The organism is Sinosporangium siamense, assembly GCF_016863435.1.
In the GTDB taxonomy this organism is placed as follows: domain Bacteria; phylum Actinomycetota; class Actinomycetes; order Streptosporangiales; family Streptosporangiaceae; genus Sinosporangium; species Sinosporangium siamense.
The window spans coordinates 1-56053 of record NZ_BOOW01000045.1 but is presented as its reverse complement, the minus strand read 5'-3'; the positions used below and the strand labels follow the sequence as shown (position 1 = coordinate 56053).

Below are 56053 nucleotides of genomic sequence, written 5' to 3'. Positions count from 1 at the left end.
ATGAGTGGAAAGAGGACCGGCTACCAGGCCGACTCGCCGCACCGTTCCCCCTTACCGAACCCCTGCCCGGCCGGATCGACATACCGACTGATGAACTGACCCCGGGCACGCTCATGCTGGCCGACGAGGGCTGCGGCATCTACATGCGGCTGATCCTGACCGGCCCACGAGCAGGCGAGCTCTGGCGAATAGACCCGGACTGGGGCGGCTTCGTCCCGGTGAGCCCCGGCTTTCACGCCTGGTACACAGGGTGGCTGCAACGCTTGTAAACACACCTCACACCATCCGGACCAACCCACCCATCGCAGGAGCTACCACTTCGGTGACGGCATCCGGAACCGAGATCGTAGCGTCGCCTTACGCCGCGGTTCCGGTGATCCGAACCCCATGGGCGGTTGGACGCCGCACCACCAGATCCCCCGGATCGCTGCCGTCGGCCATCTCTCAGCCGCCTGATCGAGTTAGTCGGAAAACCATTGCGAGGCCGGGCCGGATTACGTTCCCGACGGAATCGGCAACCACTTCAGGATCTGAACGGGGGTTAGTCGTAATCGACCATCCACTTGTGCCAGGGACCGCCGTAGTGCACGCTGCCGGTCACTTCCGTTGGCCGGAAGCCCCCGGTGGGGAGATAGTCGAAGCCATACGCAACGAAGATGCCGCCCGTTCCCTCGAGGGAGAAGCGAGCGCCACCGGGTATGCGCTCCGGATCGTTGACCGTGAAGACGCCGACCTGCTGTGGCCCTTTAGGCGCGGTGCCCGCCATGATGGACTGGGCATATTTCTCCATGGCCGACTTTGAAATGTTGAAGCCGACCCAGTTCGGGAGCCCTGTGAAGAGGACCGCCACTGTGAGTACGCCGATGACCGGCGCGGCTATGACGCCCGGCGTAATCCGCATTCCCTCCATGACCAGACCCGTCAGCCATGAGACGAAGACGAGAAAGCTGCCGACGGTGAAGACCCAATCGAACATCCAGCTGCCCGGCATCACCGCTTTATAAAGCAGAAACAGGCAGAGCAACCCCGTCATCGCCGCCTGGACGATCCAGAAGGTTCGAAAGGCGCCAGGGCCCCGGACGGTTCTCTCCCCTGACGCGTCGGCCTCCATGTCGGCAGCCCTTCATAGTTCAAGATCTTCTCAAGAGTAGGAGACTACATCGCCCGTTACCTCTTTTGGTCGTGCCTGATGAGAATTCAGTCACCCTGCCCCGCATGACGACTCGTCCCTGTCGCTCCAATAATCCGGGGGACGTCACCGTGACGGGCGGGGACACTCGCTCCACACAGGGTGCAGACACTTAGCGATCGGCTTGCCAACTGCTCAGCGGGGAGGTCGCGGTCGTGATGGACTCGGGCTGTTCCGCCCATGTGATGAGGCCGAACACCAGCCCGGTCACCACCCCCGACCAGCGCGCCCGCAAGCAGCCCGGTCAGGTCCCCCACTCCCGAACATGTCCCCAGCCGCCAGGTAGAACTTGAGTCTTGGTCAGCATCTGAACGGCCCATGGGAGCGCCAGTCGTCAGCAACACCAACCTGCTGGTGCGGTCAGTCAGCAGTCGGGCGGTGGGGATGGCTCAGTTGAGTTCGAGGGTGAGATGTGGACCCACCTTCGGGGGGTATGGCCCCGTCAGCGCTGGAAGCGGTAGCGGATCTGGCTGTACATCTCGCCCTTGCCGAAAGCGAAACCGACCTCCGGATCGATGCGGAACAGCAGAACCCTACCGGAGCGGATGGTGTCACCGAGGCCATACCAGGTGCCTTCCGGGCTCATCAGGAGGTCACCGTACTTGCTCTCGTAGGCGTCGGCGGTGGTGCTGCGTTCAGCCGGGTCGCACACCAACTCGGCACGTCCCTCGATGGTGATGTCGATACCGTCCAGGACGTTCGTGCCGGTCGTCATGACGCAGTGGTCGTTGGTGTGGAGGTTACGCGCCTTGCGCTCTTGGTCGCCGGTAGCGAAGTACAGGGCGCCGCCGGTCCAGACGGCCAGCAACGGTGTCACGTGGGGTCGGCCGTCGGGGCGGACGGTGGACAGCCAGAACAGTCGCGCCTGCTCCAGCTCACGCAGTGCGACCGGCCAGGGGATCACGTCGGCGCCGGAGTCGCTGAAGGGACCGATCTCGGCGACCGGGTCACAGTCGGACATGGAAGCTCCTCAATGGGTCAGGTGGGAATGCGGTCGGTCACGATCGGTCAACGGGAGGCGCCGCGGTCTCCTTGGCGACCGGTGCCGATCGCTCGGTGCCGATCGCTTGCCGAGCATGGCCAGAGCGATAACCACGCCCAGTGCCGCGACGAGGCCGACCACGCCGAACGCGGCCTGATGACCGGGAACCAGCGTCTGCGGCGCGGCGATCCCAGGCGTGGGTGCACGCGCGGCGACAACGCTGGCGGCGATGGCTACGCCGAGGGCGGTGCCAACCGCGAAGCAGATATCGGCGAGTCCGGCGGCCAGACCGGAGTGCCGTTCGGCGACACCGGTGAATGCCGCGATCTGCGCACAGACGGTGGCGGTGCCCATGCCCGCCCCGAAGACCAACAGGGCAAAAGTCAGCAGTTCCGGCGAGCTGTGCTCGGACACCACCCGGGTGAGCAGCAGGCAGGCTCCACCGAGCAGGGCAGTGCCGACGGTCGCGACCGGACGCACCAACACCAGCACCCGCCACCTCAAGGCGGCCGCCCGCAGGCTCACTCATGCCCTCCCGCACCCAGCTCGACGCCCAGCGCGTCAAGCCAGTCGCCGGTGCCCTGCTCCCGCCAGGAGGGCTCCTCCCGGCCATCGAGGAAGGCGCCCTGCTCGGTGAGGACCAGCCGCGTGCCTCCATCGGCCGGGCAGAACGCCACGGTCGTCAGCGACGCCGTCGCTAGGTCGTCTCCCACGTGCAACATAGAGGTGTAGACGATGCGCTCGTCTCGGACGATGTCGCAGTACAACGACTCAAACGTCATCGACAGGCCGCTGTCCGGGTGGCTGCGGTTGAACTCCCGGCCCCCGACCCGGAAGTCCAGTTCATGGACCGCATCGGGCGTGGAGAACCAGCGGGCCTTCGCCTTCGGGTCGGCCCATGCCGCGAACACCCGGGCCGCTGTGGCCGGGTAGCGGCGTTCCAGGGTGAACGTGGCGTGCGTGACAGAACGGTCGATCATCACAAGCTCCCTTCCTCGGGTGTGCCGGGATCATCGAGCAGGTAGTCGCCGAGCCGGTCCAGGCGCCGTTCCCAGGACGTGCGCTGCCCGGCAAGCCAGTCCTCGGCCGTCCGCAGCACGTCCGGCTCGATGCGGCAGGTGCGGACGCGGCCGATCTTCTCGGATCTGACCAGCCCGCAGGCTTCCAGCACCTGGATGTGCTGCATGACCGCCGGTAACGACATCTCCAGTGGCCTGGCCAGTTCGCTGACCGACACCGGCCCGCGGATCAGGCGCTCCACCATCGCCCGGCGCGTTCCATCCGCCAGTGCCTGGAACACCCGATCCAGCGATCCGCCATAGTTAGGCATATCCTTAACTATGGGTCGGCGCACCCCTATAGTCAAGTACTTCCTTAACCAATGACCCGATCATGGGGCAGTGAGTCGCTGAGCCGCTGGTCAGCAGGCTTGGTTATCCGCTGATGTGACGCTCCGCGTGGATTTGGTTGCGGTGTGGTGAACAAGACCGTTCGGCACGGTTGATCGCCGCTACGGTTTCGGCGTCTGGACGCCGGGATCGAGGCGAGGGACGCCTCGTGGCCTCGATCGACAAGATTGCCTACCATCACCGCACGCAACGTGCGTGGCGTCCAGGCCGCCGCGGCGACCGCCGTCGAGGTGGCCGAGGGGCGTCGGCCTCCCGCAGACGCCGGCTCAAGGTTCACGCATGGCCGTGTTCCCAGGCCCAGGCGGCGATGCCCACGCGGTTGCGCACCCCGAGCTTGCGCTGGACGTTGGCCACGTGGGTCTTGGCGGTGCCGGCCGAGATGACCTGCACCAGCTGCACCACAGCGCCGCCACCCACCTCTGCGAAGCCGAAGTCCCGCTGCAGCTCATCATGGGCAAGACCCGCCACAAGAACCCCCGCACCGCCATGCGCTACGTCAAACCCGGTACCGAAGCCATCGCCAAGGTCACCGGGGTCCTGGCACCCCGCCGCCGTACCCACTGATCAGGAACTTCTCCGAGTGGGAGGGGACGCTGCCCCTTTCTCTCGTGCTTGGTCTGGCCCCGATCACGAACAGGCTGCTGACCGAGGCCCGGGCCGGGGAGCGCCGGCCGGGTTCGCGCGGACGTTCACCAGCAGCTGGGCACGGCCGGACATCGCCTACCTGCCGGTCACCGATCTGGAGCCGCTGCCGTACGCGCTGGTATGGCGGAGGGAGGCGGAGAGCGAGCCCATCCGGGCCCTGGCCGGGATCATCCGTGACCTGGGCCCTCTCCCGGCTCTTGATGTCGTCCGTCACCCTCGGGTGGGATCTGATGCCAAGCGGGCCGGGTGTTGCCTGGCTGTACGCCAATTCGCGCTGTCCCCGACGGGCAGGTGAGTGGCGGCGTCGCAGCCGTAGGAGCCGACCCGGACAATTACAAGAGATCGAAGGGGGCGGGGGAGCAACCTTCCCAGATCTGGCGGGATGCCTGTTCGGGGTAGGGCAGAGTCTTCGACTCGGTGTCCAGGACGCGGGTGAGGTGCCCGCCGGGCCGGTGGGCGGACCAGCCCGCGTCGCCGGTGGTGACGAAGCGGACCCATGTCTCCTGGAGTTCGCGGGAGAGCGCGACGGCCTCGGGAGTGGGCTCCTCGCCGATGAGCTGGATGCCGACGGGGCTGTCCAGCGTGCCGAACGCCAGAGGCACGTCGAGGCTGTGGCAGGCGCCCAGGATGCCGCCGAGGGCCGGGGCAACCCAGCACAGTTCGAACAGGTACGAGGTGCCGCCGGCCGCGGCGTTCGCCTCGGCCAGCTTCTGTGACGGCATGCGGAAGAGGGCGTCGGAGTACACCGTCTCCACCAGCTCCTCCGGGCCTGCCTGCGGGAACGCGGCACGGTAGGCCCGCGCGCCGTCCGGCTGCGGGGCGAGCAGTTCCAGGGCTGCGTGGGCGTCCTCCTCAGTGAAGGTGCCGTACCGTCCGCTCATGACACTGAAGTACCGGAATTCGTCCCGGGTGTGGCCGACGAGCAGTTCGGTCCCGCTCGCGCGCGCGCCGGTCAGCGCGGGCCAGGGCGTTTCCGGGAGGACCTCGCCGTCGACGACGGGGCACAGCGCGGTGCCGGTCTCCGTGAGGCGTCCCCAGCTCTCCCGGTGCGCGTGGAGGCTGGCGTTGAAGGAGGTGAGCTCGGCGGCCAGGTGCCATGGGTCGATGTCGCGCAGGGCCTTGGCGGTGGGGGCCGCCGCGCCGAGCCGGTCCGCGAACGCGGCGGTGACCTGCCGTGCCAGCGCGGGGGTGCTGTGCAGCCCCGGCACCGAGTGGGCGATGGCCCGCCGGAACAGTCCGCGCGCGGACTTCATCGTCAGGAGGGCGGCGACCGACCCCGCCCCGGCGGACACCCCGGCCACGGTGACCTGGCCGGGGTCGCCTCCGAAGGCGGCGATGTTGCGCTGCACCCACTCCAGCGCCGCGATCTGGTCGAGGAATCCGCGGTTGGGCGGCACGTCGTCGAGGAACGCGAATCCTTCCGCGCCCACGCGGCAGTTGATGGTCACCACGACGACTCCCGCCTCGGCCAGCGCTGCCGGGTCGAACATCGGGTCGCTCGACGCCGCCGAGAGGTAGCCGCCCACAGGGATCCACACCAGCACCGGCAGTCCCGCCGCGCCGGGATCCGGAGTGCCGACGTTGAGCGTCAGCCAGTCGGTGCCCTGCGGGGGCACGTCGATCGGCAGGGACAGCGGCACCACGGGGCCGAACTCGACCGCCTGCCTCGTCCCCTCCCAGCGGTGCGGCGGCGCGGGCGCGGCGAAGCGGAGCGCTCCGACCGGGGGCTGGGCGTAGGGGATGCCGCGGAACACCGCGTGCCCCTGCCGCCGGCACCCCTGCACCACGCCTTCCGTGGTCCGTACCTTTGGCTGTTCGGACATGACGATTCCTTCCCTCGACTGGACCCCAGGATTATGGGTCAGGTGTATTATGTCAACTGTATGGGAACAGTCCCGGGGTACGAGGGAGGGGCCGGCGATGCCGAAACAGGTGGATCACCGCGAACGCCGCGAAGCGATCGCCCGCGCACTGTGGCGGGTGGTGGAGCAGCGCGGCGTCACACAGCTGACGATGCGCGTGGTGGCGCAGGAGGCGGGCATGTCACTCGGGCAGCTGCAGCACTACTTCGCCTCCCGGACCGCCATGCTCTCCTTCGCCATGGACTTCGCGTCCGAGCAGACCTCGGTGCGCGTACACCAGGGGCTCGAAAAGCTCGGTGACCGTCCGCACCCCCGTGACGTGCTGCGACTGACGCTCGCGGAAATGCTCCCCCTGCATGCCGACGCCCGCGCGACCAGCCGGATGAGCGCCGCCTACGTCCTGGAGGCGCTGCACGACGAGGCCGTGCACGAGCAGGCGCGCCGCGGCCTCGTCCAAGGGCGGGCCCTCGTCGAGCAGTTGGTCCGCCAGGCGATCGCCGACGGGCACATCGACTCCGGCCGCGACCCGGCGACCGAGACCAACCTGCTCCTAGCCCTCACCGGCTTCACCTCCCTGATCGAACTCGACGTGATCGAGCCCCAGGACGTGCTCGCCGCGATCGACGTGTATCTGGACCGGCTGTTCAGGAGTACGTGACCTGCCCCCGGACACGGGGCAGGTGGGGACAAGATCAGCTCTAATCCGGCCGCTCCCCGGCCTGGTGCCATCTGACCGGCCACCTCTACCTCGGCACCGCGCCCGGCAACGACCGTCCCGTCTACGCCCTGAGCGTCCGCGCCGACGCCCGCCGTACCGAGCCCCATGCACCGTGGCGGTCAACCACCGACTGCCCCTCCCCCAGCTCCATGTTCGCGCGGCCTCCTGATCAGCTCCCTGAACCGACGCTCAGCCGCTCTCGTGGGCGCCGTCGTGGAAGGGACGCAAACCCCCGGCCACATCGTCGCGTGACGACAAGATTGTCAATAGCGTTCGACTGCAAGGTTGATCCGAACGTTGCAAGGTGCCCCTGTCGTGTGCCTTCTCCCGGACGATGTGCATTCAGTGCCGAGCCTGCCCGGGCGGGGGCGCGTCAACGGCCGGCCGGTCACGCGGGCTAAACGGGCTCGACTCGCTTGCAGTCGAGCAGACCGGAAAGGCCGCCACAAAGGCGCTGCAGAATCAGGCCCGGAGGCGACTCGCTGACGAAGCACCGAAGCCGGGCGCCCATATTGGGCACCCGGCTTTCATATGAGTTCGTCGGCGACCTGCGGGGGCGCCTACAGTGTCGCCGGTTGCGGTGCGTCTGCGGGCACGGCGTCGGGGCCAAGCGGGCTTGTGCCGTATTTCGTTCTGGGGGTGTCTGTGGCGAGCCGGACCGGGTGGCCAGCCGTCGTTTTCCCGGGTCGGCCCTGGTCGTGCTTACGGCGGGGCGGGGGCCAGCAGCGTCTCCAGGATTCCGTCCGCGTCGGAGGGCTGCAGGTTCTGTGGCTGCCGCCATCGCGATCCTGACCTCGGCCTGCGCGGCGGATGCCGCGCGGTACGGGGTTGGCCTTGCTGAACAGGACGTAGACGGAACCGGTCGTTGACCTGGGGCGATGGTGCATTACAGCGCAAGGTCATGTGGTCCATGGATAGGCTGCGGTCGTTCCTTCTTCTGGTGGAATATGCGGCCGCCTCTTCGGGCTGATTACCCGAATACGCGGGGTGGCTGCCGAGCCCTCGTCGGTGTATATCGACGAGGGCTTTGCCGTCGTGGAAGCTTTCAGCCACAGCATGTCGGTCATGGCTTTGGCCGATTTGACCAGGCGATGCCGCTGGTGCGCGGGGCTGCACTCGTGGCCCTTCGACTATCGAGTCAAGGAAGTCATGGCTGTTTCCGAAGTCGCTGAGCCTTACGAGCACCTGCTAGTCGGCGACGGGGAATGTTGACCGACATCCCATTGGCTTCAGCAGGTCGTACTCGTAGGCGCTGAAAACCCGGCTCAGTTCGGGGCGTCAAGGAAGCACCTACGGGATCGGGGCCGACAACGGCTGCGAATACGTCGCTACCAGCCCACTCGCTTTATCCCCGCCTGTCGGCCTCCCGCAGGAGCGCGCTCGGCCGACGGTCGGCATGGTGGGGGTACTGCAGGCCCGTTGCGGAGATCCCGGACGGCTACCCTTCATCCCGGAGGAGCAACCGCGGGTCCTCTGCGAGAACATCAGGACTTTCCTGCTGGAGACCGCCCCCGGCGGCAAGGAACGGGAGCGGCCCCGCCGGACTTGCCTCCCTATCCGGACACCTCGTCCAGCAGATTCGCAAGCGTCCCCACTCGGCGTCCCGCTCGGTCGTCCAGTCGTAGCATGCCGATCCGCCAGATGGTGTCCCGGGCAGCGGCGACGGGGTCCTCCCCGAGTGCGGCTTCCAGGACACCGACCGCCGCATATCGCATGCGCCAGCCGTCTATCACCGATGGAGATGCGTCGACGGTCGGGGCCGCGGCCAGGAGTTCCCGGTTGAGAAGGCCTGTCTCGGCCCGCAGTGCCTCAAGCGTCGCGGGGTCCGGGCGCCGGGCGAGAGCAGTGAGGACGCGTCCTGCCAAGGGCACGTCCAAGCCGCTCAACTCGCAGGCGGTCTCCGCTACCAAGGCGGCGATCTCCCGCGCCCTGCCGGGGTGCGGACCGGCGAGGATGGCAGCGACACGTGAGTCGCCGTGGCCGTTCACGGGCTCGCCGGAGGGGGCGGGGAGGAGGTCCAGGACGGCGCTCAGGTGCTCGATGGCCGTCCAGGCCGAGTCCAGACGCCGGCCGGAGAGTGTCTCTCCAAGCACCAGCCCGGCAACCCTGGGATCGTCCTCCTCCGCCAGGTCCCTCCACGCGGAGAGCGCGTCGGGGAGGTCTTCGGCGTCTTCAGCGTCTTCAGGGTCGAAAAGGTCCAGCAGCGCCAGCACCTCGCCGCGCTCGGCATAGACCAGGTGACCGTCACTGTTGGCATTCCAGAACACACTCAACGCCCGCGTCTCACGGGACAACACGGCCATAGTCTCCGAGCGGGCGCCTTGAAAGCCGTTCGGCTCGACGACGACGGTCCAGCCGTCTCTGGTGTCGGCCAGCGCGGCACCAGCATGGCGGGGAAGAGCGTCGTATGCGACCTGAGCCGTATGTGTGAATGTGCGTCTGGCCATGGTGTCCTCGCGTCGTCTCAACGCGACAAGCGCATCGGGGGCCGGCAGGGTTTCGATCCATGTGACGCACAGGGGGACGGTCAGCACTTCGTCCACCAGTGCTCGATAATGGGCCAATATCCCGGAGTCCAAGCTCGGTTCCTTTCCGGCCAAGGCCGAACCTTACTCTTTTGGGTGCCCGCCGACTGCTAAGAGGCTTGCGAGTCGGGGACGATTTGCTCGTCGGACAGCGTATCGGTATGCGGAGGGGGCGGATAGCAGCCGTTTACATCGAGTTCCTGGCCATCCGAGACCCGCACCGTAAACTTCTGTTTCTCCAATACCCGGTTGCGTTCGAAACACCAGCCCAGCCGTTATCCTGAAGTGGAATTACCGGTCGTCAGGATCGGGTGAGCCCGACGAAGCCGCTCGAGATTTGATCGATTATAGTCGTGAATTGCGGAATAGACTCTCGCACCCGTCCGCATTCATTCACTTAACCTACGCGGCGGCGTTTCCGTTAGTCGAGACCTCCCATCGTGTGGTTTCCCGCCTCGGGTTCGATGTCGGGGTCGCGTGGGTGCGTGGACGGCAAGGGCGGGTGAGCGGTATAGGCTGCCGGGCCATGAGCGGATCTATGGCGTTTGTGAAGGATGTCGAGGTGGCGGCCCGGGTGAGCCGCATTGGCGGCCTGCCGCTGGTGCCGGAGGGATTCTCTTGGCCACGCTGCGCCAGGTGCGGCGGACCGCTGCGGTTCCTTCTGCAACTCATGGCGGACGACCTCGGCCCTCACGCCGAGTCCCTGCGGCCGGGAGCCCTTCTGTCGTTCTTCATGTGCGACAACGATCCCGGTCAGTGCGAAGCTTGGGATCCCGAAGCCGGCGGGAATCGCGCCTACCTGTTCGCCGCGGGCTCCACGGTGGCCGCGCCCTCTCCCGGACAGCCGTTCGTTCTCCCGCAGTGCTTCGAGATCGGCATCTGCGAGGTCGAGCCGGAGTCGGCCCAGGAGATCGCCGAGTTCAAGGTGGTCGGCTGGCTGGGCGGCGAAGCGGAGTGGTGGGAGACCGACATGACGCCCCCGTGTTACACCTGCGGCGTCCCCATGGGCTTCGTCGCGCAGATGCGAGAAGGCTACAGCCGTAACTGGCTGATGAACTTCGGCGGCGGAGAGGCATTCGTCTTCGCCTGCCCTCCCTGTGATGCGGCATCCGTCGTACTGCAGGGCTGACAACTCCGGGACGTGATCCGGCTCGCCGGGAGGTCACGTGCTACGAGGCGCTGTCAATCCAGCCCGCCACGCCCCGGCCCGCGGTTCTGGCGGGCGGCCCCCCTTAACGCTCCAGTCGCTCGGTGTGCGGCGATCTGGCGGCTGCCCAGGTGCCGGGTGGTTCATGGATGAGGCCGTTGAGCACCGCTAGGGTCAGGCGTTCCGTGTGCAGATCCACCTCGGCGTCGTTGTCGAAGCGCATGTGCCCGTCGGTCACGAGTCTGGCCAGCCCGTGTACGGCCGGCCACACCACGAATTCCGCCCCGGGGCGTGCCCGTGCGGGCAGGTGGCCGCCGGCCACCAGGCGGTCCAACTCGGCGACGAGCACGTCGTGCGGGTGGCGGGAGACGACCGTGGTCCGTTTGCCGCCTGCCGGGAGGGCGGCGAGGGCCGGTTCCTCGAGGGCCCATCTGAGGTAGCCGCGGCCGTAGGCGACGAGCCTGGCCGGGCCGTCGGGGACGCGGGCGACGGCGGCGGCCAGGCGCTCCGCGAGCCGGACGAGGAGGCGGTCGTATAGCGCCGCCATGAGCGCGTCGCGCGAGTCGAAGTGGTGGTAGGCGGCGCTTGGGCTCACCCCGACCCGCGCCGACGCCTCGCGTAGCGACCAACCGTCGGCGCCCTTGGCGCGAATTAGCTCCTCGGCAGCGTCGAGCAGGGCGGTCCTGAGGTCACCGTGGTGGTATCGGCCGGCTGGCATGGCCCCATCTTAACAGTGTTCAGATTTCTGTGTTACGTTCGGCCTCACCGAAACTGAACACTGATCAGATTGGAGGAACCGCCATGGAGCTCCCACTGCCGGACCTCTCGGCTGCCCCGCCCCCGCTGGTCCAAGGGGAGCCGGTCGAGGTGTCCGAAGGCGTGTACGTGATCCCCGACGGCCGCGTCCCCCTCGTGCCCAACGTCGGCATCGTCGCCGGTGAGCGCGCCGGGCTGGTGATCGAGACCGGGATCGGCCCCAGGAACGGCGCGTACGTGCTGGAGCAGGCCCGCCGCCTGCTGGGTGACCTTCCGCTCTACCTGACGATCACCCATTTCCACCCCGAGCATGGGTTCGGCGCACAGGCGTTCAAGGGCGAGGCGAGCATCGTCTACAACCGCTCCCAGCGTGAGGAGTTGCGGCGCAAGGGGCCCGCGTACCTGAAGATGTTCGCCGGGCTCGGCCCGCACATCGCCGCCGAGCTCAAGGACGTCGAGTTCGTGGACCCGGACCTGGTCTACGACGGCGCCGCCGAGATCGACCTCGGCGGTCGCCTTGTGGAGCTGCGGACCTGGGGCGCCGCGCACACCGGTTCCGACCAGACGGTGCTGGTGGACGGGCGGGTGCTGTTCGGCGGCGACCTCATCGAGACGCGGATGTTCCCCATCGCGCCGTACTTCCCGCCGTACGACGCCGACGTGGACGGCGGCCACTGGATCACCCTGCTCGACCGGTTCATCGAGCTGGACCCGGTCGTCGTCGTTCCCGGGCACGGTGAGATCGCCGACGCCGGGCTGCCGGCCGAGATCCGCGACTACCTGCGGCACGTACGCGCCAGGACCGCCGAGCTGAAGGCCTCCGGGGCGTCGGAGGAGCAGGCGGTGGCCACCGTCGATCCGGAGGCACGCTCAAGGTGGGGCACCTGGGACAACCCTGAGTGGATCGGCTTCGCCGTACGCGCCTTCTACGCCGATGCGCACGATCAGTGATGTCACCGTGCTGATCCCCGGAATCCGGCGCCGGACACGACAGACTCTGCTCAGCTGAAGTAGCCGGCCCCCGACGTCAGGCGTCAGGATCGGGCCCGCCACGCACCCCGGTGTCGATCGCATCAATCGCCGCGACCTTCTCTGCCGCGAGGGCGAAGTCAGCGACGCCGAGGTTCCCCGCGATGCGGTGCGGGCGGACGGACTTCGGAGTTCCCCGTCACGTGTTCCCGGGCCGCCGGCAAGCTCACGTGCCTACATGCGGACGAAGCCAATCGACACGGCGGCCGGGCGCCAAGGGCACCTCGGCGAGGTCAGGTGACGCGCGTCAGGGTGTCCAGCAGGTGACGGACGGCCGGGGTCGGCGGGCCAGGGGGGACGGCCAGCGAGGTGGTCAGGGTGAGCCCCGCCAGCGGGCGGATGGCGACCCTGGGGATCTCCGGCAAGCCGGTGACCTCGTAGAACACCGTCCACGACGGGTCGCCGGCGCCGAGGTCGGACAGGGTCTCCTGGAAGGTCGTGAACGGTGGCCCGGCGGGCGGGGCGATCCCGGCCTTCCGGCAGGCGTCGGTGATCAGATCGTGGAAGGGCGGGTTGTCCTCGCGTGGGGCGAGCCGGAGGGGGAGGTCCGCCAGGTCTTCGAGCCTGAGTTCCGCCGCGCGCGTCAGCCGGTGATCGGCGGGCAGCGCCGCGTACAGCGGGTCCGTCCAGATCGGGAGCAGTTCCAGGCCGGGCGTGTCGGCGAGTGCGCGGACGAGCGCCGCGTCGAGTTCCCCGGAGCGCACGGCTGACAGGCGGGCGGGCAGGGGGAGCCGGCGCGGGCGGACCTGGAGGCGAGGCGCGACGGCGGCCAGTTCGCTGAGCGTGCGGTAGATCCGGTCGCCGGGTCCCTGCACGATGCCCAGCCGCAGGACCCCGTCGGTGCCCGCGCGGATGTCGGCGGCGACCTGCCGGGCGCGGTGCGCGGCGGCCAGGACAGCGCGCGCCTCGGGCAGCAGGCGCTCGCCCGCGCCGGACAGGCGCACGTGCCGGGTCGAACGGTCGAACAGCGGCACGCCCAGCTCGCGTTCGAGCCTGCCGATCTGCTGGCTCACCGCCGACTGCACGATGCTGAGCCGTTCGGCCGCGCGGCCGAACCCGCCTTCTTCGGCGACCGCCACGAAGTACGTCAACTGCCGCAGTTCCACCGCCGCCCCGATTCATCTCGATTCGTGATGACTGCAGGTCATAACCGATTCTGGTTCGCGGCTTGTTCCCGGGCTCCAATGGATCCCGATCAGGAAGGAGCTGAAGATGACGTACACGGGATCGCGGGCCCTCGTCGTGCCCGCGGAGGCGGCGGAGGTCGTCGCACTCCCCGCTGGGGGCGCGTTCACGCTGCTCGCCGACGCGAGTGGCACCGCGGGCGCGCTCGGCGCCAACCGGCTCACGCTGAGGGCGGGCCGCGACGGCGCCAAGCCGCATTACCACGCGTTCTCCACCGAGTTGTTCTACGTCCTGGACGGAGTGATGGAGTTCCTCGTCGGTGAGGAGGTGGCGACCGTTTCCGAAGGCGGGCTCGTCGTCGTGCCGCCGCGCGTGCCGCACGCCTTCGGCGCGACGCCGGGGGCGGACGCCGAACTGCTGTCCGTTTTGACGCCAGGTGTCGAGCGTTTCGGCTATTTCCGGCAGTTGGCGCGGGTCCAGCACGGCCTGGCGCCCTTCGACAGCCTGCTGCCGGAGCAGGAACGCTATGACGTGCACTTCGTGGACGTCGCCGCCTGGCAGTCGCTGCGGAGCTCCCGGTGAGCGCCGCGCCCGTCGCCGGGATCGAACCCTCTCCCGGCCGGATCGGCCCGCTGTCGACCGCGGTGCGGCTTGGCTGCCTGTTCGGCCCGGCCGTCTTCGGCGTCACGGCTGCCGCCGTGGCGTTGCCCCAGGTCGCCCGGGCGCTGAACGCGGGCCCCGCCCAGGTCGCCTGGGTCCTCACCGCGCACGCGCTGGCGCTCGGCGTCGGCACCGCCGTCTTCGGACGGCTGGCCGACTCCCGGGGGACCCGCACCACCTTGCTGATCGCGTCGCTGACGCTCGTCGCCGGCGCGCTGCTGTGCCTCGTGGCGCCCACCCTAGGCGCCCTGGTCGCCGGGCGGCTGCTGCTGGCGGCGGGGTCCGGCGGCACGGCGGCGGTCGCCGCGGCGCTGCTCGCGGGCGTGGACGCCGGTGAACGCCTGCGGGTGCTCGCCCGCTACGGCGTGGTCATGGCTCTCTTCGCCTCCGCCGCCACGCTGCTCGGCGGGATGGTGACGGCATGGCTGAGCTGGCGCGTCACCGTCGTGCTGCCGGCGCTGTCGATCCTGGCGGTCCCCTTCTGCCTCCGGCCGGCGGTCGTACGCGCCGGGTCACACCGTCCCGTCGACGTCACCGGTGCCGCCGCGCTGACCGTGACCGTGAGTACGGTGATCGTGCTCATCCAGGCCAGGACGCTTAAGCTCGACGGCCCTGTCGTCCTGGCGCTCGCGGTGATGCTCGTGCTCGCCGCCGCCGCCCTGGCCGGGTGGGTGGCGCGGCGGCCGGACGGCTTCGTGCCGCGCCAGGTCGTCGGCGACCCGGCCATTCGGATCGCGGCGGCCACCGGCGTGGGCGTGTTCGGCGCCCTGTTCGCCGCTATGTACGTGATCCCGCAGATCCTGGCTGCGCCGTACGGCTGGAGCGTGCTCACGATCGGTGTGGCACTGCTTCCGGGCGCCGCGATCGGCGCTGTGCTGTCGCGCCGCGCCGGGCGGCTTCCGGGGCGCGGTGGCCGGCTGCTGCTGGCCGGCACCGCGCTGGCGGCGGCGGTCGCCATGATCGTCACCGCGACGGGCTGGGGCGGCCCCTGGCCCGCCGTGCTCGCGGCCTCGCTGAGTCTCGCCGCGTTCGCCCTCACCCAGGTCGTGATCACCGGCGAGGTGTCGGCGCGGCTGCCCCTCCCGCTGCGCGGCGCGGGGATGGGGCTGCTCAACCTGACGTTCTTCGTCGGCGGCGGGGTGGGCTCCGCCATCGCCGGGGCGCTGTCGGAGTCGATGCCCCTGCACCGCACGCTGCTGGTCGTCGCCCTCTTCCCGCTCGCCGCAGCCCTGATCGCCGTGACCCGGAGAAGGGAGTGAGCCCGGCCGGCTGAGCGGTGTCACTCCGGCTCTTGCCGTGCCAGTTGGTCGAGCACCGGCCCGGCGGCTTCAGCTCTGCAACTGGTTCCACACGGAGCGGTCACGCTCGGCGGTCCAGATCACCGGCCGCTCGATGCCTGCCAGTTCGTCCCACAGCCGGGCGACGTTGAACGGCAGGCAGTGTTCGAAGATCGGCCAGTGGCCATAGCCGTCGACCAGGGCGGCGTGGCAGGCCTCAAACGCTTCCTTGAGCGTGCCCTCGCGCGATCGCACCGCCTGTACCTCGCGAATCATCACCTCCAGGAAATGCCGGGTCTGGGCGATCGCGGCGGTGACGCCGTCGCGATCGCGTGCGACCGCGCCGCGCCCGCCGACCATGATCTCCGCCTCGTAGCCGGCGATTCGGTCCAGAGTCGACGTAGCCCACTCCTGGTGGAACGCGTCGCCGGTGTAGAGCGCGGCCGCCGACTCCACGAGGTCACCGGCGAAGAGGATCCTCTGCTGTGGCAGCCACGCCACGATGTCGCCCTCGGTGTGGCCGCGTCCGGCGTATTCCAGCACGAGGTCGCCTCGGGTTTTCCCCAACGGGATCGTGACCCGGTCCGTGAAGGTCAGTGTCGGCCAGGTGAGGCCGGGGATCGACTCGGGGGTGTCGAAAAGCCGTGGCATCCGGCCGAACTCCGACTCCCAGTCCTGCGTGCCACGCTCGGCTATCAGCGCGGAGGTGTTCTCATGCGCGACGATCACGTCGGCCCCGAAGGCGGACGCGCCCAGCACGCGGACCGCGTGATAGTGGCTGAGGACGAGATATCGAATCGGCTTGTCGGTGTGTTCCCTGAGCCGCGCCAGCCACTTGCCCGCGGCGACCGGGGTCGCCAGCGCCTCGAAGCAGACGAGGAAGTCATCGCCTTCGATCGCGCCGACGTTGGGGTCCCCCTCCGCGGTCAGCGCGTATACGCCCTCCGCGAGCACCTCAAGCGTCTGCTGTTTCTCCGCGAGGTCGGCGGACGAGGCGAACGGTCTGCGTGCTCTCGCGACCGGTGTGGAGCCCGTCATGAGATCACCGCTGTGAGCTCGAGCTCAACGAGCTGCTCGGGGAATCCGAGCGTGCTCACCCCGACGAGCGTGCTCGCCGACGTGAGAGCCGCACCGATCTCTGATTCGAAGAACCGGTGCCAGGCCCGGGCAGGGTCGATGTAATCGGAGGAGACGACGTAAACTACCGACCGCACAACGTCGTCCGGCCTCACACCGGCAAGGGCGAGAGCTTTCATCGCGTTCAGAACCGTCCGGTCCACCTGGGCGTCCAGATCGCCGACGCCCACCACGCGCTCACCGGAGTCGTCCATAGGCATCTGCCCGGCCAGGAAAACCATCCGCCCCGGCGCGGCGATGGTGACGTGGCTGTATCCCGACGTCGGATGCAAATCTCCGTTCAACTTCTTGAGCATTCTTTAGTCTCCTTCACTGTGTAGCACTCACCCGAACGGCCGATTATTCGCAGCGTTCATTCGGGTCATCGACTGATATTCAAGGAATTGTCGCAGCCGGATCTCCCCTTAGCCGGCCAGGGAAACCCCGCTGTTTCCGGCTCCCCGTAACCTCTACCCGACCGGCCTCGCCGAGCACAATCGCATTTCCCGCCGACCACGAGCCCGATCGGCTGTCTCTGTCCCCTGCTCTCGGCTCTCCCGTCAGGACACGGATGGCGCGTTTGGCAGTGCCGTACCTTTCGTACGGCCGAAGGCCCGGTCGAGCAGTGAGCGCGCCCGCGACCGTGCAGCGGCCGAGGAGAGCGTCTTCAGGCCGGCCCTGGACAGATATGCCTGGGTGATGAGGCCGTTGTGGCCGGCCCCGAGGATGATCCCGTCGTACTCGTCGAGACAGCCCATGGTGCACCTTCGTTACAAGTTGTCATGGACGATTAGCCCGCCCACACAGGTCTTCAGGACCTGCGCCGAGCGCAGGTCATGCGGTGCGGCGACAGGATCGGTGTCGAGCGCCACCCAATCCGCGGCCATCCCGACCCTGAGCACCCCGCGCTCGTGGTCGGCGAAGCTCAGGTGGGCGGCACCCGTGGTGTAGAGCGCCAACGCCTCCTCTGCCGTGAGGCACTGCTCCGGGCCGAGCACTCCATGGCCGGCCACTTGCCGCGTCACCGCCTGCCATATCCCGGCGAGCGGGTCGGTCGGGGTGAGGGGCGCGTCCGACCCCCCGCCGATCCGCACGCCGCCGTCGAGCCAGGCCCGCAGGGGCGTCGCACGGGCGGCTCCGTCCACGCCCCAGCGCGCGACGAGCTTCGGCGCGACCCATGTCTGCATCGGAGGCTGCACCGCTACACACACGCCCAGGCGAGCGGCGGTCGCGATGTTCTGCTCCGACGGCCACAGGTAGGCGTGGATCAGGCTGAAGCGGAGCCCGGCTATCGGAGCCTGAGCGGAGTCGACCTCGGCGAACACGGCGAGGGCCAGGTCGATGGCACCGCCGCCTACGGTGTGCACCCCCACAGACCAGCCGCGCCGCGCACAGGCGGCCGCGATGGCCCGGAGCCTCTCGGCCGGCACGACCTGCGTTCCACACCCGTGCCCCTCGCCCGGATACGGCTCGCGGAGCAGGGCGGTGCCCATGGACGCGATGCCGTCGAGGAAGACCTTGACGCCGCCTGTTCGCAGCCACTCATCGCCCTGGCCGGTCGGGCCGGGAAGAGCGGACAACCATGCGTCCAGGTCGTCATCCGGCAGGTGCGGTTCGACGACCGGCATCATCACCGTCCGCACGGTCAGCTCGCCTCGCTCGTGCAATGCGCGGTAGATCGCCATGTCGTCGGCGGTGAGGCACGGGTCGACCACTCCGGTGACTCCCGCAGCGTGGTACCGCGCCTGGACGGCCCGGAGTGCCGCCTCCCGCTGCCTGACCGACACGGCGGGGACATGCCGGGCGACAAGCTCGAACGCCGGCGCTTCGAGCAGCTCGCCGGTGGGGCGGCCGCTGTCCGGATCACGTACGATCCGTCCGCCGGCGACGTCCGGGTGATCGGTGTCGATCCCCGCGATGCGCAGGGCTTCCGAGTTGGCGACCGCGGCGTGGGCGATTCGCGGCAGGTAGATTGGCCGGTCCGCGACAGCGGCGTCGAGTTCGCCGCGGGTCGGATGCCGCGCCTCGGCCAGGTCCTCGATGAACCAGCCTTCACTCGAGACAATCCAGCCGTCCGGATTCCGCTCGGCGTGAACGCGGATCCGCTGCTGAACCTCGCTGATGCTCCGGCAGCCGGCGAGGTCGAGCAGCTGATCCTGCATCGCCACCCACAGCATGTGGTTGTGGCTGTCGATCAGCCCGGGGACGACAGTGGCACCGCGCAGGTCAAGCCGCCGTGCACCGGTGCCGGCCGCCGCTTCGACCTCCTCGACGTCGCCGATCGCGGCGACGCGTCCGTCGCGGACGAGCATCGCGCCGGCGCGCGGCATCTGCGGGTCCATGGTGCGGATGGACGCCTGGACCACGGTGGCTTCATTGTCGGCCGCCGGTGCGCTGCTCACTGTGCGCCGCCTGATGCAGGGGCTTCCGCTCACTGTGCGCCGCCTGACGCAGGGGCTTCCGCGATGTTCGCCGGAGCGGTCAACGTGCGGCCGGAGGTCTCGGCGATCGCCAGCACGCATCCCAGGCTGACCACGCAGAGCCCGACCATGTAGGCGATCACGAGCACCGAGGAGCCACCGCTGCCGTGCAGGGCGGTCGCCACCATCGGAGCCAGCCCGCCGCCGAGTACGGCGCCCATCTGATAGGCGAGTGAGGAGCCGCTGTAGCGGACCGGCGTGGGAAAGAGTTCGGCGAACAGTGCGCTTTGGGCGGCGAAGGTCGGGGCGAGCAGCCCGGCCATCACCACCACGGCCACTGCGACCCCCGCGGACGACCGCATGTCGATCAGAGGGAAGAACGCGAACGACCACAGCAGGCAGGCCGCAGTCCCCCAGGTGTAGACCAGACGACGACCGATTCGGTCCGACAACGCGCCGAACACCGGCAGCAACACCAACTGGAGTACGGCGCCGGCCAGGATGGCGACCAGCAGGACGACGCGATCGAGTTCCAGCACCCGTGAACCGTAGGAGAGAACGTAGACCATATAGAGGTAGCCCAGCGCGTTCCCGGCGATGAAGGTGCCTCCCGCGAGGGCGATGCCCTTTCCATGCCGACGCAGCACCAGCAGAGTCGGGTGCCGGACGAGCTCGCTGCGTTGGGCCGCGGCGGCGAACACCGGGCTCTCCACGACCTTGAGCCGGATGAACATCCCTATGCCGATGAGCACAACGCTGGCGAGGAACGGTATCCGCCATCCCCACGCCTCGAATTCGTTCGCCGGCAGCGACGCGGTGACCGCGAGAAGCGCGGCATTCGCCAGGACGAGGCCCGCTGGGACACCCATTTGCGGGAAAGCGCCGTAAAAACCGCGACGGTTCGCCGGCGCGTGCTCGACCGCCAGCATCGCGGCACCACCCCACTCACCACCGACGCCGATTCCCTGCAAGAACCGAAGAGCTACCAGAGCGATCGGCGCGAACACTCCGATCGATTCATACGGAGGCAGCAGCCCGATGCCGACCGTGGCCAGACCCATGATCATCAAGGACGCCACCAGGACCGACTTCCGTCCGTAGCGGTCCCCGTAGTGAGCCAGGATGATCGCACCGATCGGCCGGGCGATGAATCCGACCGCGAACGTCGCGAACGCCGCGAGCGAGCCTGCGAACGGGCTCAACGAAGGAAAGAACTGTGGGGCGAAGATCAGCGCGGCAGCCGATCCGTAGAGGAAGAAGTCGTACCACTCAATCGTGGTCCCGGTGAAGCAGGCGGCAAGAACACGCCGTCGCTCGTGACGATCAAGTAAGTTCGATGGCCCGATTCCTGCCATGGCGGACTCCCTCGTTTAGCGAAGAACGATCTCTGTGCATTCCTCGTCTCGTCTGGCGGGGATAAGTAGTGACTGTACGACCGACCGGACCGGCATTACAGTCCAGTCACATGCTGGAAGACCAGACCACGTTGCCCTTCGCGCTGCTTCTGAGCCGGTCGCATCGGTCATCGTGCCATCGCCGTGGAGGAACCCGGTTGGCCCCCGCTGCGAGAGTTCGCCGAGGGCGCCGGTCTTCGTCCTGTTCCCCTGCCCGTCGACGACCAGGGACTCAGGGGCGACGAGCTCGAACGGCACCCCGACGTCGGCGCGGTTCTGGCCACTCCCGCGCACCAGTTTCCGACTGGGGTGGTGCTGTCGCCGCAACGGCGCAACGAGCTGCTCCGATGGGCCCGCCGCCGTGACGGCCTCATCATCGAAGACGACTACGACGCCGAGTTTCGCTACGACCGGCGCCCCATCGGATGCCTTCAAGGCCTTGCGCCCGACCACGTCGCCGTCGTGGGCTCGACCAGCAAGTTGCCGGCCCCCGGACTGCGTTTCGGCTGGCTCATCACACCGCCGCACTGGCCCCCGCACGTCGCGACCGCCCGGCGGACAGACGGGGGGCAAGCGGTCTGGCCGGCCGGGGGTGCGCCTTTCCGGTATTCCCGCGGCTACCAGGCCGAGATCGGCCCCGCCCGCCTGCACGAGAAAGCCGGATTCCACCTGGCCCTCACCCGCTTGCCCCCCGAAGGTGAAGGGCCCCCCAACTCGTGGATCTATGACACCCGCTGATCCGGTTCCCCCGGGCCCTCCCCTGGCCCCAGTTAAGGAATCAGCCGGATCTCCTACCTAAAAAGGCAGGCGCCGGATCGGATCCACGCACGATCAGGATCGTGATTCAGTCTGCGTCGTAGTACCAACTCGTGCAGAAGCTGTTGCTGACGCCGTTCTTCTTTGTGGCCATGCACGCGCGCATCCAATTTCCCAGATTCTTTAGCTCGTTCGACGTGCGGCTGTTGAAAGGACCACACTGAGTCCAGGTGGCGCCGCCGTTGTAGGACCTGTCAACCCATACCAGGTCGCTCCGCCTATAGCCGCTGCTGATGGTGGCGCGAGACTCGTCGAAGGCCCGGCCGTTGAGCAGGCGGACGGTGACTGTGCGCCTTCCCGCGTCGGTGTCGTGCGTCCTGGTGGCCTGCCTCACCACCGCGCTGACGTCGAATCCGTTGTGCGGGGTCCCGCAGTTGGGTCCCGCGTGGGCGGCCGGGGCTGTGATCGCCAACCCGGCCGCGCCGACGACCGCCCCCACTATGGCCGCCAGGGTTTTTTCACGCTTCATCGGTGAACGCCTTTCCGTGATGAATGGCTTGGAATGAGAGTCGCCGCTTTGAGATTGCTGGGCGGCATGACGCCGGCACAAGCAATGTGTGTCCCGGCTGGCGCCTGGGATGAGATGCTTGGTGGGACCTGCATGGATTCGCCGGCCTGGGACGCGAGGACGCATAACAGGGGTGAGAAGTTGTCGGAATTGGCCGCGCTGTTGCACTCGCTGAAGGAACGAAGTGGCCGCAGTTACGCGGAACTCGCCGGCCGCTGTGGCGCCAGCGCCTCCACATTGCATCGATACTGCCGGGGTCAGGTCCTGCCGGACAGCTACGGAATGGTGGAGCGGATAGCGCTGGCCTGCGGAGCCGGCAAGGCGGAGTTGGCGGAGTTGTACCGGCTGTGGGCCGAGGCCGATGCCGGACGCCTCGACGCGGGCCGCGCCCCCAGCACCGACGATCTCCGGCGCCCGGCCCCGGACCCAAACCCGGACCCGGCCCCGGACCCGGCACCCGCTCCCCCACCGGTCGCGGACCGGGCGGCGGCTCTCGCCTCCGCGGCATCGCATCCGCAGGACCCGATATCCGCATCTGCCACGTACGGCCGGCGCCCGGCCAGTCGCGGCCGTAGGCCGATGCGCTTCGTCGCCCTTGCCTGTGTGCTGGCTGTCGGGGTGGTCATCAGTACGACCGCTTCGTCGCCCAACCTGCGACAAGGCCGGGCCGGGAATCCGCCGCCGCAGTGGATTCCCGGCCCGGCCTGGTCGCAGTTGCCTAAACCGGTACCCGCCGGGTTCTACGGCGTCACGATCAACAGCGGTAGCGGCGCCATGCCGACCTTCCGGGTCGGCGGGGTCCGATTATGGGACAGCGGAACCCTCTGGTCCCTGCTCGAACCCGCGCGTAACCGGTTCGACTGGACCACCCTGGACCGCCTCGTCGGCTCCGCCCACCGCGCGAACCTCCCCGTGCTCTACACCTTCGGCGGCACGCCGCAGTGGGCGGCGCCGCACGCGCCACTCGGTCCCTACCCCGACGGGTCACGCACGGCGCCACCCGATGATCTGAAGGACTGGGTCCGCTTCGTCAAGGCCGTCGCGACCCGATACGCGGGCCGGATCGATGCTTACGAACTGTGGGCATTCGCGCCCTCACCGCACTTCTACACCGGTGACGCCGCGACGCTGGCCCGCATGACGCAGCAGGCCGCCGCGGTCATCCGCCGCGCCGATCCAGCCGCGACCCTCGTGTGCCCCTCGATCGGGAACCTGTGGGAGCCGGTCTCCCAGCGGTTCCTGCGCGACTTCGCCTCGGCCGGCGGATATCAGGCGTGCGATGTCGCGGGTGTGAAACTCGCTCCGCAGCACGACGGTGACACCCCCGAAAGCCTCGTCGGTCTCGCGGCCGTCATCGACCGCACGTTCCATGAGGCCGGAGTGCATCCGCGGCTGTGGAGCACCGGGACCGTCTACCGGATCGCCAAAGATCGCAAACTGGACCAGGCACGCGCCATCGCGTACGCGGTGCGCTTCTACCTCATCGGGATGTACGTGCGATACGACCGCATGTACTTCTACAACTGGGGCGGCACGAAGATCCCGCTGGTGCTCCAGGCCGTGGGCGGACCACCGACCGCCGCGGCCCACGCGGTCGACACGCTCCAGCGCTGGCTGGCGGGCGCCCGCATCACCTCCTGTGGCAACGGCCGGCCCGACGGGCTACCGTCCCGGGTCTGGCAGTGCCAATTCGTACTGGCCGGTACGGCCGGCCAAGGTCCTGTCCGGGCCTTCGTCCGGTGGACCGAATCAGGCACAGTCTCGATGTCGGCCGATCGCGGCGCCGACACCATCCGATTCCTGGACGGACGCTCCATGCCCGCCCCGCCTACCTTGCAGATCACCGAACAGCCAGTACTGATCACCATCCGGCCGGGCCGCTGACACCCTGGCGCGCACAGGACCAAAGCACCGGACTAACACGCAAATGGTGTTGCAGACTGCAGGAATGTGCAGGATGGCGCGGTAGTCTCTGAGGAGTGATCAAGGTGCTGCTCGCCGACGACGAGGTCCTGGTCCGAGCGGGTATACGGGCCATCCTGGCCGCCTCACCGGACTTCGAGGTGGTGGCGGAGGCGGGCGATGGGCGCGAGGCGATTGAGCTGGCGCGCGGACACCGGCCGGATGTGGCCCTGCTCGATGTCCGGATGCCGGTGCTGGACGGTCTCGACGCGGCGGCGGAGATGCGGCGGGCGGTTCCGGGGGTCGCCGTGGTGATCCTGACGACGTTCTCCGAAGACGAGTACATCGCCAAGGCACTGGAGGGCGGAGCGAGCGGCTTCCTGCTCAAGTCGGGTGATCCGTACGAGCTGATGGCGGCGATAAGGGCCGTGCACCGCGGCGCGGCGTTCCTCTCGCCGCAGATCGCCCACCGCCTGATCCAGCAGGTGACCGGCGGCCGGATGAGCCGGCGGTCGGCGGCGAGGGAGCGGATCGCGGTTCTCACACCACGGGAGCGAGAGGTGCTGACGCTGGTCGGCGCCGGGCTGTCCAACGCGGAGATCAGCGCAAGGCTTTTCCTGGTGGAGGGGACGGTCAAGGCCTACGTGAGCGCCATACTGGGCCGCCTGGAGGTGAGGAATCGTGTCCAGGCGGCCGTCCTTGCCTACGAAGCCGGGCTGATTCCGCACGACTGAGGAGACATTCCGGTCAAGAGCTGTGTGTCCGCAGCTCACCCCAAGCTCGGGAGCAAAGCCTGCGAGCAAAAAGAGGTTCGCAGAGCGCACACGGGCTCACTTATGCATCGCGTTTGCGCATCACCCACATCCCCGCGGAGACCGCGGTCACCGCCCACCCGCCGAGCACGAGGCCGAAGGCCCACTCGCCGGCCATGAAGCGTTCGCCGGCGGGGCCGGGCGTGTAGCGCGCGACCGTGGTGAGGAACTCGGCGCTCAGTGTCCTGGCGAGACCCTCGAGTCCGAACGGGAGAATGTACACCAGGGCGAACAGCAGCGTAATGGTCCCGGCCGACCGGCGGATCAGCGTGCCGAGCCCCACGGCCAGCACGGCGATGAGCGCCAGGTAGGCCGCTATGACCAGGATCCGGCCAGCCACCTGCACGGCGTCGAACTCCCCATAGCTATGGAGCTGTGGCACGCTGGCCGCCGTGCCGAGCGCGGCGACGAGCCCTCCGGCGGCGAACACGGCGGCGCCCACCACCGCCGTCTTGGCCAGCAGCAGCCGGACCCGGGACGGCGTGCAGGCCAGTGTCACCACGATGGAGCGGGTGGCGTACTCACTGGTCATCGCCAGCATGCCGAACGATCCGAAAATGAGCTGCACCCACTCCACACCTTCAAGGACCGACGACACCGGCTCAACCGGCCGGCCCTCTCTGGCCAGGAAGCTCGCCGTGTCCTCCGCCTCCATGACCGCCACCAGCACCATCGTCAGCAGGGCGCCTCCGCCGAACCACCAGGTGGAGCGGATGGAGCGGAGTTTCTGCCACTCCGCGCGGGCCGCGCGGCCCAGGGCGTTCACGCCTGAGCTCCGTACTCGATGCTGTTCGCGGTCAGCCGCATATACGACTCCTCCAACGAGGACTCGACCGACCGCAGCTCAGAAAGGACCAGCCCCAGCTCGTGCGCCCGCCGGCCGATCTCCTCGGTGGTGTGTCCGGCGATGGTCAGCTCATCGGGGCCGGTCCAGCGCGCGGCGCGCAGTATCTCGGCCAGCGGCCGCAGCTGCGGTCCGCGAACCCGCACCTGGGCGCCGGCGAGCAGTCTCTCCATCGTCTCGTCGGCGATCAATCTGCCTTGGCCGAGGATGACCAGGCGGTCGGCGGTGCGCTCCATCTCGCTCATCAAGTGGGAGGAGATGAAAACGGTACGGCCTTCGGCGGCGAGCGATCGAAGCAGGGTGCGGATCCAGCGCACCCCGTCCGGATCGAGGCCGTTGACCGGCTCGTCCAGCATCAACACCTGAGGATCGCCGAGCAGCGCGCCCGCGATGCCGAGCCGCTGACTCATGCCGAGGGAGTAGGTGCCGGCTCGGCGGCGTGCGGCGTCGGTCATCCCGGTGAGGGCCAGCACCTCCTCGACCCGCGAGAAGGGGATGGCCTGGCTCAGCGCCACGGCACGCAGATGATCCCGGCCGCTGCGGGCCGGGTGCACGGCCTTGGCATCCAGCAGAGCGCCGATGGTGCGCAGCGGACGGTGGAGGTCCGCGTAGCGGCGGCCGTCGATCAAGGCGGTGCCGGATGTGGGGGCGTCCAGGCCCAGGATGGCGCGCATGGTGGTGGACTTGCCGGCGCCGTTCGGGCCGAGAAAGCCGGTGACTGTACCGGGGGTGAGCTCCAGGGTGAGGTCGTCCACGGCGGTCTTGCCGCCGTAGCGTTTGGTCAACCCGCGCAAGGTGATCATCAGGCTCCTGTGCTGCGACGGTGTACGAGGCCGAGGGCGGCGCCCGGGAGCCTCATACACGGTGGTGGGCGCCGCGAGTGGCGTCCATGTGCAGGACTTGACCGTAGGAATCCGGAGCCGCCTCCGGTCATGCACGATCGGCAGCCGGTGTCCCTGACTTTCGTCAGGTGTCGCAAACGCCGGCACCGCCGTACCGTGGCCGCCATGAATCGGTTGCGGGGCTTCGTCGTGGAGGCGTTCCCTGGCGGTGAACGGGGCGCCGACCTGCTTCTGTGGCTGGCGGTTGTCGTGCCGGTGTTCACGATGCACGAATCACCGGACATCGTGCGGTATCCCTGGCTGCCGTTGCTCTGGGTGAAGATCGCCGCCGTGCCGCTGCTGGCGTTGGCCGTGGCCGCGGGCCGGCGGCTACCGGTGATGGCGGCAGCCGTACCGGCGGTGCTGGCGCTGGTGGTGACACCGGAGCTCTACACCGACAGCTTCATGATCGCCCAGCTGCTGCTGGCGTTTGTGCTGGGGCGGCGGACCGCCGGCATGCGTCCGGGGCTGCTGCTGTTCGCCGGAGTGTGCCTGGCGGGTCTCGCGACGGCCGCACTCCACCCCGGCGTCACACTGTCGAGCTGGCTGACGCTGGTCGGCACCGCCGTGACGATCATCATGCTCCCCTGGCTGGCCGGACGGTACGCCCGCCGGCACGACGACCTCGTCCGCGCCGGATGGGAGCTCGCCGAGCGCCTGGAGCGGGAGCGGGACCTGATCGGCGAGCGGATGCGGCTGGTCGAGCGGTCCCGGATCGCCGGTGACATGCACGATTCGCTGGGGCACGAGCTGAGCCTGGTCGCGCTGAGCGCCGGCATGCTCCAGGTGCGTCCAGAGCTGGACGGGCCCGCACGCGAGGCCGCCGCCGAACTACGCGTGTCCGCCGCCAAGGCCACCGAGCGGCTACGCGAGATCATCGGGGTGCTACGGGAGGACGGCGAAGCCGCGCCCGTGCTGCCGTCAGGCGACACCGTGGCCGCGCTGGTCGAGCGGGCCGCCGCCGCGGGGATGGCGGTACGGCTGCGCGGAGAACTCGGGCCGTTGCCGCCGATGGCCGACCGGGCGGCATACCGGGTGGTGCAGGAGGCCCTCACCAATGCCGCAAAGCACGCGCCGGGCGCCGAGGTCACCGTACGGCTGGTCACAGATCTCACGGCTGGGAATGCGGAGATCACCGTGGTGAACGCGGCGCCCCCGGCCGGCCCGCTGTCAGCGGCGGGATCGGGCGGCTACGGGCTGGTCAGCCTGGACGAGCGGGTCCGGCTGGCCGGGGGCACGCTGCGGGCGCGTCCCGCCGGCGGCGGCTTCGCCGTCACCGCCCTGCTGCCGCTCGCCGCGGGCGCGGCGGCCACGCCGCCCACCTCCCGGCGCGAACTCGCCCTGGCCCGCGGCGGGGTACGGCGCAGCCTGATCGACGCGATCTGGATGCCGGTCGCGGCGGCGGCCGTCCTGATGGCGCTGACCTCCGGTTACGACCTCTACATCGCGCATCGCTCGGTGCTGGACGCCCAGGTGTACACGCGGTTGAGCGTCGGCCAGAGTCTGGCGCCGCTGGAGGCGCGGCTGCCGCCGTACAAGTTGCCCGGCAAGGGACGGCCTGCGGGCGCGCCGGCGGATCCGCGAGGGACCGACGAGTGCCGCTTCTACCGGATTGAGGCCAATTCACTGTCGTCGGCCTACCGGCTGTGTTTCACCGGGGGACGGCTGTCGCACAAGGACGAGGTGCCGCTCCTACGGCGGTGACGGCGGCCAGGGCAGGTCAACCTGGCACAGGCCCGAGGACCCATGGACGTTCGACCGCCCCTGTCAAAGCGGGGACAGCCCCATGAGGTCGGCCGTAATGCGAATCGAGTGGTCGAAGGCGGTGTCCCGGTCGCCGATCGTGTTGCTGAAGTGGCCGAAGACCTCGAAGTTGAGCCAACCGTAGAGAGCCGTCCAGCTCGCGAGGGCGTGGAACACGATCTCATCGGGGACGTCCGGCATGTAGACGCGGTGGGTCGCGGCATCCCCGGCAAGCGACGGGGGTGGAATGACATGCCCCTCTCGCAGCGTGATCGCGCCCGCCCGGTAGGCATCGGCGATGATGCCGCCAAGGACCGCGACATCGCGCACACGTGCGCGGGCGGTGTCCGGCGGAGCTTGGTAGCCGGGGGCGGGCGACCCGAAGAGCAGGGCGTATTCGTGGGGATGGGCCAGGGCCCAGGCGCGGATCGCGCGGCATGAGGTCAGCCAGCGTTCCAGGTGGTTCTCTCGGGGAACGGCGACCTCGGCCCGCTCGACCGCTTCGCCGAGCGCGTCGTAGCCGTCGATGATCAGCCTGGTCAGCAGGTCGTCACGGCTGGGGAAGTAGCGGTAGACCGCCGAGGACGCCATCCCCATCTCCCTGGCCACCGCCCGCAATGACAGACCGGCCGCGCCCTCTGTGGCGAGCCGGCGGCGCGCGATGTCGGCGATCTCCTTGGTGAGTTCGGCTCTGACGCGTTCCCTGACGGTCTGGGCGGCTGTCATGCCCGAAGGCTACCAGAGCGTCGCTCGAAAACGAGAGCAGTGCTCTTGACGAGCGCTGCTCTCGCAAGAGAGCATCGCTCTCAGATTGGGAGGTTTGACTATGACAAAGCATGTCGTCGTCGGGTCAGGGCAAGTCGGAGCCCTCCTCGCCGCCAAGCTCATCGACAAGGGCGAAGATGTTACGGTCATCACCAGATCGGGCAGCGGCCCCGCCAATGCGCGCAGGGTGGCTGTCGACGTCGCCGACCGGGGACGCCTGATCGAGGCGGCCAAGGGAGCCGACGTTCTCTACAACTGCGTGAGCCCGAAATATCATCGCTGGCCCATCGACTGGCCACCGCTCGCCGCCTCAATCCTCGGTACGGCGGAAGCCACCGGCGCGGTGCTGGTCACGCTGAGCAACCTCTATCCCTACGGCCAGGTCAGCGGGCCGATGGTCGAGGACCTGCCGTTCACCTCCACCACCCCCAAGGCCAGGGTGCGCGCGGAGATGTGGGAACAGGCCCTGGCCGCGCACCGCGCGGGCAGGATCAGAACGACCGAGGTCCGCGCCTCCGACTTCTTCGGCCCCGGCTCATCCGATCAGTCCTACCTCGGCAGCCGGTTCATCGCACCCCTCAAAGCCGGCAAGTCCATTCCGCTCGCTTGGCCCCCCGACGTCCCCCACAGCTGGACCTACATCCCCGACGTCGTCAACGCCCTGATCATCGCCGGCTCCGACGACCGAGCCTGGGGACGCCCCTGGCACATCCCCACCAACGAGCCCCTCACCTTTCGCGAACTCGCCGAGCGAATGGCGGCGCTCCTGAACAAACCAATGCCGGGGGTACGGCAGACGCCATGGCCGCTCCTGCGCGCAGTCGGCCTGTTCTCTCCTCTGCTCGGTGAGCTGCGGCACGTGCGCTACCAGTTCGTCTCGCCCTTCATCGTCGATTCATCGGCCTTCCAAGCCACTTTCGGCCTCGCCCCCACGCCTGTCGACCAGGCATTGAGGGCGACGCTCGACATCTGACCCACGTGGCCTCACGGCCGTTTCGCCTCCGTGCGGCCCCCTGCCCCGTGCGGTGCCTGCCACCGAGAACACCCCACGGGTCACGGGTCACGGGTCACGGGTGCGAGCTTCGGACACCTACCGTCAACGGAGCTGCTTCCCGGCACGCCTGAACAGGACGACTGCCCCTGCGAGGAACCACAGCTGGACGGCGCCGACCCCGACGCTGGTCAGTGCCCCGGCATCCACCCCGGCGAGTTCGGCCAGCGGGATCGCGGCCGCGGCGGTGGCGATCGCACCCAGCCATGTCAGCCAGGCCGGAGCGAACTCGCGGATGGCGATCGTGGTGCAGGCCACGGCCGCGCCGCCGAGCAAGGCGACTCCGAGCAGTTCGCCGATCCCACCGCCGAAGTCGTTCAGTGCCTGGAATTGCACGGCCAGAATCTGCCGCATCGCGGGGTCGGCCCCATCCCACTCGGCCGCCAGCGTCGGCATCGCGGTGAGCCAGCGCAGGATCCCGATCGCGCGGGCGAGCGCGGAGAGGGCGGCCAGAATCACGGCGACCCTGGCGACCGGGCGCAGCCGTCCCTCGGTGGTGGTGCAAACGGTCACCAGCGCGGCAATCGCCGGGAGGAACAGCAAGGAGTAGAGCAGATAGGCCACGTATCCCACCCGGACCCCGGCCTCGTTCTCGGCCACCATCGGCAGGGTGACGCCGGCCGGCTCACCGAGCCCTTGCGGCCAGTTGACGGCCTGACCGAGAACGATCGCCGGGACGGCGATCAGCAGGCCCTCCACCGCCAGGAGCGCGCCGACCGCAAGAACCCGGCCCCGGGAGCTGCCCTGCCGCTGCCCCGGCAGGCCGCCGCCGGAGGCGGTGAGGGTGTGTGGTGTACCAGGTGAGGCGGGCATGAAGCCATCTCCTTACGCAGTTCGGTTTCTCGAACGACGATAGTTTTATCTAACACTGTTAGTCAATCCAGATACTGTTAGAATCCGAAGCGGTACGGCGGAGCGGACGTCCGCCATGGCTGCCCATGACATCGACGGCATCCCGCATGAAAGGTGGGTGGCGGTGAGCGAAGTCCCACTCCGGCAAGGTTCGCTGCGCGAAAGGAAACGGGCGGCGACGATCGATGAGATCAAATCCGTGGCCCTCGGCCAGCTCGCGGCCGACTCCGGCCAGATGACGCTGCGCGGAGTCGCGCGCGAGGTGGGCATGACCGTCCAGTCGCTCTACCACTACTTCCCGAGCCGGGACGACCTGATCACCGCTCTGGTCGCGGACGCGCACAACGCCCTGGCGGACGCGGTCCAGGCCGCCGGCCAGGCATCCCGAACACTGGCGGCAGGGGAACGATTCGTACAGGTCGCCCTGGCCTACCGCCAGTGGGCGGTCGACCACCGTGCCCGCTTCCTGCTGATCTACGGAACCCCCGTCCCCGGATACGAGGCCCCCCGAGAAGGGCTGACCACCAGCGCCGCCCGCCGGCTCGGCGCCACGTTCAGCGACGTGATTTTCGGCGATTGGACCGCCACCGAGACCGCCGGGATCCGCACGCCCCATGAGCATGCGCGGCTGACCGCCGCGCTCACCACCGCAGTGGAACTGGTCTCACCGGGCCTGCCACCCACCGCGTTCGGGCTGGGCATCGAACTATGGGGCCGAATCCACGGCCTGGTCATGCTCGAGATCCTCGGCCACCTGCCCTGGCTAGGCCCGGCCGCCGCCGGCGCCAACTACCGCTCCGTGATACTCCGCACCGCCGCAGAGCTAGAGCACATCCGCCGGCACGGCACGAACTCAGGGTGAGCTCAGAAGCGTCGCCCGGTAGGTCCGGCAAAGCCACTCGCGGGCGCCCATGGGGGTGAGCGCCGAAGGGGCGACGTCATCGGCGCCCCTGAACCGGCGCGCCTATACGCGGACGCCGCGGGGACTTGCGCCCGCGACCGCCTCCAGTTCGACCCGGAAGTTCGCACGATATTCACGGGGCGACATCTTCTTGAGCTCGCGGAAACGCCGGTTGAAATTGGAGAGGTTTCCGAAACCGGAATCCGCGGCGACCATGGACACCGAGCGATCCGTGTCCCGCAACAACTGGCATGCCCGGTTGACGCGAACGAGGTTTACGTAGTGAGAGACGGTGAAGCCGGTGCTGCGGGCGAACAGCCGGCTGGCGGCACTGGCGTTCATGTGCGCCGCCCCTGCGATGTCCTCCAGCGGCAGCCGAGCCGTATAACCGGAATGGATCACCTTCATCATGGCTTGGATCCGCAGTGCCGTACCGTGATGGAGAACGGACGGGGATCGTCCCGTCGCGAGCAATATGTAGGGCGCCCGGCTCAGCATGACAAGGATCCTGAGAAGCTCGACCGTCCGCTCCGGGGGCGCGAGCCGGCCCAGATCGGCGAGCAGGGGGACCGCGTCGGGAAAGTGGATGCCGCGCGGGGCGTCGTCGAGCATCCGCTTGACATTCCCGAACACGGGTGCGTCGAAGAACTCCGCACCCAGAAAGTCCCTGGTGAAATGGACGACGATCGCGTCGATCGGCTCACTTTCCGGCGCCGACACGTAAGTGTGCGGCAGATCAGGGCCGAACAGGGAAAGGTCTCCGGGGCCGTACTCCTCGACCGAATTCCCGGCGAGGCGGGTGCCGGTGCCGTTGAGGATGCAGGTCAGCTCGTATTCGTGGTGGAAATGCCAGTACGGCTCAAGCCGAGGCGTCTGGAATCGCGTGTAGCGCCAGTTCACCGGGAACTCCGGTTCGAGATGCTCGTAGACGATGCGCATAGACCTTGGTCCTCCTCTCGCGTGGCCGGTCCCGTGCTCATCACTCAATGTAGCCGCTGGCTCGATTCTCGTGCCGCGGCGTGGGGACCAGGCTTCCGCCGTACCGGCAACGTGCGCGGCATGTTGATCCAGTACGTTTACCGGCCTCCCGGCGACTCGGCTCAGGCCCGTACGGCGCGGGCCCGCCGGTTGGCCCGTCCGGCGGCTGGCAGCTCCCTGTCCAGCACGGATTAAGCATGGATTGAGCATGGTGCGTGTGTTGTCTTCGCAACCACGATCGCCGAGGCATAAGGCAGCGACCACGCCGCTGTTGACCAGTTCCGATACTTTCATGACATTTGCTGGATTCCGCTGGCCAGAGGTTCGATGCTCACTGACTGTGAGCGTGCCCGTGCCCGATCCCAAGGAAGCGATCGACGGCCGGTAGGCGAACACCACGTCTGATCGGCGGGCGTCATCGACATCGCCCGTCTCAGAACCGTGACGTGAGAACAGAGGAACCCCCCATGACTGCCTTCCCCGTTACCGGAACCGAGACCGGCGCCGGCGTTCCGCGCCAGGGGCGTGTCGCGGCGCTCCTCACCGCGATGTTCCTCGTGAACGTCTTCGGCTACGCCGCCAACAATGCCGCTCTCAGCGTGCTCCTTCCCACGCAGGTCAGGTCCGCCGCCGGCGATGACGCCGTAGCCGCCCTGGCTCTCGTCACCGGCATTGGCGCGATCGCCTCGTTCGGCATACCACCGCTGGTGGGATTGATGTCGGATCGCACGCGAACACGTTGGGGGCGCCGATCACCGTGGATTCTCATCGGCGGGATCACGACCGCCGCAGCGCTCGTCCTCACCGGAGCGGTCTCCACCGTGACCGGTCTGATGATCGGCTCGTTCCTGATCCAGGCCACGATCAACATCGGCCTCAACATCATCCTGGCCACGATCCCGGAGCGCATTCCGCCGAAGCGGCACGGACTCGCCAGCACCGTGCAGGGCGTCGGCATTCCCGTGGGAGGCATCATCGGCATTCAGGTCGGTGCGACCCTGATCGACTCCGTCCTGATCGCCTACGCACTCCTCGGCGGCCTTTTCCTGATCGCGTCCGTCATCTCCGCGATGCTTTTGCGCGATCGCTCCGGCACGGGCCTGGACGACCCGCGGCTCGAGCAGACGCCCGTCGGGCAGCAGTTCATGGCGATGTTCAGCAGTCTGCGCGACCGTGACTATCGGTGGGTGTTCATCTCCCGTGCCGTCATCTACATGGGCTACAACATCGTCTTCGGCTTCAGCCTTTACATCCTGCAGGATTACATCGTGCTGCCAGAGGGGGTCACGCCCGCCTCCGCGGTTGCGACGGCCCAGACGAGCAGCATCGTGTTTCTCACCATCGGCACCCTGATCTCCGGGCCGCTCGTGGATCGCCTGGGCCGGCACCGAGGCTTCGTGCTGATCTCCTCCCTTCTCCTCACGTCCTCGATCGTCCTTCCGCTGCTCTCTCCGAGCTGGACCATGTTCCTCGTCCAGGCCGGGCTGAGCGGATTCGCTCTCGGCGCGTTCCTCGGCGTCGACCTCGCCCTCGCGACCATCGTGCTGCCCAAGACCGGAGACGCCGGTCGTGACCTGGGTGTCTTCCACATCGCCCTCACCGCGCCCCAGGTCGTCGCGCCGTTCGTCGCCGCGATGGCGGTGCAGTGGCTCGGCGGCTACTACGGGCTCTTCATCGTGGGCGGTGTGTTCGCATTCCTCGGGTCACTCACGGTGCTCCGGGTCAGCCCCCAGCGCGTGGGCAAGTGATCGCCCCAGCCCACGACGAACCAGGAGAACAGAACACCATGCCGACGCACGACCACTCGTTTACGGCCGCCGCCACCGCGATCTCCCGCCTCAGCGGTCTGCCGACCGAGCGCATCGTGATCTCGCCGATGCCGGCTCCCGAAAATCACTCCGCCTTCGCCGTGGACGCCGCCGAGGGCCGCTTGCGGATCCGCGCAAGCGACAATGTGGCGGCGGTGTCGGCGTATTCGGCGTACGCCCGGCGAACCGGTCTCGGCAGCGTGTCGCGTTTCGGCGTCCGGCCCATCTCGGGCGAGCTGATTGAAGGACCGCCGATCGAGATGCAGTGCGAATTCCCCATTCGCCTCGCCCACAACATCACGGTCGGCGGATACACGACGCCCTACTTCGACTGGGACCAGTGGCAGCGCGAACTGGACCTGCTAGCGGCGAGCGGAATCAACACCGTCCAGCTCACCCTCGGCCAGGAAGCGGTGTGGCTCAACACCTTTCAGCGATTCGGCTACCGGCAGGAAGAACTGCTCGACTGGATCGCCCCGCCGTCCCACCAGCCATGGCAGTGGCTCAACAACATCGAGTACTTCGGCGAAGGAACGAGCCTCGAACTCATCGAACGCCGCGTCGCGCTCGCCGGCCAGGTGCTGGGCCGCATGCGGGAACTGGGGATGCGGGCGGTCCTACCCGGTTTCAGCGGTACGGTGCCCCGCGGGTTCACCGAGCGAAATCCCGGTGCCCATACGGTCCCCCAGGGCAAGTGGTTCCTCGACATCGCCGGTCCAGAACGCCCGGACTGGCTGGCCGGCGACACACAGCACTACGACACCGTCGCGGACGTGTTCTACGCCGAGCAGACCCGCCTCTTCAACGCGGGCGGCATGTGGGCCGTCGACCTCCTCCATGAGGGCGGCAAATCCGGCGGCGTACCGCTGGCCGAGGCCGCCCGCGGCGTCGAAGCCGCAATGCGGCGCGCCGACCCCAACTACACCTGGGTCGTGCAGGCGTGGGTCGGGAACCCACGACGGGAACTGCTCGAAGCCGTCGACCGCGAGCACCTCCTCGTACTCGACCTGACCGGCGAGTCCTGGGAGGGGCTCGACGCGTTCGACGGCGCCCCATGGGTGTACGGGATCCTGCCCAACTACGGCGGCCGCACGTCCCTGTACGGTGACCTCGCGGCAATCGCGGCGACACCCGTGAAGCTCGGCGATGCCGGCACGCGGCGGTTGAAGGGCCTCACAAACATGGCGGAAGGCGTGGGAAACCACCCGGTCGTCTGGGACCTCTTCCATGAGCCTCACATCCTCACCTGCTGGCACGGTGTGCGCATACGCCCAAACGCACTCAAACCGCACATAGTCCGACAAAGGATCCTCCACCACGTGAACCCGATGCAGGAGTTTGCCGGAATCCCGTGCGGGCCTGACCGTCCCCCTGATCCACTGCGCGATCCCCGGGAACTCGCCGCGCTGCCGACCGCTCAGGAAGAGATCGAACTCCGCCTTCTCGTAGGAGACGTCGTACTTCTGCAGGGACTCAAGGCGGTATGCCGTGAAGCGGAACTCGGTGAAGAAGCGGTTGAACTCCGCATCGTCAAGGGAGCGAAACACCCGCCCCACCTAGCGGTCCTCACTCTTGGCGCGGAGCTTGTCGGCCGCGCCCAGCAGCACCTCGGGTGCGATCTGCAGGGCGATCTCGCCTGGCAAAACGTTGACGAGGTTGGAGAAGGTCTCGTGGTCGACCGCCGGCCCCTGAACCACGATCTGGCCATTCTCCGCCAAATAGATAGCCGGACAGCCATTGCCTCCCGACTTGTCATCCTTGCAGAGGATTTCGAGCTGCATGGAGTCCTCCAGCCAGAGCGCGAACATTATCCTACACTTATCCCAAAGCCACTAACAGGTCAATACAGATAATCAGTGAGGCCGTAATACGCAATATAGGCATGTCGCTCCAATCGAGATCTGCGCACAAGCGACGAACACCAGATAGACAGGACGAGTGGCACTCAAGACCGCAGGCAATGATCTTATCTAGAGAAGATAACCGCGCCACCCCAAACGAGCGAGCAATCCCAGCAGGCATGGCGATGCGTCGAGCGCAGCCTCGGCGAACAGCGGGCATAGATGGTTAGAACCTGGAGCGCAAAGGGAGGAATCGCCAGTAGTGTTCATTGTGTCAATGATCGATCAAGCATGTCCGGTCTACACCGTCCCGCATCGTGCAGAGGCTTTCCCAGAGTTGACGACACGCTCAGCGGCAAACCACGGGCAGTCACGCATGGAGCTTCCATCCCCGGATACAGGCTCACAACCAGTGTCTTCTTAGTGGCGTGGCTGGATCTGAACCTGCACCGTCGAAGGACGCACCCAGGCCGAGACCGTCCGCACCTACGGCATCTCCAAAGGGTGGGTGTCCAAGCTCGTCGCCCGCTACCGGGCCGAGGGCGAGGCCGCGCTCGAACCCCGGTCAAGGTGCCCGCACACCTCGCCGAACGCGATCGACGCCGACACAGCCGAACTGATCGTCCGGCTGCGCAAGCAGCTCACCGAGCAGGGCCTGGACGCCGGCCCCGACACCATCACCTGGCACCTGAAGCACCACCACGCGCGCACGGTCTCCCGGGCCACCGTCCACCGCCACCTGACCCGGCACGGACTCATCGTCCCCGACCCGAAAAAGCGCCCCCGCTCCTCCTACATCCGCTTCCAGGCCGCCCAGCCCAACGAGACCTGGCAGGCCGACTCCACCCACTATCGCCTCGCCGGCGGCACCGACGCCGAGATCCTCACCTGGCTCGACGACCACGCCACGCCCTGCACGTCAGCGCCCACCCGGCAGTCACCACCCAGGTTGTCGTGGCCGCCTTCCGCCAGGTGGAACACCGTTAGCCCCGTCCACCTGGCAGGGGGTGGGTTAGTGGCATCACATGGTCACCGCATCCTGGAAACGTACTGATCAGACTCCCGTCCTGCGTCATTCATCGGAGGGCGACTTGGCGGCGGAGAGTATGCGCAAGGCCACGAGCAGAGCGGAACGCTGCCGGTCGGACAGCCTCCCGAAGATCTCATCGGCCGCAAGCTCGTAGTCATGCAGCCATGCCTGCGCTCGTTCACGTCCAAAGTCTGTGACGGCCAGCCGGGTGGCGCGTCCATCAAGCGGGTCGCTGCACCGCTCTAGGAACCCATCGCGGACGAGGGCGTCGACCAGCGTGGAGGCGGTGCCCTGGGTGACGCCGAGCTGGTTGGCGAGCTGGGTGACCCGCTGCGGGCCGGACCGGATCAGCGCTACCAGCAGGTGAGCCCGGGGCATCGACAGATCGTGGTCGGCCAGCCTGCTGGTGAGCCGGCCGCCGAGCAGTTTTGCGGTGCGGCCGAACTCATCGGCCAGATCGACGGCGCTCACTGGATGCGGCGGATCGCCAAGGTCGGCCGATCCGGCCTGCTCGCTGGACACGCCTCCCGCCCCCTCCCCTTACATGTGAGCCAGGACTTGCTCATATTACATTGATGCCATTACATTGAAGTCAATGCATTGACTTCAATGCAACGAGTCCAGAGTCCTACCGCAAGAGGAAATGCCCGTTATGCCCCCTACATCCGCCTTCGATTCCGGGCCGGACCCAATGTCCGCCGCACCACCGAGCCCGTCAACCGATCCAATCGCTTGGGAGCCCATCATGACCACGGCGTCGCAGCCAGAAGAGATCAACATTCTCTGGGCCGAGGCCTTTAATGCCGGTGACCTCGCCTCGATGCTCGAGCTGTATGAGCCGGACGCAGTCCTGGTGCCCGGGCCGGACCAGGCTCCCATCACCGGACTGTCCGCCATCGAAGAGTCGCTGCGCCGGCTCCTCGGCCTGAGCGGGACGATCACCTTCAAGCCCCGCTATTGGATACGGCACGGCGATCTGGCCATGGGCGGCATCGACTTCCACCTCGTCGGCGGAATCGATCCCAGCGGAGGCCCGGTCGAGCTGCGCGCCGGAACCGCCGAGGTCGCCCGCCGCCAGTCCGATGGCAGCTGGAAATACGTCTTCGATCACCCCTTCGCCGTGCTACCCAGCTGAGAACCGGATGCGGTCTCGGCTACCACCCCCGTATCGCCGCGCGCAACAGAGGATCGGTGAATGTCTTGGTCCACTTCGTATATTTAAGGCGATTGCAATGGAGGCACGCTTGTCCCGCCCGGTGATCACTTGGAAGAGCAGATCGGCACCACGCCGGTCCAGCTCCATATAGCCAGTGATCGGCCTTCTGGTGGAGCGGGCTCAGGCCGGGGGCGGTCACGGAGGCGGTCTACCGAAAGCAGCTCCGGCCAGTGCTCCTTAACGGCGCCGAAGCAATGGATCGGATCTTCGCGTAGAGAGCGTGATAGTCACTCACCTGGTCACCCAGAACGCGGAAAGGGCGCCTCTTCCGCAAGAGACACCCTTTATGACCAGAAAAAACCTGGTCGGGACGACAGGATTTGAACCTGCGACCCCTTGACCCCCAGTCAAGTGCGCTACCAAGCTGCGCTACGTCCCGTTGTCTTGACCTGGTCCCCTGGGTGGGGGCTTGTTCGGTCTGGACGTGATTACCTTAGCGCAGAACGGCGCCTCATGCGCACTCGGTGGTGTGCTGGGGGCTTGGGTCGCTGGTGGGGTTGGATGGGGGCAGGCGACGGGAGGGGTGTCATGGCGGGGCGCAGGCCGAAGATCGATCGGGTGCAGTTGGGGCGGCTGGTGGAGGCGGGGTGGTCGGTGCAGGAGTTGGCGGAGCGGTTTGGGGTGTCTGAGTCGGGGGTGTTGCAGGCCAAGCGAGCGGCGGGGTTGTCGAAGGCGATGCTTGATCACAGCCGGGCGATTCCGTGGAGGCTTCGGGCGGAGCATCGGCAGTCGGGGCCGGCGACCAATCTTCGTAATCTCTCGGCGGTCGCGCAGGGGCGGAAGATCCCCGAGGAGAAGCTCAACACGGCGCTGCGGTGGGCTCGGCGACTTGTGGATGGCGGGCTGGACATCGCCTATCGGCCGGAGGACGGGTTTTGCGAGATCACGGCTTCGGAGGACTCGCATATCGCGGCGCTGCTCGCCGATGTGCGGCGGGTTGTGGAGGAGTGAGGTTCCGACCGAGGGTGCCATAACGGGCCAGGGGTTAGGCGGCCATCGAACGCCCGGGCCTGGCTCAGCTCTCCCCCGAAACGCCGGCCACCTGGGCGCGGGCTTCGCGTTCGGCCAGGTCTCGGCGGGTGGCGAATTCGAATTCCTGCCTTGGGTTGGCCAAGGCCCCCAGGGAGACGATGTCGCGGCGGAAGAACAAGGCCAGTGTCCAGTCCACCAATATCCGGACTTTTCGGTTAAAGGTGGGGACTCGGGACAAATGGTAGGTGCGGTGGAGGAACCAGGCTATGACGCCGCGGATCTTGATGCCGTACACCTGGGCCACCCCCTTGTGGAGCCCCAGGCTCGCCACCGACCCCGCATAAGCATGGCGATACGGTCTCGGGCGGCCGCCCCGGATCAAGGCCGTGATGTTGGCGGCCAGGCGGTGGGCCTGCCTCACCGCGTGCTGGGCGTTGGGGGCGCAGAACTCCCCCGGCTTGGTGAGGTCGGGGACGGCGGCGCAGTCGCCGGCGCTGAAGACGTCCAGGCGGCCCTTGACGTTGAGGAAAGGGGTGACCTTGATGCGGCCTTTGTCGTCGGCGGGGAGGTCGCTGCCGGCGATCATGGGGTGGGGTTTGACGCCTGCTGTCCAGACCAGGGTGGAGGTGTCGAACTCGGTGCCGTCGTCGAGGACCACGTGGCCATCGCGGACCGAGTGCAGGCGGGTGGAGAGGCGTACGTCGATGCCGCGGGCGCGGAGTTGTTCGACGGTCCAGCGGCCCATGTCGGGGCCGACTTCGGGGAGGACGCGGTCGGTGGCCTCCACGAGGATCCAGCGCATGTCGCCGGGAACGATGCCGGGGAAGAAGCGGCAGGCGTCGCGGGCCAGGTCCTCGAGTTCGGCCAGGGCTTCGACGCCGGCGAAGCCGGCTCCGACGAAGACGAAGGTGAGGGCGCGGCGGCGGAGGTCGGGGTCGGAGGTGGAGGCGGCGAGGTCCAGCTGGGCGAGGACCTGGTTGCGCAGGTGGATGGCCTCTTCGAGGGTTTTGAAGCCAATGCCCTGTTCGGCCAGGCCGGGGATGGGCAGGGTGCGGGAGACCGAGCCGGGAGACACGACGAGGAGGTCGTAGGAGATCACCCGGCCGGGGCCCTGCTGGGGCTGGAAGTCGATCGTGCGGCGGGCGGTGTCCATGCCCATGACCCAGCCGTTGAGGATGGAGCACGCCGGAAGCACCTGTCTGAGGGGAACCACCACGTGGCGGGGTTCCAGGGCGCCTGCGGCGGCCTCGGGGAGAAAGGGCTGGTAGGTCATGTAGGAGTCGGCGTCGAGCACGGTGATCGAGACGTTGCCGTCTCGCAGCTCAGGACGGAGTGTGCGTTGCAATCGCAACGCCGTGTTCATCCCGACGTATCCCCCGCCGATGATAACAATGTGAAATGTGGATGCGGTCATAACCGCCCCCTACCCGCCCGCCGCGGATCGTTACCTCAAGCATCTCAAACGCGGCGGGCCTGCCGTGCCGAACCGTTAAAGCACGCTTGTCATGCCAAAACGCCAAGGCACACTTGTCATACCGAAACGCCAAGGCACGGCTCTCGCCGTACCCAACATCAAGGCACGCAGTGACGCTATGGCACCGTCTCGCGTAGGGCCCGGCGTTCCTGTTCGGTCGTGCCCGCCCAGACGCCGGCGGACTGGCCGGTGTCGAGGGCGTAGTTAAGGCACATCTCGGTGACCGGGCACCGAGAGCACACATGCCTGGCGAGGGCGAGCTGGGTGCGTGAGGGCGCGGAGCCGATGGGGAAGAAGATCTCCGGATCGACGTCGCGGCAGGCCGCCTGCCGCATCCAGAAGGTGTCACGCACGGACGAGGAATGCACTTGAACCTCCGCGTTCATGGTTGAGCCTCGACACTTGGTCACCGCCGCGCCTGTGGGGGCACAAGCTGAACGCGACGTCCTGCCAGGGACCGTCCTCAGTATGCGGGAAACAGCCCCCTGACATGGGCGGAACTCGACGGCTCCCCCGGTGAGATTGCCGAAGAGGCCCTGGAGAGCTTTCATCACACTCCTGGACATACGTTGAACAACACGTGAATTGTCCGTTTTGGCGGCCAGGAGGGAAATGAATGCGCATTTCAGCCGAGCGTCTGGAAGAGTGAAGATCTCCGTCAGCCGACGCGAAAGCGACCACATGGAACTCCATGACGCACAAGCTCTAGGCCGATCACTCAGGGCCCTCATGGAAGAGGCGAGACACGTCCTCAAGTCGGACCGGGACGCCTCCCCGCTCCTCGTGAAGATCAGGGAGCATATCGGCGCCTCCCCCCGGGAGCTGGTCTGCGTCACCGAGACCTTCCCCGTCTGGGAGCACGCCTCGCTCCAGCGGGGTGCGGAGGCCTATCTCGCGAGCCGCGAGACCGCCGCCGAGTGGTTCGGTCTGTCCGGTCCCGGCCGGGAGCACACCGACATCGTCACGATGCTCACCCTGACCGAGACGAGCTGGGACACCTTCGACCTCGGCCCGGTCGACTACGGCACAGCCGCCGTGGGCCCGGAGGAGACGATGGAGGTCGTGCGGCTCGGCCTCGTGTGCACGTGGGCGCCCGGCGGGCTGCCCGTTGTCCTGGGTCTGCGCGGGGCGCAGGAGCACGGCGGCGACGACTGCCGCATCGACGTGCTGGCGACCTCGCGTGAGGCGGCCACGGCGGTGCGCGACGAGGTGACGCGCCTGATGCGTGAGCTTGACGTGTGCCGCGGGCAGGTGTTGATGTTCGGCATCAGCGAGCACCGGGGCAACGAGCTTGTGACCTTCCTCCCCCGCCCCGAGGTGACGGCGGATCAGGTGATTCTGCCCGACGGGGTGCTCTCCTCGATCGACCGGCATGTGGCGGCCATCGGGGAGGAGGCGGTACGGCTGCGCGCCCACGGCCAGCACCTGAAGCGCGGCCTGCTCCTGCACGGCCCGCCGGGAACGGGCAAGACGCACACGGTGCGCTACCTCATGGGCCGTATGACCGACTGCACGGTGATCGTGATGACGGGTGTGGCGCTGAGGTTCATCTCGCACGCGGCGACGCTGGCGCGGCGGCTCCAGCCGGCGATCGTCGTGGTGGAGGACGTCGATCTGGTGGCCAGGGACAGGTCATACGATCCCGAGGGCAATCCTTTGCTGTTCACGCTGCTGGACGCCATGGACGGGGTGGGGGCCGACGCCGACGTCACGTTCGTCCTGACGACGAACCGCGCCGAGGTGCTCGAATCGGCGCTCGCGCACAGGCCCGGCCGGGTGGACTTCGCCGTCGAGGTGCCGAAGCCGGACGCCGACGGCAGGCTGGCTTTGCTCAAGCTTTATGCCGGCGAGCTCACCGTTCCCGACGATCTCGACGGGCTGGTGGCGGACACCGAAGGCATGACCGCGTCGTTCTTCAAGGAGCTCCTGCGCCGCGCCGTACTCGCCGCGCTGCGTGAGCGGGAGTGGGTGTCCGAGCTCGACGGGGAGCTGCTCAAGACCGTGCTCGACGAGATGCTGGACGAGCGTCAGGCGCTCACCCGCACCCTGCTCGGCGGCGGCGAGCGCCTTCCGGAGGAGAGCCTTGGCGATCACGATTTCGAGCTGGACGGCATGCCGCACCACGGGACGGCATTCGGATCACATGTGACCTTTGAGTAGCCGCGCCGCCTTCAACCCCAGCTGTGCGGCGAGCCGGTCGTCGCCCTGGTGCAGGTCGAGCCCGGTGAGGCGGCTCGCCTTGCCCAGCCGGTAATAGAGGGTCTGCCGGTGCACCCCGAGCTCGGCCGCGGTGGCCTTCACGTCGCCTGCGTGATCGAGATAGCACTCGACCGTGCGCACAAGCTCCTCGTCGCCGAGCAGCGCCTTGGTCGCGACGGCGAGTTCGCGCAGGTCGGGGCTGCCGAGCCGGGCGAGGTGGCGGTGCGGGCCGAGGTCGGCCCAGTGCGCCGTCGGGGCGAAGCGCGGGATGTGCTCGGCGATCCGCAGGGCGTGGAGTGCCTCGCGCCAGCTCAGCCAGGCGTCGGCGAGGTCGATCCGGACTCCGCCGATTCCGGCGGCTGTGCCGTACATGCCCTGGACGCGGGCGGCGACGTCGGCGGCCTGGTGGGCGGGCGCGAGGAGGGCGACCGGTGATCCGGTCCGGGCCAGCACGGTGCGGGGCAGGGTCCAGAGCGGGACGACACGCCCGGGGGCCTCGCGTACGGCTATCGCCGCCACGGGGCCTTGGAGGTCGAGGCGTTCCAGGGCTCCGGCGCGTTCGCCGGCGTCGGAGGCGAACAGGGCGCGAAGATCACGGCCGAGGTCCTGGCGGCCCCGGGCGTCCTGCGCGAGAACGGAGGCGGCGCGGGCGACCAAGGGGGTGACGCGGGCGAGCCGCTCGTCGGTGAGCGGGCCTGAGTCGAGCAGCCACAGATAGCCGTAGGTCACCTCGCCGTGCCGCAGAGGCACGCAGACCCGGGCGAGCACCCCGAGATCGGTGTCGGCGGGGATGCGGACGGGGGTGGCGGCGGCGGCGATGCCGAACCGCTCGAAGTAGTCGCGCACCTCGTCGGTGGCACGGCGGCGCAGGATGGAATCCTGGCGCACCCTGTCGATGTCGCCGCTCTGCGCGCCGTATGCGATCAACTGAAAGGAACGGTCCTCCAGCGTCGCTGAAGCGCCGAGAACACCCGCTATCTCGTCGATCGTCTCTTGGAGCTCCTCCTGCACCACTCCATTGTTGTGCATTTGTATGAACACTTGTGCCACCGGCCGTGGCGGATGTCGATGGATCTGCTGTGAACTGCGGTTTTAGGCTGAATACATGCTCGGTTCCCTGCTTCTGGCCGGTTCGCGCAGTGCTCTGGTACGGCGCGCCGTCTCCGGTTTCCCGGTCACTCGTAAAGTCGTCGACCGCTTCGTGGCCGGGGAGGCGACCGCGGACGTGGTCGCGGCCACCCAGCGGCTGATCGACGCCGGGCTCACCGTCACCATCGACCACCTCGGTGAGGAAACACGTGACGCCGCGGCGGCAGCGGGGACGGCCAAGGCCTATGTGACCTTGCTGGAGGCGCTCCAGCCGTACGGCATGGCCGACCGGGCCGAGGTGTCGGTGAAGTTGTCCGCGGTCGGGCAGGCGCTGGGCGCCGAAGGCGACCGCATCGCGCTTGAGCACGCCCGCACCATCTGCGAGGCCGCCAAAGCAGCGGGAACCACCGTCACCCTGGACATGGAGGACCACACCACGGTCGACTCCACCCTGGGCATTCTCCGCGATCTGCGGGCGGATTTCCCCTCCACCGGCGTCGCCCTCCAGTCCTACCTGTTCCGCAGCGAAGCGGACTGCCGCGATCTCGCCTACGAGGGGTCGCGGGTGCGGCTGGTCAAGGGCGCCTACCGCGAGCCCGCCTCGGTCGCGCACCAGAAGAAGGCCGACGTCGACCGGGCCTATGTGCGGACACTCCGGATCCTCATGGGGGGCCGGGGTTACCCGATGATCGCCACGCACGACGACCGGCTGATCGAGATCACCGAGACCCTCGCCGATCGGTACGGCAGGAGCCGGGGCGGCTACGAGTACCAAATGCTGTACGGCATCCGCACGGACAAGCAGGAGGCACTCGCCCGGGCCGGGCACACGATGCGGGTATACGTGCCGTACGGGGACGACTGGTACGGCTACTTCATGCGCCGGCTCGCCGAACGCCCGGCCAACATCGCCTTCTTCCTGCGCTCGTTCACGTCTCGCTAAGAATCGTCAAGAAGAGGTCTCCCATGGATGCCATCAGCAACGTACCGGTCCCGGCCAACGAGCCGGTGTACGGCTACGCACCCGGCAGCCCAGAGCGCACCGCCCTGGAGAATCGCGTCAAAGAACTCGCCGGCAACCAGCTTGACCTCACCATGACCATCGGCGGGGAACGCCGCATGGGCGGCGGCACGCTGATCGACGTCGTCCAGCCGCACAACCACGCCGCGGTGCTGGGGCGTACGGCCGACGCCACGGGGGCCGACGTCCGTGCGGCGATCGACGCCGCGCTGCGGGCCGCGCCGGCGTGGCGGGGGTTGTCGTTCGACGAGCGGGCGGCGATCTTCCTGCGGGCGGCCGACCTGCTGGCCGGGCCGTGGCGGGCGACGCTCAACGCGGCGACGGTGCTCGGCCAGTCGAAGTCGGCGCAGCAGGCGGAGATCGACTCGGCGTGTGAGCTGATCGACTTCCTGCGGTTCAACGTGGCCTACGCGCGGCAACTCCTGCAGGAGCAGCCGGTGTCGTCGCCGGGCGTGTGGAACCGGATGGAGTATCGGCCGCTTGAGGGATTCGTCCTCGCGATCACGCCGTTCAACTTCACCGCCATCGCAGGAAATTTGCCGACTTCTGCGGCTCTGATGGGCAATGTCGTGGTGTGGAAGCCCTCCCCCACGCAGCAGTTCGCCGCCCATTTCACCATGCGCCTCCTGGAGGAGGCCGGGCTCCCGCCGGGCGTCATCAACATGGTCACCGGCAACGGCGCCGGTGTCTCCGAGGCCGCCCTCACCCACCCGGACCTCGCCGGAATCCACTTCACCGGCTCCACCCCGACATTCCAGCACCTGTGGCGCACCGTCGGCGAGAACATCGCCGGCTACCGCTCCTACCCGCGCCTCGTCGGCGAGACCGGCGGCAAGGACTTCATCCTCGCCCATCCCTCCGCCGACCCTGCGGTCCTCGCGACCGCCATGATCAGGGGCGCCTTCGAGTATCAGGGCCAGAAGTGCTCGGCCGCCTCACGCGCCTACGTCCCGCGGTCGATCTGGGCCTCCATCCGGGACGAGTTCGTAGACACCGCGCGTTCCCTCAGCATCGGCGATCTCGCCTCCGACCTGTCACTCTTCATGGGCGCCGTCATCGACGAGCGGGCCTTCGCCAAGCACAAGGCCGCGCTTGAGCGGGCTCATGCCGTACCCTCCATCGAGGTGCTCACCGGGTCGGCCGATGACACGACCGGATATTTCGTGAAGCCCACCGTGCTGGAGTGCGCCGACCCGACCGACGAGATCTTCGTCAAGGAATACTTCGGCCCCATCCTGGCCGTGCACGTCTACGACGACGCCTCGTTCGACTCCGTGCTCGACCAGATGGAGGGCGTCTCGCCCTACGCCCTCACCGGTTCGATCATCGCCCAGGACCGCTACGCCATCGCCTCGGCCGCAGAGCGCCTGCGCTTCGCCGCCGGCAACTTCTACGTCAACGACAAGCCCACCGGCGCCGTCGTCGGCCAGCAGCCCTTCGGCGGCGCACGCGCCTCGGGCACCAACGACAAGGCCGGGTCGATCTTCAACCTCATCCGCTGGGTCAACGCCCGCACGATCAAGGAGACGTTCGTGCCGCCGGTGAACCACACCTACCCGCATCAGGGGTAGCCATCAGCACGCCCGTGTCCCTGTCGGGCGAGACGGGGACACGGGCGTTTCCAAGCGGAGAGTACGGCGAAGCCGGATCTCCTAGGGTTTGATCCCCTTGAGGTCGCGGCGCACTGCCGGAACCGCGCCGGCCGGACGGCATCCGCCCCTAAAAGAGCGTGAACCCGCCGTCGATTACCACCACAGAGCCCGTCATGAAGCTGGATGCCTGGCCGGCCAGGAAGACGACCGCCGGGCCGAGTTCCTCAGGCAGGCCGTACCGCTTCATCGCGGCGGGCTCGACGCACCATTCGCGATATTCCGGCTGGTCCACGGGGGACGCCTCGGTGAGGATGTAACCGGGGGCGAGCGCGTTGACCCGGATCCCGTGCGGTGCCCACTCGGCAGCCAAAGCCTTGGTCAACTGGTGCACCGCCGCCTTGGAGGCCAGATAGGCGGGCTGCCACCGGGGCCGGTTGACGATCATGGCCGACATCGAGCCGATGTTGACGATGCTCCCCCCGCCCCGTGCGGCCATCTGCGCACCGACCGCCTTGCTGCAGTGCCAGACCCCGTCCAGGTTGGTGGCCAGCACCTCGCGCCAGAGCTCGACGGGGGTGTCCAGAGCCTCCCGGCCGATACTGATGCCGGCATTGTTGACCAATACATCGATCGGGCCCAGTCCCTCACTGACCAGCTCCACCATCCGGTCGGCCTGAGCCGGATCGGTCACCTCGAGTTCGATCGGCAGCGCCGTGATCCCGGAGGCTTGAAGCTCATCGGCAGCTTTCTCGGCGGCCTCCAAGGTGCGGGCGGTCACCGCGACCGCCGCACCCGCCTCGCCCAGGGCCTGGGCCAGGGCCCGGCCGATGCCGCGGCTGGCCCCAGTGACCACGGCGACCTTGCCCTGCAACGAAAATGAGTCCAAGACGGTCATGCTGTCTTCCTGTCGGTCGGGTTTCGCGAGGCCCAGTGCAGCGTCATCGAGAATTGCAATGGCGCTCCGGGCTCGACAATTTGGTAATGGTGGGTGTTCAGGCCGTTGACCGGTCCGGACAATGGTTCGATGCAGACCGCGTCGGCTTTGGTTTCGCAGACGATCCAATGGCTGGCCGCGCTGGCGACGGTCAGTTCCAGATCCGGCCAGACAATGACCGGCGAGCTCGCGACGGCGGTGAAGGAGTCGTCCCATGGCCGCGGGCCGGTGGAGGCGGACAGATGCTGCGGGATGCCGTCCTCATCGCAGACATAACGCAGGCCGGGGTCAAAGCGGTAGGTGAACTCCGGCCCCCCGTCGATCCTGCGTGCGAACCACGGGTGGAAACCGACGATCGCCGGCATGGCGCGGCGTTCGTTGGCCACCGTGGCACGCACCGTCAGCGTGTCCGGTCCCAGCTCGAATTCCTGCCGTACGGCGCCGCCGAACGGCCATCGTTCGTCCAGTTCGATGCCGATGGCCCCGGGGCCGTCCACGGTCCAGGGCCGGTCGAAGACGAGACCGTGCAGGGCGTGCGGGGCGAGGTTCGCCGGCACCGTCCACTCCCGGCCGGCGAAGGTGAACCGGGCCCCTTCCATCCGGCCGACGAACGGCGCCATCAGGAAGCTGCCGTACATGATCTGGCTCAGGCCGGGTGCGCCCGCGCCGCCGCTGCCCAGCAGCTCCGCGTCGCCGGCTCGCAGGGACGTCAGGCGACCGCCGTCGGCGGGGTCCACCCGGATGGCCGCGTTCCCGGCGGTCAACTCAATCATTTGACGCTTCCTGCGGTCAGGCCGCCTACCAGATGCCGCTCGATGGCGATGAACAGCATCACGACGGGTACCGTCGCGATCAGTGAGGCGACGAAGAGGTATTGGTAATTGGTCTGGTTAAGGCCGACCAGCTGCTGGATGCCGACCGGCAGGGTGACCCGGTCGTTGGTCGGGTCGTTGAAGACGGTCAGCGAAATGACGAACTCGTTCCACACCTGAATGAACGTGAAGACCAGCGCGGTCACCAGACCCGGGCGCACCACCGGCAGCATGATGCGCAGCATCCGGCGCACCGGCCCGAGCCCTTCCAGCATGGCCGCCTCCTCGATCGCGCGATCGACGCCGGCGAACTGGCCGTTCATGATCCAGGTGACGAAGGCGAGGTTGAACGCCGCGTTGACCACGACGATGGCCCAGTATTGGTTGACTCCGTCGACGTAGACGACCTCCTGGAAGAGGCCGACGACCAAGGCGACGGGGGCGAGGACCTGCGTGATCAGCACGAGGTTCATGAAGGTCGTCCGGCCGGTGAACCGGTTGCGAGCGGTGTAATACGCGGCGGGCACCGCGATCAGGAGGACCAGCGCGGTCGAGGCCACCGCGATGATCAGGCTGTTGCGGAGCAGCATGGTGAGCGGCAGCACCTCCCATACGTCGACCCAGTTGCTCCACTCCCAGTTCTGCGGCAGGTAGGTGGCCGGCACCGCGTAAAGCTCGGTGCCGTCCTTGAACGAGGACAGGAACATCACCGCGTACGGCGCCAGGAAGAACGCCGCGACGAGCAGGCCGGCCAGTGGCAGCACCACCGGACGCAGCCGGGGCCACACCCTTCGACGCACCCGGTCGGATGCCACTACCGAAACAGGACCTGCCACACTCTTCCGGCCCCATCGTTCGCTCAGCCTGTCGGTCAGCACAGCCCAGGTACGGCCCAGCCACGACTGCCGCTCACGGTCGCCGTTGACGGCACGCAGGTAGAGCATGATCACGACGATGAGTATCAGCACGTTGAGCACCGACAGCGCGGCTCCTTCGCCGGTGTTCAGCTGCTCTTGGAACGCGATCTTGTATGCCCAGGTGATGGTGGTGTCTGAGAAGTTCCCGGGGTTGCTCCCGGTGATGACCCAGATAACCGGGAACGAGTTGAAAACGTAGATGGTGACCAAGATGGTGGCGATCACCAGCGCCGGACGAAGCAGCGGCAAGGTGATGTACCGGTACGCCTTCCAAGGGCCGGCGCCGTCCATCTTCCCGGCCTCATACATTTGCGGATCGATCGCTTGCAACCCAGCCAAGAGCACATACGTGGTGAACGGGATGGTCACCACGATGCCCACCCCGATCACCGACCAGAAGGCATACCGGGGGTCCTGATACCAGCCGATCGGAGCGCTGATCACGCCGAGGTCCATCAGGAACCGGTTGATGATTCCGTTGCCGCCCTCGAGCATGTACCGCCACACGGTCGAGGTCATCACCAACGACGCGGCCCACGGCACGATCAGCGCCCAGCGCACCAGGCGCCGCCCGAAGAACCGCTTGTTCAGGAACTGCGCCAGGGCGAGCGCGACAACGATGGACACACCGACCACGAGCAGCAGCCACACCACCGTGTTGCTCAGAACGTTCGCCAGCGCCGGTTCGGCGAACAACCGGTGATAGTTGTCTAATCCGGCGAAACCATGACTGACTCCGGTCTCATCGGTGAGCTGCAGCGACGTCCAGACCATTTGCACCGCAGGCAGTGTGATCACCGCGATGATGAGCAGCATGCTCGGCGAGATCCAGGCCAGCGACCGCCATGCGTGGTGCCGCATCATTGGTGCCACGCTCAGCCGCCGTTCCCCTGCGTCGCCGCGGACTGGATCTTGTCCAGAACCGACTTGGGATCCACACCCGGAGTCATCGCGGTGCCGAGCTGCGCCTCAAGGGTGCCCTGTGCCTTCGGGAAGTTGGGGTCGGTGGACGGGTAGAACTTCGCGATCGGCAGCAGATCGAGATACGGCGCGAAGTCGGGGTCGCTCTTCAGAGCGGCGGACGCCGACTGTGTGGTCGGCAGGAAGCCCTGACTGGTCAGGAACCGCACGTAGTTGTCGGTCTGGTAGAAGAAGTTCAAGAACTTCGACACGGCTTCGGTGTTGCCCGGCTTCTTGAACGACACCAGGTAGTCCTGCACTCCCAAGGTGAACGGCTTGGTGCCGTTGTTCAAGGGGATGGGGGCGGTGCCGTAGTTGACGTTGGATTTCCACTGCTTGAACAGGCTGGGGGCGAAGCTGGCGCCCATGATCATGCCTGTCTGGCCGTTGGCGAACGGGCGGAAGACGCCGTCGGTGCGGTTGGTCTGCCCCGGGTTCGGCTGCGTCACCTTGTAGACGTTGGAGAGGCAGTTGAGGAAGTTCAGAGTCTGAACGTTCCGCTCACTGTTGATGCCCCACTGGTCGCCCGACTTCCACTCGCCGCCGTTGGACCACATCCACAGGGACCACTCGCCCTGGTTCTCCTCGCCGCCCAGAGGCAGGCCGTACCCGGTGTATCCCGCGTCCTTGATCTTCTTAGCGGCGGCGACCAGCTCTGCCCAGGTGGCGGGCGGCTTTTCGATCCCCACCTTGGCGAAAATGTCCTTGTTGTAGAACAGCGCGCGGGTGCTGGCGATCAAGGGAAGCCCGTACTGGGTGCCCTGGTAGAAGCTGTTCTCCTTGAACGACGGGATGAAGTCGCTCCCGACCGACGGGGCGACCATGGAGTCGACCGGCTGGAGCAGTCCGTTCGCGGCCCACCCGGAGAACTTGTTCTGGTTGAGAACATCCGGATACTGCTTGGTCTGGATCATCGTGCTGACCTGCTGGTCGATGTTGTTCCAGTCGATGATCCGGACATTGACCTTGTATCCGGGGTTGGCCTTCTCGAACTTGCCGGCGAGGTCCTTCCAGTACGCCTCGGTGGTCCCGGTGTAGGCTCCGCCGACGAAACTGATGGTCTTGCTACTCGCTGTGGCCTTGGACAGCCCGGTCTCGAGCGATGCCTGCTGGATGCGCGGACTCTGACTGCTTCCGCTCGGCCCCTTCAGCGACGTGCTGGCGCCGGCCGCCGTCCCGCTCGTGATTTTGTCGCAGCTCGCCTGGTCAAGGGTGGTCCCCGAGGCGGTGGTGCCACCCGCCGCACAACCCGAGGCCGCTAGCACCGCACAGGCGCTCATGAGCGAGAACAGCTGAGTCCTACGCCTTACTTTCATGTCACACCGTTTTTCTTGCTTGAAGATCTTCCTCGCGGGGGTGGGTCAGAGTCGCGAGGTTAGTTAAGGGTAACTACATACCTGCCTCTGTCAATAGATTCCGGCTGACGACATTGAGCCACTTGGATGTAAATCGCACCAGGTAGATCGTTTAAGTTGCAGATCCCCGGCATTCGTGTTCGGATTGGTATGTTAAAAGACTGTACATACCTAGCGAGGAAGGTAGCGTGGTGCGGCCACCCAGCAAGACCCCCCAGCCCGGGCAGCCGGTCGGGCGGCAACCAACCGCCCTGATGACCGCGGTCAAAGCGGGGCGCGTCAACCAGGGCCGGGTGTTGCAGGCGCTACACGACTTCGGGCCACTGTCCCGGGCCGATCTGGCCAGATTGGCGGGGGTCAGCCGGGCCACCATCGGATCGATCGTGCAGCCTCTCCTTGAGGGAGGACTGCTCGCGGAGGGCGAACCACAACGCGGCGCCACTCCCGGCGGCAAGCCGGCCCGGCCACTGTGGTTCGCTCCGGACAGTCCGCCGCTGGCCGCCGTGCACCTGCTGCCCGGCTGGGTGCAGGCCGCGCTGGTGAGCGCGGACGGCAAGATACTGGCCACCGCCAGAGGGAGCTTCCGGGGCACCGACCCGGCCGCTACAGTGGTCGACTGCGTGGTCGACCGGCTCAACGCGGTCCTGGCGGGGAGCTCGGCCCGGCCACTCGGCGTAGGCATCGCGGTCGGCGGAATCGTCGAATCGACCAGCGGGACCATCCTCGCCTGCAACCTGATGCCGGAGCTTTCCGGCCTTCCCCTCGGACCACTGGTCTCCGAGCGGGTCCACCTGCCGGTCCATCTCGACCTGCATCCCCGGGCCCAGGCCATAGGCGACCGCTGGTCCGGCCCCGGCCGAGGCGAGCAGTCCTTCGCGTCGATCTACATCGGCGAGGCGATCGGCGCGGGCCTTTTCCTCAACGGCGCCATCCACTGCGGGCCGGCCGGAGCCGGCGGCGAGATCGGGCACACCATCGTCGACATCCACGGACGAACCTGCCGATGTGGCCAGCGCGGCTGCTGGGAGACCATCGCCACACACGACTGGCTGCGCGAAGAGGCCACCCGGTTACGCCTGCCGACCGCGCACGCGATGACCACGGCACTGCTGGCCGGCCTGTCGGCCGCCGGCAACACCGACGCCAAGGAACTGTTCGAGCGATACGCCCGCAATCTCGCCCTCGGTGTGGTGAACCTGCAGCAGATCCTCGCCCCAGGCCTGTTCATTCTGCACGGCGACGTCATCGCGGGCGGTGAGGCGCTGCGCGGCCGCGTTGAGCGGCAGGCACGCCGATATCTTCCGACGCGATCCACGGCCGAACCACAGATCACCTTCGGTGCCGCCCATGACCACGCCACCCTGCTCGGCGCAGCCCGTCTGGTGTTGTCCCATTCCTTCCCGCTCATCGGCTGAGCCGGCCCCCCAAGGAGAATGACTTGTCAGCACTTGCAGGTCACTACGGTCGCCGGCGCGACTCGTATATTGGAGCAGGGGAAAGATCCCGCGCGACCATGCCCACCCTGGGCGCGCTGCATCAAGCGTTCCGTCCAGATCGGGAGGTACTCTAGCGTGCAATCGGAGCGCCCACGCCCGGCGGCGACGGCCCCGCCGCCCCGGCCGCACTCGCCGCTGATCTCCCCCAACACGGTCAGCCAGGTCAATCGCGCCCGAGTGCTGCAAGCGCTCTACGACGTCGGCCCGCTGTCCCGCGCCGACCTGGCCCGGCTCACCGAGGTCAGCCGGGCGACGATCGGCGCCATCGTGCAGCCGATGATCGACAGCGAGATGCTGGCCGAGGGCGATCCCCAGCCAAGCAGCGCGGCCGGCGGCAAGCCGTCACGCCCGCTGTGGTTCTCCCCCAACAGCCCACCCATCGCCGCCGTTCACCTGCTGCCCGGACACGTCGAGACCGCGCTCGTCAGCGCGGGTGGCACGATACTCACCACGGCAAGACGCGAATACCCCGCGGACACCCGCGACACCGATCTGGTCGTCGACGCGGTCACCGATGCGTTGAACGAACTGTTCGTCCCGAACCAACCCGCCGCCCTCGGCGTGGGCATCGCGGTCGGCGGCATGGTCAACACCGATACCGGCACCATCGTGCAGGTCAACCTGGCTCCCTGCCTGTCCGGCCTGCCGATCGGCCCGCTCATCGCCGAGCGCACCCGCCTGCCCGTCTACGTCGACCTGCACCCGCGTGTCCAAGCACTCGGTGACCGCTGGTTCGGGCAGGGACGTGGACTGTCCACCTTCGCCTCGCTCTACGCCGGAGAGGCGCTCGGCGTAGGGCTGGTGCTGGGCGGTTCGGTGCACCGCGGGCCGGGCGGCGCGGGCGGCGAAATCGGGCACAGCATCGTGCAGATCGACGGCCTCCCCTGCCACTGCGGCCAGCGCGGCTGCTGGGAGACCATCGCCACACACCGCTGGCTGCGCGATGAGGCGGCCCGGCTCAATCTGCCTTCGGCATCCACCTTGACGGTCGGACCGCTGGCCCGCCTCGCCGCCAAGGGCCACCCCGGGGCGGCACAGTTGTTCGACCAATATGTCGACAACCTCGCCGTCGGCATCACGAACATCCAGCAGCTCCTCGCCCCCGGGCTGTTCATCCTGCACGGCGACGTGGTCGCCGGTGGTGAGGCGCTGCGCGGCAAAATCGAGCGGCAAGCACGTCAGCGCACGGCTGCCCATCCGGGCAGCCCGCTGCAGATCGCGTTCTCCGCCCTGCACGACGACTCCACCCTCCTCGGCGCCGCAGGACTTGTGCTCTCCCATTCCCTCCAGCTCACCCCATGAGGCGTGCGCCCGTGTCCCTGTCAGGTGAGACGGGGACACAGGCCTCTCCAAGCGGAGCGTACGGCGAAGCCGGATCGTCTAAGGTTTGATCCCCTTGAGCTTGGCCTTGAGATCGCGGCGCACCTCGTCCATCGGCCGCTTGTTGACGAAGTAGAGGACGGCGGCCCCGCCGACCGCCCCCGTGCCCGCCGCCGCGACCGCGCCCGAGATCGCGTTCCCGGCGCCGGGCAGGAGTTTCACCAGCGCCCGAGCGGCCTCGCGCAGCGCGAATCCGGCGCCCAGGTTGGCGCCGATGCTGACGAAGAAATCCCGGGCGACCGCACGTGATATCTCACGCCCGGATATATAGGCGACCATCATCACCATCATGACCTGGAGCCCGGTGATGATGGGCAGGTCGGCCGCGGGAATGGGCTGAGTGCCCACCGCCCCGCATATCCCTGTGAAGAGAAGAACAATCCGCCGGGCGAACTTTAACTGGACCTGCCGAAACTGGGCCAGCCGGACGAACTCCAGATGGGCGGCGTCCGGGATCACATCCTGAATGACGAGTGCGAGCTTCTCGATGTTCCAGCGATAGTCGCGGGCGGGATTGGGCTTGCCGTCCAGAAAGTAGAGGCTCGCCGAGATCGGCACCACATCGGGCGTAAGGTGATCCTTAAGATAAGCATGGTTCTGCAGATGCTGTCTCAGCAGATCGACCGCCTGCCGGACGTTCGCCGCCTTTTCCTGGTCTCCATCCTCCAGCGAACGATCACGTGGTTCGAGCTCATCACATTGCGTGACGACTGGGATGATCTTCACGCTTGCCGTGGAGTGGACCGCTCTCTGCTCCTTCACCACTTCCCTGTGCACCTGCTCCAGCGCCTGGAGATCTCCCGCGATCGCCGCGTCCACCTCCTTGGCCTTGACCAGGAAGAGGATCACATCCGGGCACCGCTCGCGGACGGCGGCCAGCAGCGAACCCATGGCGCTGCTCTCGGAGTCGTCCTCTACGGGTTTCGATCCCTCCTGGACGCCCCGGGTGTCGAGTATCTCGACCTTCCGGCCGCCGAACTCGAAGGTCTCCCACTGCGGAGCCCCCGTCTGGGCCTGCACCGCGCCGACCTTTCGCAGTGGAGCACTGCAGATGGCGTTGATGAGCGTCGACTTGCCGGCTCCCCGCCGGCCGAACATCATGATTCGCGGGTCTCGCCGGTCCTTGATAAGGCTCAGGAGTCGCCCGACATCCTTGTGTGCGGCTCGTTTAATGATCTCGGGTAAGCCGTCGATGGACCCGATCAGCTTTCCGAGGACCTGATCTATTCCTTGCAGGTCGTCATGCGGTTCACTCGGCAACGCCGCCACCTCTGCGAAGAACTACGGGAATCCTTCCTATCACGAAATCCACGAAACATCGCCTTACCATCCGATAAAGAAGGCCAGCTAAAATCCGTCACATCAGCCAAAAGGCACAGGCCCCCCAAAAGTCCACTTGAATGGAACTATTTCCTCAGGACAGGTCAACTGCGGCAGGGATGGGGGCACCGCAGACCGAAGACGGACTCACCGCCGACCGCCTGGGAGGCTCGACGCACAGACCTAAGTTCCATGATCATGTTCAGCTGCGCGGTATCCGGTCGGCCTGCGATCATTGCCCTAGGTCGCACGGGTGCAGACCGCTTTATGCGAGGTGATCATGAGTAATGACGATTCGGCGTTCTCATCGGACGAGGCGGAGAAAGACCT

50 protein-coding genes, 1 tRNA gene and 3 pseudogenes (1 of these 54 cut by a window edge) are annotated in these 56053 nt (G+C 67.7%); 22 read left to right on the top strand and 32 right to left on the bottom strand.

The window, feature by feature from the left end; translation table 11 throughout:
• Positions 1-269, top strand: partial view of an SMI1/KNR4 family protein gene (locus Ssi02_RS32995; RefSeq protein WP_204031501.1) — the 3' portion only. Its footprint begins 283 nt before the window's first position; the window shows 269 of its 552 coding nt (coding positions 284-552); the start codon falls outside the window, past its left edge; its stop codon occupies positions 267-269.
• Between the two features lie 272 nt (positions 270-541).
• On the opposite strand, the gene Ssi02_RS32990 is transcribed toward Ssi02_RS32995, so the two are convergent.
• The 7 genes from Ssi02_RS32990 to Ssi02_RS32955 all read right to left on the bottom strand — a co-directional run bounded on the left by Ssi02_RS32990 (position 542) and on the right by Ssi02_RS32955 (position 6048).
• The gene (locus Ssi02_RS32990) at positions 542-1111 is read right to left on the bottom strand and encodes a hypothetical protein (RefSeq protein WP_204031500.1); all 570 of its coding nucleotides are present in this window, start codon (positions 1109-1111) and stop codon (positions 542-544) included.
• Positions 1112-1631: 520 nt separating this feature from the next.
• Complete coding sequence (locus Ssi02_RS32985) at positions 1632-2150, bottom strand: pyridoxamine 5'-phosphate oxidase family protein (RefSeq protein ID WP_204031499.1); 519 nt, start codon at positions 2148-2150, stop codon at positions 1632-1634.
• 9 nt (positions 2151-2159) lie between these two features.
• Positions 2160-2663: an MFS transporter gene (locus tag Ssi02_RS32980; RefSeq protein ID WP_204031498.1), complete on the bottom strand. Its 504-nt coding sequence runs from the start codon at positions 2661-2663 to the stop codon at positions 2160-2162.
• 29 nt (positions 2664-2692) lie between these two features.
• A complete protein-coding gene (locus tag Ssi02_RS32975) occupies positions 2693-3151 on the bottom strand; it encodes an SRPBCC family protein (RefSeq protein WP_204031497.1) in 459 nt (152 codons plus the stop codon).
• A complete protein-coding gene (locus tag Ssi02_RS32970) occupies positions 3151-3501 on the bottom strand; it encodes an ArsR/SmtB family transcription factor (RefSeq protein WP_204031496.1) in 351 nt (116 codons plus the stop codon). The genes Ssi02_RS32975 and Ssi02_RS32970 overlap by 1 nt, the downstream gene beginning before the upstream one ends.
• A gap of 352 nt (positions 3502-3853) precedes the next feature.
• A complete protein-coding gene (locus tag Ssi02_RS39065; protein WP_307825847.1) occupies positions 3854-3982 on the bottom strand; it encodes a LuxR C-terminal-related transcriptional regulator in 129 nt (42 codons plus the stop codon).
• A 575-nt stretch (positions 3983-4557) separates the two neighbouring features.
• Positions 4558-6048 (bottom strand): carboxylesterase/lipase family protein, encoded by a 1491-nt coding sequence (locus Ssi02_RS32955; protein ID WP_204031494.1) that lies wholly within the window; start codon positions 6046-6048, stop codon positions 4558-4560.
• 97 nt (positions 6049-6145) lie between these two features.
• On the opposite strand from Ssi02_RS32955, the gene Ssi02_RS32950 reads away from it, so the two are divergent.
• A complete protein-coding gene (locus Ssi02_RS32950; protein ID WP_204031493.1) occupies positions 6146-6745 on the top strand; it encodes a TetR/AcrR family transcriptional regulator in 600 nt (199 codons plus the stop codon).
• Between the two features lie 1613 nt (positions 6746-8358).
• Here Ssi02_RS32950 and Ssi02_RS32945 read toward each other — a convergent pair.
• Positions 8359-9348 carry a DUF6461 domain-containing protein gene (locus Ssi02_RS32945; RefSeq protein WP_204031492.1) on the bottom strand — a complete coding sequence of 330 codons (990 nt, stop codon included), beginning with the start codon at positions 9346-9348 and terminating at the stop codon, positions 8359-8361.
• A gap of 520 nt (positions 9349-9868) precedes the next feature.
• Here Ssi02_RS32945 and Ssi02_RS32940 point away from each other — a divergent pair.
• Complete coding sequence (locus Ssi02_RS32940; protein WP_204031491.1) at positions 9869-10459, top strand: DUF1963 domain-containing protein; 591 nt, start codon at positions 9869-9871, stop codon at positions 10457-10459.
• 103 nt (positions 10460-10562) lie between these two features.
• Here the strand turns inward: Ssi02_RS32940 and Ssi02_RS32935 are convergent, their stop codons facing one another.
• Positions 10563-11195 (bottom strand): TetR/AcrR family transcriptional regulator, encoded by a 633-nt coding sequence (locus tag Ssi02_RS32935; protein ID WP_204031490.1) that lies wholly within the window; start codon positions 11193-11195, stop codon positions 10563-10565.
• Between the two features lie 83 nt (positions 11196-11278).
• On the opposite strand from Ssi02_RS32935, the gene Ssi02_RS32930 reads away from it, so the two are divergent.
• On the top strand, positions 11279-12184 hold the full coding sequence (locus Ssi02_RS32930) for an MBL fold metallo-hydrolase (RefSeq protein WP_204031489.1): 906 nt from the start codon (positions 11279-11281) through the stop codon (positions 12182-12184).
• A 311-nt stretch (positions 12185-12495) separates the two neighbouring features.
• Here Ssi02_RS32930 and Ssi02_RS32925 read toward each other — a convergent pair whose 3' ends face one another.
• Positions 12496-13368 (bottom strand): LysR family transcriptional regulator, encoded by an 873-nt coding sequence (locus Ssi02_RS32925; RefSeq protein WP_204031488.1) that lies wholly within the window; start codon positions 13366-13368, stop codon positions 12496-12498.
• Between the two features lie 106 nt (positions 13369-13474).
• On the opposite strand from Ssi02_RS32925, the gene Ssi02_RS32920 reads away from it, so the two are divergent.
• On the top strand, positions 13475-13969 hold the full coding sequence (locus Ssi02_RS32920) for a cupin domain-containing protein (protein WP_204031487.1): 495 nt from the start codon (positions 13475-13477) through the stop codon (positions 13967-13969).
• On the top strand, positions 13966-15306 hold the full coding sequence (locus Ssi02_RS32915) for an MFS transporter (protein ID WP_239130213.1): 1341 nt from the start codon (positions 13966-13968) through the stop codon (positions 15304-15306). Before Ssi02_RS32920 ends, Ssi02_RS32915 begins: the two co-directional genes overlap by 4 nt.
• 69 nt (positions 15307-15375) lie before the next feature.
• On the opposite strand, the gene Ssi02_RS32910 is transcribed toward Ssi02_RS32915, so the two are convergent.
• The 5 genes from Ssi02_RS32910 to Ssi02_RS32890 form a co-directional block, all read right to left on the bottom strand.
• Entirely contained in the window at positions 15376-16362 is a 987-nt protein-coding gene (locus tag Ssi02_RS32910; RefSeq protein ID WP_204031486.1) for an MBL fold metallo-hydrolase, read from the bottom strand.
• Positions 16359-16757 (bottom strand): RidA family protein, encoded by a 399-nt coding sequence (locus Ssi02_RS32905; RefSeq protein ID WP_204031485.1) that lies wholly within the window; start codon positions 16755-16757, stop codon positions 16359-16361. The genes Ssi02_RS32910 and Ssi02_RS32905 overlap by 4 nt, the downstream gene beginning before the upstream one ends.
• A gap of 243 nt (positions 16758-17000) precedes the next feature.
• The gene (locus tag Ssi02_RS32900) at positions 17001-17198 is read right to left on the bottom strand and encodes a hypothetical protein (RefSeq protein ID WP_204031484.1); all 198 of its coding nucleotides are present in this window, start codon (positions 17196-17198) and stop codon (positions 17001-17003) included.
• Positions 17199-17210: 12 nt separating this feature from the next.
• Entirely contained in the window at positions 17211-18842 is a 1632-nt protein-coding gene (locus tag Ssi02_RS32895; protein WP_204031483.1) for an amidohydrolase, read from the bottom strand.
• 29 nt (positions 18843-18871) lie between these two features.
• The gene (locus Ssi02_RS32890) at positions 18872-20215 is read right to left on the bottom strand and encodes an MFS transporter (RefSeq protein WP_204031482.1); all 1344 of its coding nucleotides are present in this window, start codon (positions 20213-20215) and stop codon (positions 18872-18874) included.
• Positions 20216-20377: 162 nt separating this feature from the next.
• Between Ssi02_RS32890 and Ssi02_RS32885 the strand changes: the two genes are divergently transcribed.
• Positions 20378-20992, top strand: coding sequence for an aminotransferase class I/II-fold pyridoxal phosphate-dependent enzyme (locus Ssi02_RS32885; protein ID WP_204031566.1), 615 nt, complete (start codon positions 20378-20380; stop codon positions 20990-20992).
• Positions 20993-21098: 106 nt separating this feature from the next.
• Here Ssi02_RS32885 and Ssi02_RS32880 read toward each other — a convergent pair whose 3' ends face one another.
• On the bottom strand, positions 21099-21539 hold the full coding sequence (locus Ssi02_RS32880; RefSeq protein ID WP_204031481.1) for a hypothetical protein: 441 nt from the start codon (positions 21537-21539) through the stop codon (positions 21099-21101).
• Positions 21540-21719: 180 nt separating this feature from the next.
• Here Ssi02_RS32880 and Ssi02_RS32875 point away from each other — a divergent pair, with 180 nt between their 5' ends.
• Both Ssi02_RS32875 and Ssi02_RS32870 read left to right on the top strand, forming a co-directional pair.
• Positions 21720-23462, top strand: a complete 1743-nt coding sequence (locus tag Ssi02_RS32875; RefSeq protein ID WP_204031480.1) for a helix-turn-helix domain-containing protein — start codon at positions 21720-21722, stop codon at positions 23460-23462.
• 95 nt (positions 23463-23557) lie between these two features.
• Positions 23558-24214, top strand: a complete 657-nt coding sequence (locus Ssi02_RS32870; RefSeq protein WP_204031479.1) for a response regulator — start codon at positions 23558-23560, stop codon at positions 24212-24214.
• A 100-nt stretch (positions 24215-24314) separates the two neighbouring features.
• On the opposite strand, the gene Ssi02_RS32865 is transcribed toward Ssi02_RS32870, so the two are convergent.
• Complete coding sequence (locus Ssi02_RS32865; protein ID WP_204031478.1) at positions 24315-25058, bottom strand: hypothetical protein; 744 nt, start codon at positions 25056-25058, stop codon at positions 24315-24317.
• Entirely contained in the window at positions 25055-25939 is an 885-nt protein-coding gene (locus tag Ssi02_RS32860) for an ABC transporter ATP-binding protein (protein WP_204031477.1), read from the bottom strand. Before Ssi02_RS32860 ends, Ssi02_RS32865 begins: the two co-directional genes overlap by 4 nt.
• Before the next feature lie 204 nt (positions 25940-26143).
• Here Ssi02_RS32860 and Ssi02_RS32855 point away from each other — a divergent pair, with 204 nt between their 5' ends.
• A complete protein-coding gene (locus Ssi02_RS32855; protein WP_204031476.1) occupies positions 26144-27721 on the top strand; it encodes a sensor histidine kinase in 1578 nt (525 codons plus the stop codon).
• Between the two features lie 63 nt (positions 27722-27784).
• On the opposite strand, the gene Ssi02_RS32850 is transcribed toward Ssi02_RS32855, so the two are convergent.
• Positions 27785-28486 carry a TetR/AcrR family transcriptional regulator gene (locus Ssi02_RS32850; RefSeq protein WP_204031475.1) on the bottom strand — a complete coding sequence of 234 codons (702 nt, stop codon included), beginning with the start codon at positions 28484-28486 and terminating at the stop codon, positions 27785-27787.
• A gap of 100 nt (positions 28487-28586) precedes the next feature.
• On the opposite strand from Ssi02_RS32850, the gene Ssi02_RS32845 reads away from it, so the two are divergent.
• Entirely contained in the window at positions 28587-29498 is a 912-nt protein-coding gene (locus Ssi02_RS32845; protein ID WP_204031474.1) for an NAD-dependent epimerase/dehydratase family protein, read from the top strand.
• A gap of 123 nt (positions 29499-29621) precedes the next feature.
• Here Ssi02_RS32845 and Ssi02_RS32840 read toward each other — a convergent pair whose 3' ends face one another.
• On the bottom strand, positions 29622-30389 hold the full coding sequence (locus Ssi02_RS32840) for a DUF4386 family protein (RefSeq protein ID WP_204031473.1): 768 nt from the start codon (positions 30387-30389) through the stop codon (positions 29622-29624).
• A 163-nt stretch (positions 30390-30552) separates the two neighbouring features.
• Between Ssi02_RS32840 and Ssi02_RS32835 the strand changes: the two genes are divergently transcribed.
• Positions 30553-31290 (top strand): TetR/AcrR family transcriptional regulator, encoded by a 738-nt coding sequence (locus tag Ssi02_RS32835; protein WP_204031472.1) that lies wholly within the window; start codon positions 30553-30555, stop codon positions 31288-31290.
• 102 nt (positions 31291-31392) lie between these two features.
• Here Ssi02_RS32835 and Ssi02_RS32830 read toward each other — a convergent pair whose 3' ends face one another.
• Positions 31393-32268, bottom strand: a complete 876-nt coding sequence (locus Ssi02_RS32830) for an AraC family transcriptional regulator (protein WP_204031471.1) — start codon at positions 32266-32268, stop codon at positions 31393-31395.
• A 506-nt stretch (positions 32269-32774) separates the two neighbouring features.
• On the opposite strand from Ssi02_RS32830, the gene Ssi02_RS32825 reads away from it, so the two are divergent.
• Both Ssi02_RS32825 and Ssi02_RS32820 read left to right on the top strand, forming a co-directional pair.
• On the top strand, positions 32775-34055 hold the full coding sequence (locus Ssi02_RS32825; protein WP_204031470.1) for an MFS transporter: 1281 nt from the start codon (positions 32775-32777) through the stop codon (positions 34053-34055).
• A 38-nt stretch (positions 34056-34093) separates the two neighbouring features.
• Positions 34094-35335, top strand: a pseudogene (locus Ssi02_RS32820) (alpha-N-acetylglucosaminidase TIM-barrel domain-containing protein); the annotation flags it as partial.
• A 60-nt stretch (positions 35336-35395) separates the two neighbouring features.
• On the opposite strand, the pseudogene Ssi02_RS40005 reads toward Ssi02_RS32820, so the two are convergent.
• Positions 35396-35662: pseudogene (locus Ssi02_RS40005) on the bottom strand (DUF6879 family protein); the annotation flags it as partial.
• A gap of 760 nt (positions 35663-36422) precedes the next feature.
• Here Ssi02_RS40005 and Ssi02_RS32815 point away from each other — a divergent pair.
• A pseudogene (locus tag Ssi02_RS32815) lies at positions 36423-37010 on the top strand (helix-turn-helix domain-containing protein); the annotation flags it as partial.
• Positions 37011-37028: 18 nt separating this feature from the next.
• Here the strand turns inward: Ssi02_RS32815 and Ssi02_RS32810 are convergent.
• Positions 37029-37508, bottom strand: coding sequence for a MarR family winged helix-turn-helix transcriptional regulator (locus Ssi02_RS32810; protein WP_239130210.1), 480 nt, complete (start codon positions 37506-37508; stop codon positions 37029-37031).
• A 223-nt stretch (positions 37509-37731) separates the two neighbouring features.
• Here Ssi02_RS32810 and Ssi02_RS32805 point away from each other — a divergent pair, with 223 nt between their 5' ends.
• Complete coding sequence (locus Ssi02_RS32805) at positions 37732-38121, top strand: YybH family protein (RefSeq protein WP_204031467.1); 390 nt, start codon at positions 37732-37734, stop codon at positions 38119-38121.
• Between the two features lie 383 nt (positions 38122-38504).
• On the opposite strand, the gene Ssi02_RS32795 is transcribed toward Ssi02_RS32805, so the two are convergent.
• A tRNA-Pro gene (locus tag Ssi02_RS32795) sits at positions 38505-38581 on the bottom strand.
• A 149-nt stretch (positions 38582-38730) separates the two neighbouring features.
• Between Ssi02_RS32795 and Ssi02_RS32790 the strand changes: the two genes are divergently transcribed.
• Entirely contained in the window at positions 38731-39153 is a 423-nt protein-coding gene (locus tag Ssi02_RS32790; protein WP_204031466.1) for a helix-turn-helix domain-containing protein, read from the top strand.
• A 64-nt stretch (positions 39154-39217) separates the two neighbouring features.
• Here the strand turns inward: Ssi02_RS32790 and Ssi02_RS32785 are convergent, their stop codons facing one another.
• A complete protein-coding gene (locus Ssi02_RS32785) occupies positions 39218-40588 on the bottom strand; it encodes an NAD(P)/FAD-dependent oxidoreductase (protein WP_204031465.1) in 1371 nt (456 codons plus the stop codon).
• 176 nt (positions 40589-40764) lie between these two features.
• The gene (locus tag Ssi02_RS32780; RefSeq protein ID WP_373870230.1) at positions 40765-41016 is read right to left on the bottom strand and encodes a WhiB family transcriptional regulator; all 252 of its coding nucleotides are present in this window, start codon (positions 41014-41016) and stop codon (positions 40765-40767) included.
• Positions 41017-41377: 361 nt separating this feature from the next.
• Between Ssi02_RS32780 and Ssi02_RS32775 the strand changes: the two genes are divergently transcribed.
• Complete coding sequence (locus Ssi02_RS32775; protein ID WP_204031464.1) at positions 41378-42808, top strand: AAA family ATPase; 1431 nt, start codon at positions 41378-41380, stop codon at positions 42806-42808.
• Here Ssi02_RS32775 and Ssi02_RS32770 read toward each other — a convergent pair.
• Complete coding sequence (locus Ssi02_RS32770; protein WP_204031463.1) at positions 42788-43876, bottom strand: PucR family transcriptional regulator; 1089 nt, start codon at positions 43874-43876, stop codon at positions 42788-42790. The genes Ssi02_RS32775 and Ssi02_RS32770 overlap by 21 nt on opposite strands.
• A gap of 76 nt (positions 43877-43952) precedes the next feature.
• Between Ssi02_RS32770 and Ssi02_RS32765 the strand changes: the two genes are divergently transcribed.
• The gene (locus Ssi02_RS32765) at positions 43953-44879 is read left to right on the top strand and encodes a proline dehydrogenase family protein (protein ID WP_204031462.1); all 927 of its coding nucleotides are present in this window, start codon (positions 43953-43955) and stop codon (positions 44877-44879) included.
• Positions 44880-44902: 23 nt separating this feature from the next.
• Positions 44903-46528 (top strand): L-glutamate gamma-semialdehyde dehydrogenase, encoded by a 1626-nt coding sequence (gene pruA / locus Ssi02_RS32760; protein ID WP_204031461.1) that lies wholly within the window; start codon positions 44903-44905, stop codon positions 46526-46528.
• A gap of 148 nt (positions 46529-46676) precedes the next feature.
• Here pruA and Ssi02_RS32755 read toward each other — a convergent pair whose 3' ends face one another.
• From Ssi02_RS32755 to Ssi02_RS32740, 4 genes are read right to left on the bottom strand one after another with little or no spacing between them, the layout of a single operon-like run.
• Positions 46677-47444, bottom strand: a complete 768-nt coding sequence (locus tag Ssi02_RS32755) for an SDR family NAD(P)-dependent oxidoreductase (protein ID WP_204031460.1) — start codon at positions 47442-47444, stop codon at positions 46677-46679.
• On the bottom strand, positions 47441-48256 hold the full coding sequence (locus Ssi02_RS32750) for an aldose 1-epimerase (RefSeq protein ID WP_204031459.1): 816 nt from the start codon (positions 48254-48256) through the stop codon (positions 47441-47443). The genes Ssi02_RS32755 and Ssi02_RS32750 overlap by 4 nt, the downstream gene beginning before the upstream one ends.
• Positions 48253-50076 (bottom strand): ABC transporter permease, encoded by a 1824-nt coding sequence (locus Ssi02_RS32745; protein WP_204031458.1) that lies wholly within the window; start codon positions 50074-50076, stop codon positions 48253-48255. The genes Ssi02_RS32750 and Ssi02_RS32745 overlap by 4 nt, the downstream gene beginning before the upstream one ends.
• 11 nt (positions 50077-50087) lie before the next feature.
• A complete protein-coding gene (locus tag Ssi02_RS32740; RefSeq protein WP_204031457.1) occupies positions 50088-51488 on the bottom strand; it encodes an extracellular solute-binding protein in 1401 nt (466 codons plus the stop codon).
• 227 nt (positions 51489-51715) lie between these two features.
• Between Ssi02_RS32740 and Ssi02_RS32735 the strand changes: the two genes are divergently transcribed.
• Both Ssi02_RS32735 and Ssi02_RS32730 read left to right on the top strand, forming a co-directional pair.
• Entirely contained in the window at positions 51716-52942 is a 1227-nt protein-coding gene (locus Ssi02_RS32735) for an ROK family transcriptional regulator (protein WP_204031456.1), read from the top strand.
• 156 nt (positions 52943-53098) lie between these two features.
• Positions 53099-54325, top strand: coding sequence for an ROK family protein (locus Ssi02_RS32730; RefSeq protein ID WP_204031455.1), 1227 nt, complete (start codon positions 53099-53101; stop codon positions 54323-54325).
• Between the two features lie 78 nt (positions 54326-54403).
• Here Ssi02_RS32730 and Ssi02_RS32725 read toward each other — a convergent pair whose 3' ends face one another.
• Entirely contained in the window at positions 54404-55663 is a 1260-nt protein-coding gene (locus Ssi02_RS32725) for a GTPase family protein (RefSeq protein WP_204031454.1), read from the bottom strand.
• Between the last annotated feature and the right edge of the window lie 390 nt (positions 55664-56053).

Bases quoted from the DNA above. Each gene is read 5' to 3' on its own strand.
- Ssi02_RS32755 (WP_204031460.1), bottom strand. From the start codon at position 47,444: ATGACCGTCTTGGACTCATTTTCGTTGCAGGGCAAGGTCGCCGTGGTC.
- Ssi02_RS32985 (WP_204031499.1), bottom strand. From the start codon at position 2,150: ATGTCCGACTGTGACCCGGTCGCCGAGATCGGTCCCTTCAGCGACTCC.
- Ssi02_RS32935 (WP_204031490.1), bottom strand. From the start codon at position 11,195: ATGCCAGCCGGCCGATACCACCACGGTGACCTCAGGACCGCCCTGCTC.
- Ssi02_RS32830 (WP_204031471.1), bottom strand. From the start codon at position 32,268: ATGCGCATCGTCTACGAGCATCTCGAACCGGAGTTCCCGGTGAACTGG.
- Ssi02_RS32940 (WP_204031491.1), top strand. From the start codon at position 9,869: ATGGCGTTTGTGAAGGATGTCGAGGTGGCGGCCCGGGTGAGCCGCATT.
- Ssi02_RS32770 (WP_204031463.1), bottom strand. From the start codon at position 43,876: ATGCACAACAATGGAGTGGTGCAGGAGGAGCTCCAAGAGACGATCGAC.
- Ssi02_RS32825 (WP_204031470.1), top strand. From the start codon at position 32,775: ATGACTGCCTTCCCCGTTACCGGAACCGAGACCGGCGCCGGCGTTCCG.
- pruA (WP_204031461.1), top strand. From the start codon at position 44,903: ATGGATGCCATCAGCAACGTACCGGTCCCGGCCAACGAGCCGGTGTAC.
- Ssi02_RS32740 (WP_204031457.1), bottom strand. From the start codon at position 51,488: ATGAAAGTAAGGCGTAGGACTCAGCTGTTCTCGCTCATGAGCGCCTGT.
- Ssi02_RS32805 (WP_204031467.1), top strand. From the start codon at position 37,732: ATGACCACGGCGTCGCAGCCAGAAGAGATCAACATTCTCTGGGCCGAG.
- Ssi02_RS32775 (WP_204031464.1), top strand. From the start codon at position 41,378: ATGGAAGAGGCGAGACACGTCCTCAAGTCGGACCGGGACGCCTCCCCG.
- Ssi02_RS32745 (WP_204031458.1), bottom strand. From the start codon at position 50,076: ATGATGCGGCACCACGCATGGCGGTCGCTGGCCTGGATCTCGCCGAGC.
- Ssi02_RS32900 (WP_204031484.1), bottom strand. From the start codon at position 17,198: ATGGGCTGTCTCGACGAGTACGACGGGATCATCCTCGGGGCCGGCCAC.
- Ssi02_RS32990 (WP_204031500.1), bottom strand. From the start codon at position 1,111: ATGGAGGCCGACGCGTCAGGGGAGAGAACCGTCCGGGGCCCTGGCGCC.
- Ssi02_RS32890 (WP_204031482.1), bottom strand. From the start codon at position 20,215: ATGGCAGGAATCGGGCCATCGAACTTACTTGATCGTCACGAGCGACGG.
- Ssi02_RS32840 (WP_204031473.1), bottom strand. From the start codon at position 30,389: ATGCCCGCCTCACCTGGTACACCACACACCCTCACCGCCTCCGGCGGC.
- Ssi02_RS32975 (WP_204031497.1), bottom strand. From the start codon at position 3,151: ATGATCGACCGTTCTGTCACGCACGCCACGTTCACCCTGGAACGCCGC.
- Ssi02_RS32785 (WP_204031465.1), bottom strand. From the start codon at position 40,588: ATGACCGCATCCACATTTCACATTGTTATCATCGGCGGGGGATACGTC.
- Ssi02_RS32765 (WP_204031462.1), top strand. From the start codon at position 43,953: ATGCTCGGTTCCCTGCTTCTGGCCGGTTCGCGCAGTGCTCTGGTACGG.
- Ssi02_RS32855 (WP_204031476.1), top strand. From the start codon at position 26,144: ATGAATCGGTTGCGGGGCTTCGTCGTGGAGGCGTTCCCTGGCGGTGAA.
- Ssi02_RS32880 (WP_204031481.1), bottom strand. From the start codon at position 21,539: ATGAAGCGTGAAAAAACCCTGGCGGCCATAGTGGGGGCGGTCGTCGGC.
- Ssi02_RS32750 (WP_204031459.1), bottom strand. From the start codon at position 48,256: ATGATTGAGTTGACCGCCGGGAACGCGGCCATCCGGGTGGACCCCGCC.
- Ssi02_RS32920 (WP_204031487.1), top strand. From the start codon at position 13,475: ATGACGTACACGGGATCGCGGGCCCTCGTCGTGCCCGCGGAGGCGGCG.
- Ssi02_RS32790 (WP_204031466.1), top strand. From the start codon at position 38,731: ATGGCGGGGCGCAGGCCGAAGATCGATCGGGTGCAGTTGGGGCGGCTG.
- Ssi02_RS32930 (WP_204031489.1), top strand. From the start codon at position 11,279: ATGGAGCTCCCACTGCCGGACCTCTCGGCTGCCCCGCCCCCGCTGGTC.
- Ssi02_RS32905 (WP_204031485.1), bottom strand. From the start codon at position 16,757: ATGCTCAAGAAGTTGAACGGAGATTTGCATCCGACGTCGGGATACAGC.
- Ssi02_RS32955 (WP_204031494.1), bottom strand. From the start codon at position 6,048: ATGTCCGAACAGCCAAAGGTACGGACCACGGAAGGCGTGGTGCAGGGG.
- Ssi02_RS32850 (WP_204031475.1), bottom strand. From the start codon at position 28,486: ATGACAGCCGCCCAGACCGTCAGGGAACGCGTCAGAGCCGAACTCACC.
- Ssi02_RS32910 (WP_204031486.1), bottom strand. From the start codon at position 16,362: ATGACGGGCTCCACACCGGTCGCGAGAGCACGCAGACCGTTCGCCTCG.
- Ssi02_RS32845 (WP_204031474.1), top strand. From the start codon at position 28,587: ATGACAAAGCATGTCGTCGTCGGGTCAGGGCAAGTCGGAGCCCTCCTC.
- Ssi02_RS32950 (WP_204031493.1), top strand. From the start codon at position 6,146: ATGCCGAAACAGGTGGATCACCGCGAACGCCGCGAAGCGATCGCCCGC.
- Ssi02_RS32970 (WP_204031496.1), bottom strand. From the start codon at position 3,501: ATGCCTAACTATGGCGGATCGCTGGATCGGGTGTTCCAGGCACTGGCG.
- Ssi02_RS32860 (WP_204031477.1), bottom strand. From the start codon at position 25,939: ATGATCACCTTGCGCGGGTTGACCAAACGCTACGGCGGCAAGACCGCC.